58 protein-coding genes, 1 other RNA gene and 1 other annotated feature (2 of these 60 only partly in view) are annotated in these 57,671 nt (G+C 32.5%); of the genes, 4 read left to right on the forward strand and 55 right to left on the reverse strand.

Going from position 1 to position 57,671, the window contains the following annotated elements:
* A protein-coding gene (rpsT, locus tag JV528_RS01785) for a 30S ribosomal protein S20 (RefSeq protein WP_001274017.1) crosses the window boundary here: on the forward strand, nt 1-45 show its 3' end. Its footprint begins 207 nt before the window's first position; 45 of the gene's 252 nt are visible here — the last part of the coding sequence; its start codon lies off the left edge, out of view; its stop codon occupies nt 43-45.
* Nucleotides 46-89: 44 nt separating this feature from the next.
* On the opposite strand, the gene holA is transcribed toward rpsT, so the two are convergent.
* The 13 genes from holA to JV528_RS01850 form a co-directional block, all read right to left on the reverse strand.
* Nucleotides 90-1,064 (reverse strand): DNA polymerase III subunit delta, encoded by a 975-nt coding sequence (gene holA / locus JV528_RS01790; RefSeq protein WP_001282570.1) that lies wholly within the window; start codon nt 1,062-1,064, stop codon nt 90-92.
* Nucleotides 1,065-1,120: 56 nt separating this feature from the next.
* Complete coding sequence (locus JV528_RS01795) at nt 1,121-3,322, reverse strand: DNA internalization-related competence protein ComEC/Rec2 (RefSeq protein WP_204177153.1); 2,202 nt, start codon at nt 3,320-3,322, stop codon at nt 1,121-1,123.
* Between the two features lie 4 nt (nt 3,323-3,326).
* Nucleotides 3,327-3,788 carry a ComE operon protein 2 gene (locus tag JV528_RS01800; protein ID WP_000439693.1) on the reverse strand — a complete coding sequence of 154 codons (462 nt, stop codon included), beginning with the start codon at nt 3,786-3,788 and terminating at the stop codon, nt 3,327-3,329.
* Between the two features lie 91 nt (nt 3,789-3,879).
* Complete coding sequence (locus JV528_RS01805; protein WP_078370367.1) at nt 3,880-4,566, reverse strand: ComEA family DNA-binding protein; 687 nt, start codon at nt 4,564-4,566, stop codon at nt 3,880-3,882.
* A 39-nt stretch (nt 4,567-4,605) separates the two neighbouring features.
* Nucleotides 4,606-5,322 (reverse strand): class I SAM-dependent DNA methyltransferase, encoded by a 717-nt coding sequence (locus JV528_RS01810; protein ID WP_000084829.1) that lies wholly within the window; start codon nt 5,320-5,322, stop codon nt 4,606-4,608.
* A gap of 2 nt (nt 5,323-5,324) precedes the next feature.
* Nucleotides 5,325-5,678, reverse strand: coding sequence for a ribosome silencing factor (gene rsfS / locus JV528_RS01815; RefSeq protein ID WP_001088020.1), 354 nt, complete (start codon nt 5,676-5,678; stop codon nt 5,325-5,327).
* Nucleotides 5,679-6,263 carry a bis(5'-nucleosyl)-tetraphosphatase (symmetrical) YqeK gene (yqeK, locus tag JV528_RS01820; protein WP_001019324.1) on the reverse strand — a complete coding sequence of 195 codons (585 nt, stop codon included), beginning with the start codon at nt 6,261-6,263 and terminating at the stop codon, nt 5,679-5,681.
* Nucleotides 6,253-6,822, reverse strand: coding sequence for a nicotinate-nucleotide adenylyltransferase (locus JV528_RS01825; protein WP_204177154.1), 570 nt, complete (start codon nt 6,820-6,822; stop codon nt 6,253-6,255). Before JV528_RS01825 ends, yqeK begins: the two co-directional genes overlap by 11 nt.
* Nucleotides 6,823-6,824: 2 nt before the next feature.
* Complete coding sequence (yhbY, locus tag JV528_RS01830) at nt 6,825-7,115, reverse strand: ribosome assembly RNA-binding protein YhbY (protein ID WP_000955234.1); 291 nt, start codon at nt 7,113-7,115, stop codon at nt 6,825-6,827.
* A 3-nt stretch (nt 7,116-7,118) separates the two neighbouring features.
* Nucleotides 7,119-7,925, reverse strand: a complete 807-nt coding sequence (gene aroE / locus JV528_RS01835; protein ID WP_000666764.1) for a shikimate dehydrogenase — start codon at nt 7,923-7,925, stop codon at nt 7,119-7,121.
* A 13-nt stretch (nt 7,926-7,938) separates the two neighbouring features.
* On the reverse strand, nt 7,939-9,039 hold the full coding sequence (yqeH, locus tag JV528_RS01840; RefSeq protein ID WP_001280141.1) for a ribosome biogenesis GTPase YqeH: 1,101 nt from the start codon (nt 9,037-9,039) through the stop codon (nt 7,939-7,941).
* The gene (locus JV528_RS01845) at nt 9,040-9,567 is read right to left on the reverse strand and encodes a YqeG family HAD IIIA-type phosphatase (RefSeq protein ID WP_000524902.1); all 528 of its coding nucleotides are present in this window, start codon (nt 9,565-9,567) and stop codon (nt 9,040-9,042) included. It lies immediately after the preceding gene.
* A gap of 19 nt (nt 9,568-9,586) precedes the next feature.
* On the reverse strand, nt 9,587-10,273 hold the full coding sequence (locus JV528_RS01850; protein ID WP_065315712.1) for a 5'-methylthioadenosine/adenosylhomocysteine nucleosidase: 687 nt from the start codon (nt 10,271-10,273) through the stop codon (nt 9,587-9,589).
* Between the two features lie 311 nt (nt 10,274-10,584).
* On the opposite strand from JV528_RS01850, the gene JV528_RS01855 reads away from it, so the two are divergent.
* Entirely contained in the window at nt 10,585-10,854 is a 270-nt protein-coding gene (locus JV528_RS01855) for a hypothetical protein (protein WP_000829750.1), read from the forward strand.
* Nucleotides 10,855-11,055: 201 nt separating this feature from the next.
* On the opposite strand, the gene JV528_RS01860 is transcribed toward JV528_RS01855, so the two are convergent.
* The 21 genes from JV528_RS01860 to JV528_RS01960 form a co-directional block, all read right to left on the reverse strand.
* Entirely contained in the window at nt 11,056-11,808 is a 753-nt protein-coding gene (locus JV528_RS01860; protein WP_014532639.1) for an exotoxin, read from the reverse strand.
* Between the two features lie 650 nt (nt 11,809-12,458).
* A complete protein-coding gene (locus tag JV528_RS01865) occupies nt 12,459-13,679 on the reverse strand; it encodes a Fic family protein (RefSeq protein ID WP_196931709.1) in 1,221 nt (406 codons plus the stop codon).
* A gap of 288 nt (nt 13,680-13,967) precedes the next feature.
* Nucleotides 13,968-15,197, reverse strand: coding sequence for an NRAMP family divalent metal transporter (locus JV528_RS01870; RefSeq protein WP_000533240.1), 1,230 nt, complete (start codon nt 15,195-15,197; stop codon nt 13,968-13,970).
* 11 nt (nt 15,198-15,208) lie between these two features.
* Nucleotides 15,209-15,961 carry a 5-oxoprolinase subunit PxpA gene (gene pxpA, locus JV528_RS01875; RefSeq protein WP_001261801.1) on the reverse strand — a complete coding sequence of 251 codons (753 nt, stop codon included), beginning with the start codon at nt 15,959-15,961 and terminating at the stop codon, nt 15,209-15,211.
* Nucleotides 15,961-17,322, reverse strand: a complete 1,362-nt coding sequence (locus JV528_RS01880) for an acetyl-CoA carboxylase biotin carboxylase subunit (protein ID WP_000942720.1) — start codon at nt 17,320-17,322, stop codon at nt 15,961-15,963. Before JV528_RS01880 ends, pxpA begins: the two co-directional genes overlap by 1 nt.
* Before the next feature lie 13 nt (nt 17,323-17,335).
* On the reverse strand, nt 17,336-17,785 hold the full coding sequence (locus JV528_RS01885; protein ID WP_001022119.1) for an acetyl-CoA carboxylase biotin carboxyl carrier protein: 450 nt from the start codon (nt 17,783-17,785) through the stop codon (nt 17,336-17,338).
* Between the two features lies 1 nt (nt 17,786).
* A complete protein-coding gene (locus JV528_RS01890; protein ID WP_000023335.1) occupies nt 17,787-18,797 on the reverse strand; it encodes a 5-oxoprolinase subunit C family protein in 1,011 nt (336 codons plus the stop codon).
* Nucleotides 18,787-19,521 carry a 5-oxoprolinase subunit PxpB gene (gene pxpB, locus JV528_RS01895; RefSeq protein ID WP_000383185.1) on the reverse strand — a complete coding sequence of 245 codons (735 nt, stop codon included), beginning with the start codon at nt 19,519-19,521 and terminating at the stop codon, nt 18,787-18,789. The genes JV528_RS01890 and pxpB overlap by 11 nt, the downstream gene beginning before the upstream one ends.
* Before the next feature lie 325 nt (nt 19,522-19,846).
* Nucleotides 19,847-20,323, reverse strand: a complete 477-nt coding sequence (greA, locus tag JV528_RS01900) for a transcription elongation factor GreA (protein WP_000431312.1) — start codon at nt 20,321-20,323, stop codon at nt 19,847-19,849.
* A gap of 27 nt (nt 20,324-20,350) precedes the next feature.
* Complete coding sequence (udk, locus tag JV528_RS01905; RefSeq protein ID WP_000648617.1) at nt 20,351-20,974, reverse strand: uridine kinase; 624 nt, start codon at nt 20,972-20,974, stop codon at nt 20,351-20,353.
* Nucleotides 20,974-22,242, reverse strand: a complete 1,269-nt coding sequence (locus JV528_RS01910) for a peptidase U32 family protein (RefSeq protein ID WP_000848304.1) — start codon at nt 22,240-22,242, stop codon at nt 20,974-20,976. Before JV528_RS01910 ends, udk begins: the two co-directional genes overlap by 1 nt.
* 11 nt (nt 22,243-22,253) lie before the next feature.
* Nucleotides 22,254-23,177: a peptidase U32 family protein gene (locus JV528_RS01915; RefSeq protein ID WP_000137775.1), complete on the reverse strand. Its 924-nt coding sequence runs from the start codon at nt 23,175-23,177 to the stop codon at nt 22,254-22,256.
* Between the two features lie 2 nt (nt 23,178-23,179).
* Complete coding sequence (locus JV528_RS01920; protein WP_000342266.1) at nt 23,180-23,818, reverse strand: O-methyltransferase; 639 nt, start codon at nt 23,816-23,818, stop codon at nt 23,180-23,182.
* Nucleotides 23,819-24,102: 284 nt separating this feature from the next.
* Entirely contained in the window at nt 24,103-24,411 is a 309-nt protein-coding gene (locus tag JV528_RS01925; RefSeq protein WP_000134779.1) for a DUF1292 domain-containing protein, read from the reverse strand.
* A 14-nt stretch (nt 24,412-24,425) separates the two neighbouring features.
* The gene (gene ruvX, locus JV528_RS01930) at nt 24,426-24,854 is read right to left on the reverse strand and encodes a Holliday junction resolvase RuvX (RefSeq protein WP_000939059.1); all 429 of its coding nucleotides are present in this window, start codon (nt 24,852-24,854) and stop codon (nt 24,426-24,428) included.
* A gap of 3 nt (nt 24,855-24,857) precedes the next feature.
* Nucleotides 24,858-25,118, reverse strand: a complete 261-nt coding sequence (locus JV528_RS01935; RefSeq protein ID WP_000426912.1) for an IreB family regulatory phosphoprotein — start codon at nt 25,116-25,118, stop codon at nt 24,858-24,860.
* 62 nt (nt 25,119-25,180) lie between these two features.
* Nucleotides 25,181-27,811, reverse strand: a complete 2,631-nt coding sequence (alaS, locus tag JV528_RS01940) for an alanine--tRNA ligase (protein ID WP_204177155.1) — start codon at nt 27,809-27,811, stop codon at nt 25,181-25,183.
* Between the two features lie 131 nt (nt 27,812-27,942).
* Nucleotides 27,943-28,120, reverse strand: a binding site (T-box leader).
* 33 nt (nt 28,121-28,153) lie between these two features.
* Nucleotides 28,154-30,631 carry an SF1B family DNA helicase RecD2 gene (gene recD2 / locus JV528_RS01945; RefSeq protein ID WP_204177156.1) on the reverse strand — a complete coding sequence of 826 codons (2,478 nt, stop codon included), beginning with the start codon at nt 30,629-30,631 and terminating at the stop codon, nt 28,154-28,156.
* A gap of 1 nt (nt 30,632) precedes the next feature.
* Nucleotides 30,633-31,301, reverse strand: a complete 669-nt coding sequence (locus JV528_RS01950; protein ID WP_000567027.1) for a tetratricopeptide repeat protein — start codon at nt 31,299-31,301, stop codon at nt 30,633-30,635.
* A 539-nt stretch (nt 31,302-31,840) separates the two neighbouring features.
* Nucleotides 31,841-32,959, reverse strand: coding sequence for a tRNA 2-thiouridine(34) synthase MnmA (gene mnmA, locus JV528_RS01955; RefSeq protein WP_204177157.1), 1,119 nt, complete (start codon nt 32,957-32,959; stop codon nt 31,841-31,843).
* Nucleotides 32,960-34,102 carry a cysteine desulfurase family protein gene (locus JV528_RS01960; RefSeq protein ID WP_000409167.1) on the reverse strand — a complete coding sequence of 381 codons (1,143 nt, stop codon included), beginning with the start codon at nt 34,100-34,102 and terminating at the stop codon, nt 32,960-32,962.
* A gap of 311 nt (nt 34,103-34,413) precedes the next feature.
* Here JV528_RS01960 and JV528_RS01965 point away from each other — a divergent pair, with 311 nt between their 5' ends.
* Nucleotides 34,414-35,427, forward strand: a complete 1,014-nt coding sequence (locus tag JV528_RS01965; RefSeq protein WP_204177158.1) for an LLM class flavin-dependent oxidoreductase — start codon at nt 34,414-34,416, stop codon at nt 35,425-35,427.
* 236 nt (nt 35,428-35,663) lie between these two features.
* On the opposite strand, the gene JV528_RS01970 is transcribed toward JV528_RS01965, so the two are convergent.
* The 3 genes from JV528_RS01970 to cymR form a co-directional block, all read right to left on the reverse strand.
* Nucleotides 35,664-35,810 (reverse strand): SAS049 family protein, encoded by a 147-nt coding sequence (locus tag JV528_RS01970; protein ID WP_000009240.1) that lies wholly within the window; start codon nt 35,808-35,810, stop codon nt 35,664-35,666.
* 39 nt (nt 35,811-35,849) lie between these two features.
* Nucleotides 35,850-36,032: a CsbD family protein gene (locus tag JV528_RS01975; protein ID WP_000752909.1), complete on the reverse strand. Its 183-nt coding sequence runs from the start codon at nt 36,030-36,032 to the stop codon at nt 35,850-35,852.
* Between the two features lie 99 nt (nt 36,033-36,131).
* Nucleotides 36,132-36,554 (reverse strand): cysteine metabolism transcriptional regulator CymR, encoded by a 423-nt coding sequence (cymR, locus tag JV528_RS01980; protein ID WP_000704122.1) that lies wholly within the window; start codon nt 36,552-36,554, stop codon nt 36,132-36,134.
* 84 nt (nt 36,555-36,638) lie between these two features.
* On the opposite strand from cymR, the gene JV528_RS01985 reads away from it, so the two are divergent.
* Entirely contained in the window at nt 36,639-37,913 is a 1,275-nt protein-coding gene (locus tag JV528_RS01985) for a replication-associated recombination protein A (RefSeq protein ID WP_000102742.1), read from the forward strand.
* 160 nt (nt 37,914-38,073) lie between these two features.
* Here the strand turns inward: JV528_RS01985 and JV528_RS01990 are convergent, their stop codons facing one another.
* From JV528_RS01990 to obgE, 18 genes are all read right to left on the reverse strand, one after another.
* Entirely contained in the window at nt 38,074-38,847 is a 774-nt protein-coding gene (locus tag JV528_RS01990) for a tRNA threonylcarbamoyladenosine dehydratase (RefSeq protein WP_000682646.1), read from the reverse strand.
* Entirely contained in the window at nt 38,847-38,975 is a 129-nt protein-coding gene (locus tag JV528_RS01995) for a hypothetical protein (RefSeq protein ID WP_041204300.1), read from the reverse strand. The genes JV528_RS01990 and JV528_RS01995 overlap by 1 nt, the downstream gene beginning before the upstream one ends.
* Before the next feature lie 64 nt (nt 38,976-39,039).
* Nucleotides 39,040-39,230: non-coding RNA, 6S RNA (ssrS, locus tag JV528_RS02000), on the reverse strand.
* Nucleotides 39,231-39,307: 77 nt separating this feature from the next.
* Nucleotides 39,308-41,074 (reverse strand): aspartate--tRNA ligase, encoded by a 1,767-nt coding sequence (gene aspS / locus JV528_RS02005; RefSeq protein WP_000044802.1) that lies wholly within the window; start codon nt 41,072-41,074, stop codon nt 39,308-39,310.
* Between the two features lie 15 nt (nt 41,075-41,089).
* Nucleotides 41,090-42,352, reverse strand: a complete 1,263-nt coding sequence (hisS, locus tag JV528_RS02010; protein WP_000590826.1) for a histidine--tRNA ligase — start codon at nt 42,350-42,352, stop codon at nt 41,090-41,092.
* A gap of 460 nt (nt 42,353-42,812) precedes the next feature.
* On the reverse strand, nt 42,813-43,688 hold the full coding sequence (locus JV528_RS02015) for an N-acetylmuramoyl-L-alanine amidase family protein (RefSeq protein WP_000717800.1): 876 nt from the start codon (nt 43,686-43,688) through the stop codon (nt 42,813-42,815).
* A complete protein-coding gene (gene dtd, locus JV528_RS02020; protein ID WP_000869980.1) occupies nt 43,685-44,137 on the reverse strand; it encodes a D-aminoacyl-tRNA deacylase in 453 nt (150 codons plus the stop codon). Before dtd ends, JV528_RS02015 begins: the two co-directional genes overlap by 4 nt.
* 11 nt (nt 44,138-44,148) lie before the next feature.
* On the reverse strand, nt 44,149-46,338 hold the full coding sequence (locus JV528_RS02025) for a RelA/SpoT family protein (RefSeq protein ID WP_001058583.1): 2,190 nt from the start codon (nt 46,336-46,338) through the stop codon (nt 44,149-44,151).
* Nucleotides 46,339-46,765: 427 nt separating this feature from the next.
* On the reverse strand, nt 46,766-47,284 hold the full coding sequence (locus JV528_RS02030; RefSeq protein WP_000364542.1) for an adenine phosphoribosyltransferase: 519 nt from the start codon (nt 47,282-47,284) through the stop codon (nt 46,766-46,768).
* Nucleotides 47,285-47,305: 21 nt separating this feature from the next.
* Nucleotides 47,306-49,579: a single-stranded-DNA-specific exonuclease RecJ gene (recJ, locus tag JV528_RS02035; RefSeq protein WP_000594981.1), complete on the reverse strand. Its 2,274-nt coding sequence runs from the start codon at nt 49,577-49,579 to the stop codon at nt 47,306-47,308.
* A gap of 202 nt (nt 49,580-49,781) precedes the next feature.
* Entirely contained in the window at nt 49,782-52,061 is a 2,280-nt protein-coding gene (gene secDF / locus JV528_RS02040) for a protein translocase subunit SecDF (protein WP_204177159.1), read from the reverse strand.
* Nucleotides 52,062-52,335: 274 nt separating this feature from the next.
* Nucleotides 52,336-52,596, reverse strand: coding sequence for a preprotein translocase subunit YajC (gene yajC, locus JV528_RS02045; protein WP_001160682.1), 261 nt, complete (start codon nt 52,594-52,596; stop codon nt 52,336-52,338).
* Nucleotides 52,597-52,614: 18 nt separating this feature from the next.
* The gene (gene tgt, locus JV528_RS02050; RefSeq protein ID WP_001112045.1) at nt 52,615-53,754 is read right to left on the reverse strand and encodes a tRNA guanosine(34) transglycosylase Tgt; all 1,140 of its coding nucleotides are present in this window, start codon (nt 53,752-53,754) and stop codon (nt 52,615-52,617) included.
* Nucleotides 53,755-53,776: 22 nt separating this feature from the next.
* The gene (queA, locus tag JV528_RS02055) at nt 53,777-54,802 is read right to left on the reverse strand and encodes a tRNA preQ1(34) S-adenosylmethionine ribosyltransferase-isomerase QueA (RefSeq protein WP_001019175.1); all 1,026 of its coding nucleotides are present in this window, start codon (nt 54,800-54,802) and stop codon (nt 53,777-53,779) included.
* A 1-nt stretch (nt 54,803) separates the two neighbouring features.
* Complete coding sequence (ruvB, locus tag JV528_RS02060) at nt 54,804-55,808, reverse strand: Holliday junction branch migration DNA helicase RuvB (RefSeq protein WP_001005767.1); 1,005 nt, start codon at nt 55,806-55,808, stop codon at nt 54,804-54,806.
* A gap of 31 nt (nt 55,809-55,839) precedes the next feature.
* Nucleotides 55,840-56,442 carry a Holliday junction branch migration protein RuvA gene (gene ruvA / locus JV528_RS02065; protein WP_000271547.1) on the reverse strand — a complete coding sequence of 201 codons (603 nt, stop codon included), beginning with the start codon at nt 56,440-56,442 and terminating at the stop codon, nt 55,840-55,842.
* Nucleotides 56,443-56,455: 13 nt separating this feature from the next.
* The gene (locus tag JV528_RS02070) at nt 56,456-56,911 is read right to left on the reverse strand and encodes an ACT domain-containing protein (RefSeq protein ID WP_000368902.1); all 456 of its coding nucleotides are present in this window, start codon (nt 56,909-56,911) and stop codon (nt 56,456-56,458) included.
* Between the two features lie 12 nt (nt 56,912-56,923).
* Nucleotides 56,924-57,671, reverse strand: the 3' portion of a protein-coding gene (gene obgE / locus JV528_RS02075; protein ID WP_000496098.1) for a GTPase ObgE. The gene runs 545 nt beyond the window's last position; the window shows 748 of its 1,293 coding nt (coding positions 546-1,293); the start codon falls outside the window, past its right edge; it ends in the stop codon at nt 56,924-56,926.

Here is a 57,671-nt window from a genome sequence, read left to right on the forward strand (position 1 = left end):
AAAGCTGACCGTATTAAATCACAATTAATGACTGCAAATAAATAATCTTTTTAAATAAAAGTTCAAGCGCATGCTTGAACTTTTATTTTTTATAAAGATAGAATGAATAATTCCAGTATTAACTGTTTATCCATATATGATGATTTAAGTTTATAATCAGTTTCCGCACAAGCATCTATAATATTCAATAATTCATCAAGTTGATAATGTCTTACTTGTCCTAACGCTAATTTTACTCTGTATGGATGTACGCCTATTGTTTTAGCAATTTGCTGTCCACTATATCCTTTTTGACTCAGAATCTTACATTGATAAAATAATCGGTAATTACTTGTAATTAGTGCAAGTAATTTAATAGGTTCTTCTTTCATAGTTATTAAATCTTTTACTAAATGAATTGCTTGTTCTTTCTTTCTTTTCTGAATGTATTCAGTCAGTAAAAATACATTTTGCTCTAAACTTCTATTAATAATTTGGTTAACATCCTGCTTATTGATTGTTGGTCTATCGCCTAAAAATAAAATCAACTTTTCTATCTCTTGTGAGACAATATTAAAGTTAATACCTGTCAACTCAATAAATAAATCTAATGCATCTCTTTTGATATCTTTGAAATTCTCATTTAATTTACTTTGAATCCATTTTTTTATTTCTTCTTCAGACATTTGCTCTATTTTTTTAAGCCTTGCATGCTTTTTTAGAGTTTTAGTTAACTTTTTTCTTTCATCAAGTTTATTTTGATATATCTCAAAGACAATCAAATTTTCGCCATCATATTTTTCAATAAATTCTATTAATTGATCTACATTGTGAGCCATATCTTTTGGCGATTTTTCACCTGTAAATATATATGCATTTTTAACCAAAATTGCTTTTTTATCTGAAAAGAAAGGCAATGTTAATGTTTCTTCAACAATTGGTGCAATCTCTGTTTCGTATAAATTATATTTCACAAAGTTAAAGTCATCTCTATCACTTTTCAAAAATTGTGATATGATTTCTGCACTTTGTTTTTCAACCAATTCAGGCACATCTCCATAAATAGCTACAATATTGTCGCTCATTCATTACACCCTTTCATTCGTTTGACACATCAATAGATTATATCATGTTTCTGTATCTATAAACCACTTGCATTTCCATAAGAGTTTGAATCAACTTTTAAATTATCATCTAAGTCAATTGTAACTTGACCGTTTTGTTGACTATTGTAAATGCGACTGCGAATCCTTTGCAATCGTTTAACAACTTCTATGTTAGGAAGATGATACATATTGTTCTTTCCAGAAGAAATCAAACTTATTTTAGGCTTAATCATCTCTATAAATTCTTTAGAACTACTTGTCTTGCTCCCATGATGTCCTACTTTTAAAACATCAATCTCCGGCAAGTTATATTTTTTTAGTAGTAAAGATTCATTATTTTTACTAGCATCGCCCATTAATAAAACTTTTTTATTTTGATATGTAATCATAGTAATAATCGAATATTCATTTTTATCTCGGCTATTTGGAATAAAACTATCAAAAAATAGAAAACTACTATCTCCAAGTTTAAAACTACTAACTTGTCTTACATCCATAAGTTTAATGTTATACTTATGGCTTAATTTCGATAATAACATCAATGTATTACTACTATATCCCTTATTGTATATCACTATATGTTTAATTTTAATATGACTAATAATATATTCCACTTCACCAATATGGTCATTGTGTGGATGTGTTAAAATTAGATACTCTAGTTCATTTATCCCTCTTTCATTTAGCGTTGGTAAAATATGATATTTAGAAATTGAATAACTAGGTTGTTTAGTATCATCAATCACTTTCCCACCTGTATCAATCAAGACATTTTGGTTCTTACCACCTTCATATAAAATACTGTCTCCCTGCCCCACATTTAACATTGTAATTTTGTGATGTGAATTTGTTGGAAACGTTATTAATAATGTCAGAATAATTATAGTCCAAAACGTAACCAATATATATTTACGTTTAGCCAATAACCAAAATATGTAATAAACAGAAATTATAAATATTATAAATATCCAATCATTAAACTTGGGAACAGAAAAATGTGATTGCTTGATTCTTATGAATAGGTCTAGTAACCAGTCATGAAAATTAAAACTTAGGTCAACCAAGTAATTTAGCGGCGTTAATCCCACAATAAAATGACTTGTAATAAAGAATAAAATAGATAGCGAAAACAATATAAACGAATAGTACGGTACAAAAATCAAATTAGATAAAAATCCCACCCATTGAATTTGATGAAAGTTTGGAATGGCAACGATAAATGAAGCTAATTGTGCAATAAACGTAATTATGAATAATGATTGTAACTTTGACAATTGCTGTAAAAAAGGAAAAAGTAGCATAATAAAAAATGAAATGATGAATGAAAATTGAAATCCAATATCATAAACAACTAGTGGATTTAAAATAAACATAATTATAAATGCAAATGCTAATAGATGAATACCCTTTATTTTAATTTGCTTAGTAATAAGCAGTACAAGAGTTGTCATTATTATAGCTCTTACAGCACTAGGTGCATAATTTGTATATTGAGCAAATAAAGCTAATACAATGATTGTAATTCCTTTAATGACAAATAAAGGTAAATTTAATCGTTTTAAAGGTTGGTAAATTAAGAATACAATTGCAGCTATATGCGAGCCACTAACTGCCAGCAAATGATATATACCTATCTCTTTAACACGTTCCTTAAATTGCTCATTAATTTCTTTTACGTCACCAGTAATCAATGCCATAATACGATCCGGAAACTTAATACCCGAATCATAAATTCGATTCATTATAAACTGTTTATGTTTCTCAATTAAATTAGACCGGTTCGATTCTAGGCAGCTTTGTACAACTATACTCTGTAATTTAAGAGTTACAAACTTATTGTCATTAACTTTGAATTGTCCTTTAACAATACAATTACGACTTTCAATTTTCTTTAAATCAAAATTCTTTTTATTTGTTAAAAAGAAAGGATATATTTCATTTTTTAAACTCAACCTACCTTTATATGTGTCACTACCTTGACGTTGAATTTGGATTACTTGAGCACGCTCATTAAACTGAGAATTACGTTCAATATAATTGATATAATTAAATATTGCTTGTTGTGAATAATGTAAATACCATGAGGAGAAAATGATTAAAAAGAGAGAAATAGGGGCATAAACGATTTTATTTTTACGATAAGCAATATACAAAAGTAAAATGAAAAGAAATGTAGAGAGCACTTTGCTAGAATTCCAAAGCACTCCTACAATCATTGATAATGCGACATACAGCAAAACATTAACCTTTAGTCAGATATTTAGCAACATATTCTGGTGAAAATGGAATTTTTTTAAATTCAATACCAGATTGTTTGAGTAATTTAGTTGCATATTCATGGTTATGATAATCTTCTGCATAGTAGATACGCTTTATACCTGCTTGAATAATTGACTTTGTACAATTTAGGCATGGAAAATGAGTAACATAGATTGTTGCACCTTCAGTAGATACACCTTGTTTTGCACATTGTAATAAAGCATTCATTTCTGCATGTATCGTTCTGATACAATGTCCATCTTCAATTAAACATCCTTCATCTATACAATGCACCTCGCCAGCTACAGAGCCATTATAACCACCAGCAATAATACGATTATCCTTAACAATCGTTGCACCTACAGATAATCTTTGACAAGTTGAACGTAATGCTAGCAAATGACTTTGTGCCATAAAATATTCTTCCCATTTGATTCTTTCCAAGATGTTCACCTTCCATACTTAAAATTTAGTAACATTTTCTAATAATATAAGATTAATCACAAAAAATAAAATTTGCAATTAAAATAATCCATTATGTCGTGAAATAAGATTTCAGTTTATCAAAAGTTTTACTTCCAAAACCTTTTACTTTTTTCAAATCGTCAATTTCTTGAAATGCACCTTGTTGGTTGCGATATTCAACAATTGCATTAGCTTTAGCTTGCCCAACTCCAGGAACAGACATCAATTCTGATACAGATGCCGTATTTAAATTTACTTTAGTATTATTTGTGTTCCCATTTTTTACGTGCACACTGTTTACTCCAATTTGTGGTTCAACATTCTTTTGTCCTTTATGAGGAATGAAAATCATTTTTTGATCTGTTAATTTTTCAGACAAATTAATTTGACTTACATCTGCATCATCCAATAATTGTGCTTTATCAAGTAAATCAACTACTCTATCCTTAGATGTCATTTTATAAACATTAGGATGTTTAACAGCACCTTTTACATCGACATATACAGGACCTTTATTTTTGGAATTATCTCCATCTTTGACCTGGACATCTTCTAATTTGGACAAACTACTAATTTCACTAGTGCTTTGTTTCAGAGCAGTATCTTTATTTTCAAAATTTCTTGTAGTATAATCATCTTGTCTCCAGAATATAAAACCAATTAATACCATAATTAAAACAACAGCACTTATAATATATAACTTGCATTGAGTTAAAAAATCTTTATAGCGTAATAAAAATTGATACAATAAAACCACTCCTCAACTTTATACACGTCTGAGCGAGTGGTTTTACTTTTATTTTTTCGCAATGAAAAACAATCTTTCTGCATCTTCATTATGTTCATCTATATTAAAATCAGTAAATGTTTCAACATGTTTAAAACCAACTTGAGCTAACCAAGACAAATATGTCTTTTCATCAAATGTTCTCTGAAAATGAGACTCATCAAATCTTGAATATGTTTCATCTTCATGTCGAATGAAAAATGTCATATCATGATAAACACTTAAAGGTAAATCTCCTTGCACAGCATCCCATGCTAAAAAAATGTCCCCTTTATCATCAATATAACTTTGATTATTAAACAAAGTCATCATTTTATAAACAGTATGTACATCAAAAATAAATACACCTGAATCAGTCAGATGATGATAAACATTGATGAATGTTTCAATAACTGCAGTTTCATCTTGCAAATAATTTAGAGAGTCACAAAAAATAGTGATGATATCAAATTGTTGTTGCAAATCAAAAGATGTCATATCTCCTTCAAGCCAATTTACATTTGCTGATTTTTGAGCTGCAACAGTCAACATATCAACACTTAAATCCATACCAGTAACATTACCTAAAGCTTCTAGTTGAACTGTTAAACTACCAGTACCGCAACCAATATCTAAAATATTTGATTCATCTTTGCAGTGATTTTTTACAATTTCAAACCATTTTTCATATGGTTGATCTTGAGTCAATTGATCGTACACTAGGCTCATTTCTGCATATTGCGACATAATTAATACGCAACCTGACCATATGATTCTAATGGTGCATCTTGATATAACTTTTCAATATTATAATAATTTCTTTCGTCTTTATGGAAAACATGTACCACAACATCAGCTAAGTCAATTAATATCCAACGCGCTTCATTGTATCCTTCCATACGTTTTACTTCTATATTTTGTTCATTGGCTACTTCTTTCACCGCTCTAGCAATCGCTTGAACTTGTCTTTCATTATTTCCGTGCGTTACAACAAAATAATCTGTCATATCGCTGATACCTTTCATTTCTAAAGAAATCGTATCTTCGCCTTTTTTATTGTCAATTGCATCCACAGCAATTGCTAATAATTCTTGTGAATTCATTTAATCATCCTTTATTCTTTCGTCACTATAGTTATAATAATTTAAACAGTCAATCGTCTTATTATATACCGTAATATCTTTCTGTATTAAAAATAGTACTGTGCGTTTAGAAATTTCATAAATTGTCTTATCTAAACTACCTTGATTGTATGCCATATCTCGAATATCATCAACTCCTGGGATTGTTCTTCCAGGTTCGATGTAATCTGCAATAAAAATCAGTTTTTCAGTTTTTGTCATTTGTTGACGTCCAGTAGTATGATATTTGATAGCCATTAATACTTCCTCATCATTGATACCATATTCATGTTCCATGATTGCTGCACACACAGGACCATGCAATATTTCACTACCATAACTCAGTAGATCATTACCTAATTCGTATTGTCGAACAATTTGATACATTTTACCTAAATCATCATATTTACAGAAATCATGTAATACACCTGCTAATTCTACTTTACTAGTGTCTCCATCATAAATTTCTGCTAATTTAATCGCTGTTTCTGCAACTCTTAAAGAATGATTATAACGTTTCTCTGGCAGTTTCTCTTTTGCAAGCCGTTTTGCTTTTTCAATGTTCATATAATCCTTCCCCCTTAATATAGTTTTCAACGGATTTAGGAACAAGAACTTGGATAGATTTCCCTTCACTAACTCTTTGTCGAATCATTGTCGAACTTATATCTACCCTAGGTATCTGAATTGCAATCATAGCATTATTAACATTTTGACTATTTTTGTCTCGATTTACAACTACAAAAGTAACCATTTCTTTTAAGCATTCAATTTGATACCATTTCTCTAGTTGGTTATACTGATCTGTCCCAATAACAAAGTACAACTCACTGTCTTTGTGTTGCTCCTTGAATGCCTTGATTGTGTCATAGGTATAACTTTGACCACCACGTTTAATTTCATCGTCGCAAATATCTCCAAAACCAAGCTCGTCGATAATCATCTGTATCATTGTTAATCTGTGCTGAACGTCTATAAAATCATGGTGCTTTTTCAATGGAGACATAAAACTAGGTAAAAAATAAAATTCATCCGGCTGTAATTCATGAAATACTTCGCTAGCTACTATCATATGTGCAGTATGGATAGGGTTAAACTGACCGCCGTAAAGTACTATCTTTTTCATTATTATGGCAATTCAATTTCTTTATTATCTTTAGATTCTCTATAAATCACTATCATAGATCCAATCACTTGCACTAATTCACTACGCGTAGCTTCGCTTAATGTTTCAGCTAATTCTTTTTTATCATCAAAGTTATTTTGTAGTACATGTACTTTAATCAATTCTCTGTTTTCTAACGTATCATCTATTTGTTTAATCATGTTTTCGTTGATACCGCCTTTTCCAATTTGAAAAATCGGATCAATATTGTGTGCTAAACTTCTTAAGTATCTTTTTTGTTTGCCAGTAAGCATATGTTATTCTCCTTTTAATTGTTGTAAAACTGCTGTTTTCATAGAATTAATATCAGCATCTTTATTAGTCCAAATTTTAAAGCTTTCCGCACCTTGGTAAACAAACATATCTAAGCCATTATAAATATGGTTTCCCTTGCGCTCTGCTTCCTCTAAAATAGGTGTTTTATACGGTATATAAATAATGTCACTCATTAAAGTATTGGGAGAAAGATGCTTTAAATTAATAATACTTTCGTTATTTCCAGCCATACCCGCTGGTGTTGTATTAATAACAATATCGAATTCAGCTAAATACTTTTCAGCATCTGCCAATGAAATTTGGTTTATATTTAAATTCCAAGATTCAAAACGAGCCATCGTTCTATTCGCAACAGTTAATTTGGGCTTTACAAATTTTGCTAATTCATAAGCAATACCTTTACTTGCACCACCTGCGCCCAAAATTAAAATATATGCATTTTCTAAATCTGGATAAACACTGTGCAATCCTTTAACATAACCAATACCATCTGTATTATACCCTATCCACTTGCCATCTTTTATCAAAACAGTGTTAACTGCACCTGCATTAATCGCTTGTTCATCAATATGCTCTAAATACGGTATGATACGTTCTTTATAAGGAATTGTGATATTAAAACCGTCTAATTCTTTTTTCGAAATAACTTCTTTAATTAAATGAAAATCTTCAATTGGAATATTTAAAGCTTCATAAGTATCATCTAATCCTAAAGAATTAAAATTTGCTCTATGCATAACGGGCGACAAGGAATGTGAAATAGGATTTCCGATAACTGCAAATTTCATTTTTTAAATCACCTTATAAAATAGAATTTCTTAATACAACATCAACATTTTTAGGAACACGAACGATTACTTTAGCTCCTGGTCCTATAGTTATAAAGCCTAGACCAGAGATCATAACATCGCGTTTCTCTTTGCCTGTTTCAAGTCTAACAGCCTTTACCTCATTAAGATCAAAATTTTGTGGATTTCCAGGTGGCGTTAATAAATCGCCAAGTTGATTACGCCATAAATCATTGGCCTTCTCCGTTTTAGTACGATGTATATTCAAGTCATTAGAAAAGAAACAAACTAACGGACGTTTACCACCTGATACATAATCTATGCGCGCTAGACCGCCGAAGAATAATGTTTGCGCCTCATTTAATTGATATACGCGTTGTTTTATTTCTTTCTTAGGCATAATAATTTTCAATTCTTTTTCACTAACTAAATGCGTCATTTGATGATCTTGAATAATACCTGGTGTATCATACATAAATGATGTTTCATCTAAAGGAATATCTATCATATCTAAAGTTGTTCCAGGGAATCTTGAAGTTGTTACTACATCTTTTTCACCAACACTAGCTTCAATCAGTTTATTAATCAATGTAGATTTCCCAACATTCGTTGTCCCTACAATATACACATCTTCATTTTCTCGAATATTCGCAATTGATGATAATAAGTCGTCTATGCCCCAGCCTTTTTCAGCTGAAATTAATACGACATCGTCAGCTTCCAAACCATATTTTCTTGCTGTTCGTTTTAACCATTCTTTAACTCGACGTTTATTAATTTGTTTCGGTAATAAATCCAATTTATTTGCTGCTAAAATGATTTTTTTGTTTCCGACAATACGTTTAACTGCATTAATAAATGATCCTTCAAAGTCAAATACATCCACAACATTGACGACAATGCCCTTTTTATCCGCAAGTCCTGATAATAATTTTAAAAAGTCTTCACTTTCTAATCCTACATCTTGAACTTCGTTATAATTTTTCAAGCGGAAACAACGTCTGCAAATCACGTCATCACGAAACATATTATGCTCTGGTACAAAACCAGGTTTATTTTTATCTTCAGATTGAAGTGGCGCACCACAACCGATACATTTTAAAATGTCAGACAATCAATTTTCCTCCCATGTGATATAACCTTTTTTACTGAAATGACGTAATAATCGTCTTTCAATTAATCTATTAAACTTAGTAATAAAGCCATCAGTTCGTTTAACTGGAACGACCATAATTGTATATAAACCTCGACGATTACCACCAAATACATCAGTAAGCATTTGGTCACCTATAACAACAGTTTGATCTGGTCTGATATTCATCTTAGTTATTGCTTTATCAAACGCTTTCCCCATTGGCTTTCTCGCTTTAAAAATAAAATCGATGTCTAAATGCTGACTAAAACTAGCAACACGAGACTCATTATTATTAGACACGATTGTAATAGTGATTCCTTTTTCATTAGCTTCCTTAAACCATGCTTTAACACGTTCTGTAGGTTCTTTAACATCCCAACCTACTAGCGTATTATCTAAATCTGTAATAATACCTTTAACGCCTTTGTCCACTAACTTGTCTAAATCAATTTGAAATATTGATTGAACATATGAATTCGGCATAAAAAACTTGCGAACTAAACCCATTTAACTCACCTTTACCTTTTTATAATTGAGACACTAATGCTTCAACAGTTTGACTTGAAGATACAGCTGCTTTTTCTAAAAATGCTTCGAAGCTCATTTCCGCTTCTCCATTTGCTAAGTCTGAAACTGCACGAACTACAACAAATGGTACATTAAATTGATAACATGTTTGTGCAATTGCAGTTGCTTCCATTTCAACCGCCATCGCATTTGGAAATGCTTTTTTAATTTTTTGGCGTTGTTCAACACTACCGATAAAGCTATCACCACTTACAATTAAGCCTACTTTAGCTGTTAATTGTTGTTGTTGTACAACTTGAGATACTTTTTCTATTAAAGGTTTACTTGATTGAAATGCTACCGGCATCTGTGGTATTTGTCCATATTCATAACCAAATGCTGTTGCATCCGCATCATGATATTTTACATCATCACTTATAAGAACGTCACCTACATTTAAACTTTCATCTAAAGCTCCAGCAGAACCTGTATTAATAATGATGTCCGGTTTAAACTTATTAATTAATAATGTCGTAGAAATTGCAGCATTAACTTTTCCAATGCCGCTTTGGGTAATCACTACTTCTCTATCTTTTAAAATGCCAGTATAAAATTTAACATGTGCAACTGAAATTTCGCTTAATTGTGTTAATTTATTTTTTAATATTTTTACTTCTTCTTCCATGGCACCAATTATACCAATCATCCTTTGATTCACCTCTTTTAAAAAATCCTAGCATTTGTTATTTTATCACATTTTAATCACTACAACGACAAGTATCATGATTTTCATTACTGTATAAAACTTTTGCTTTATTTTTATAAAAACATTCACAATAACTTGGTATCATAAATAATTATTTTTGAACTCATAACAGTGAAATCGATGCTTCTAATTTGTCTATTTTTCAAAACTAATCATATCAATTACATCAGCCAATCGTGTCAAGAAACTTTATTAAATAACAGGAAAATGATATGTTTAAAATAATAATGATGAAATAAGAGGATTTTACAATGGCTGAAAATAATCAAAATAGTCTCGTAACAAAGATAGCTACATACGGCAGTTTTATTGCAATTGCGTCGTTTGTCATTTTATTTATAAGTATATTTTTAAAGTTTTCATTTAATATCGAGTTTACAGCAACAATTATGAACATATGTCGCTACACTCTAATTCTAGGATTTATACTTATGTCCTTACCTGATGTTGTTGATAAAAACATCAAGAAAATTATATTCGATGCATTTATTATCATCGTCTTTATCTTCTTTTTACTATAGTAGTTTTATTTTGTAATTATACAGTTAATCATATTTGTTTCGTATCGAATTCCTGTGTGCATTAAAGATTATTCTAATAGAAAACAGCAGTAAGACTTTTCTGAGTGGTAGCATCCTTACTGCTGTTTTTATTTGTAACAATATAATGACAGGTACTTTATATTTCACTGTCAAAGATCATTAATGATTAACTCACTTAAATTATGATTTGAATAAATAGATATCTAAATGCAATTTGTCACTATTGATAGTTTTATTATCAGCATACATTTTTAATACCTCATGACCATACTCACCATTTAAATTATAAAAATCATATTCTACATTTTTTTCATCATCATTATGATATTTAACATACCCTTTAACAATGTCGCCACCTTTTTCGTACAACTTATACTTCTCACTCAAATAATTTCTTAATTGAACATCTAATTCTTGAATGGTAACAATTTTCTTTTTCGTTTTTACTGCAGTTAGTTCTATTTCTGTTTGATGTCCGTCAATCCATAAATTACAAGGTATATTCTTATAATCATCGTACTTATTATTGTCACTTAAAGTAACCCCTCCATAACTACATTGCGTTTTATTGGTTTCTCCCCCATGACATTCATAGCTATAGCTTCCAGCATATATATCGATATTCTTATTTATAAATTCATTGGAAAGTGCCTCATTTTCGAATTCAACTTTAAAATCCTTTTTCGAAGCATCATTTAAGAACATGTCATGAAATAACAAATCATGAGTCAACAGTCTATCGTTTGTTTTTTTATTTTCAAGCTGAGTTGGATTGATGAATGACATCTTAGCATTACTTAGACGCTTTGAATTAAGTTTACTTTTATGATGTAAGTCTGAATATTCGATTGCACTTGCTGAATTTGTCAAAATTCCTTCTAACAATAATATTAAAATAAATCCTGTTAAATATTTAACTTCAAACTCCCCCAAAATCAATTATTAATTTACATTTGAGAGCGAGACATAAATGATAAACAGGCTAGGAAAGAAATCAATGTTCTATGCTCTACGAAGTTATATTGGCAGTAGTTGACTGAACGAAAATGCACTTGTAACAAGCTTTTTTCAATTCTAGTCAGGGGCCCCAACACAGAGAATTTCGAAAAGAAATTCTACAGGCAATGCAAGTTGGGGCGGGGCCCCAACATAGAAGCTGGCGGAAAGTCAGCTTACAATAATGTGCAAGTTGGGTGGGACGACGAAATAAATTTTGCGAAAATATCATTTCTGTCCCACTCCCTAGAGCCTACAATTTTGATTTATGTATCACACTCATAATACTTTTCAATTTGAAATACCCTGTTCGCAATTATTAGTTGAGTTATATCAACCAATACAGTGTAAACTTAAAAATTCCAAACCGTTTAACAGTATATCAGAAAAAATGATAATTATTTCAATTATTTTTATTAAATTTCATAATAATTCATATAATATTCGCATTAAAACATCACAATACTGATACACAACAAAAAGAGCAGTACATTTGTCATGCACCACTCTCTTAAAATATATTTTTTCAATGAAGCAATTACGCAATCTTACAAATACTATAAGTATAGCTGAATCACATATTACATTTATTTTATAATCGAATTTAGAAATTCATCACTTATCTCATAAATTGTTGGTCTACTTTTAATTTTAACTAAGTAGTTACCAAATTTTTTAATTGTATTATTAATTTTTACTCTTCCTACTCCCAATATGTTTTCTAAATCAATTAATGTTAATCTATTTCTTTTATTTCCAAACAATTTATCCATTGAAAGGAGATACAAAAATTCATAATCTATCTGTTTATAATGACTAGTTAAATAAAGCGTTAATTTTTCAGTCGCATCCATTTTTGGTATTAACTCATCAAGTATTCTTTCTTGTCCTGCTATCAATAACTCAAGCATTGTGTCAATAAATTCCGTCAAATCACCACAATTCAAATGATTTGAAGCAGTCATAAACGCCTTGTAATATTTCGATTTATTTCTATTTATGACATATGAAAATGTCAAAGCAGTATAATTATCATAATAATCACTCAAGAGCTTGGCAATTATAAATCTTCCAACTCTACCATTGCCATCATAAAAAGGATGTATATATTCAAACAGATAATGACTAGCCATGATTTTGAACGGCTGAGGCGCATCAAAATATTTTAAAAATGTTAGCATTTCACCTATATATTCAACAATTTTGGTTTCAGGTTGTAACCCAACATGTATATATTTATTCGTTGACCCATCATGCACACCGACAAAATTTTTACGAAATAGCTCTCCATCTAACTTATCTTGTTCGTTAATTTCATTTAAAACTAATTTATCGTAAATCGCTCTAATGTCTCTTACATTATCAACTTTAATTTTTTTATTAAGTTCTATCTTTTTATATTGATCCACGAGGCCTCTGAACTTAAGAAATTCTGATGCTTGGTTATTTAACGCATGTGCAATCTCTTGTTTAGTACTAAATACATTTTCAATTTCATTAGTACTTTGTAATTCATCGATTAATAAATCATTAAAATATTGTTCTCTAGCTGCATAAGGTAAAGAATTAAGTGCTCTATCAATTTTTCTACTATTAATTGATATTAATTCTTGTTTTTTTGATAGATTTTTAGTCACCATAAAGAATAGAGGATATTCCACATCATTAACTTTTTTTCCATTTTCCATAGGTATGATATTAATATTAGTATTGAAAGAAGCTAAAGAATTAAATCTTTTAATATACTCTTCCTTCATTTTACTTTCATTGTGTTCATGAAAAATACTTTTTAAAGTTCTGTAACCCATTTGCAGCCTCCTCTACTCATTTAAAATGTATTTTTAGCTCAATAAATCCATTTTTATTAGATTAGCTAAATATTATCACTTTTTTTCTTTAAAAACTATATAAATATCTATTTTCTCAATCAATAGAAAAAGATTTTTCATCATAACAAAAAGAGCAGTATACTTGTCATGCACCACTCTCTCTTAAAATATATCTAATTATGCTTTATAAATGAATCACAGGAAATCAAAATACATCTTGCCTAATACTAACAACATTTAAAGTGATGCTATTAGTCGAAATGTCTTTTAAAATAACTGAAGTACTTCTTTGAATGAGAATATACCTGTCAATATTGTAACAAGTACTGCAACGATACCAAAGATGAACATCCAATTTGGGTGTTTATAATCACCGACAATTGATTTCTTTTTACTTGCAATCAAAATTGCACCTAACGTAATAGGTAAAATCCATCCATTTATCGCGCCTGCTATAATTAAAAGGCTGATTGGTTTTCCAATAAATAAAAAAATCATTGTTGAAATAACGATAAACACAATGACAATTAAATTACTTCTTTTGTTAAGTGATTTATGAAGTGTTTTTAAAAATGTTGCGCTTGTGTATGCTGAGCCAATTACTGATGACATAGCTGCAGCAAATAACACAATACCAAAAATATTCTTTCCAATTGGTCCAATTGCGTGTTCAAAAACTGAAGCTGGTGGATTTTCAGAACTTAGTGTCACACCTGTTACAACAACTCCTAATACCGCTAGGAATAGTAACGTTCTCATAATACCTGTAGTTAAAATACCTGCAATTGCTGATTGATTTACAAATGGTAAATATTGCTTACCTTTAATGCCAGAGTCTAATATACGATGTGCACCTGCAAAGGTAATATAACCACCTACAGTTCCACCAACTAACGTAATGATTGGCAAGACTAATTTCATTGGATGTTCTGGCGCAAATGTATGCACAAAAGCATCACCATAAGGTGGATTAGAAACAAACATCACATATGCCACAACTAAAATCATCACAATACCAAGAATCATTGAAACAACGTCCATAATTTTTTGGCCACTTTTACTTACAAAGATTAATATTGCAAAGATTGCAGTAATAGCTGCGCCCCATTTTACATCTAATCCAAAAATTGCATTTAAACCTAAACCGGCACCAGCAATATTACCAATATTAAAAGCTAGACCACCAAATGCAATCAATATTGAGATAACAGTACCAAGCCCAGGAACAACTTTATTTGATATTTCTTGACCTCTTAAACCAGTTACAACTAATATGCGCCATATATTAATTTGTGCACCAATGTCAATGATGATAGACAGTAATATGGCAAATGCGAAACTTGCAAAAAATTGTGATGTAAATACTGCTGTTTGCGTTAAAAATGCTGGCCCAATTGCAGAAGTTGCCATCAAAAATACAGAACCTAATAATAACCTTTTATGATTTTTTGTGAATTCAAAGTCACTTTCTTTTTTAAGCTTTAAATTTCTCCCCATTTTTTAGCCCCCTATAAGGATTGAATATCAATGCCTTCTTTCATTAAAATTTCTCTAATTTTCGAAACAAATAATAATGCATGTTCTCCATCACCATGCACACAAATTGTATCTGCTTGTAACGTTACTTCCTTATTGTTTTTTGAAATAACTTTATTTTCCTTCACCATCTTCAAAACCTGCTTAAGTGCTTCGTCAGTTTCAGTAATCACAGCATCACTTTCTTTTCTACTAACGAGCTGCCCATCATCTTCGTATCGTCTATCAGCAAACACTTCAGAAGCTGTAATTAATCCGACATTCTTTGCTTCTGAAATTAGATATGAATTTGCTAATCCTACTAGCACTAATGATGGATCAAAGTCATAAACAGCTTGTGCTATAACACTTGCTATTTCTCTATCTTTTGCACCCATCTGATACAATGCACCATGCGGTTTAACATGATTAATTTTAACTTGATGAATGCGACAAAACCCTTGTAATGCACCTAATTGATAAATCATCAAATTATAAATCTCCTCATTAGAGATATCTATATTCCGTCTGCCAAAGCCTTTCAAATCAGGTAAACCAGGATGTGCACCTACTGCAACATTATGTGCTTTGGCAAGTTTTACCGTTTCATTCATTACATTTTCATCACCAGCGTGAAAACCACAAGCAACATTCGCACTTGTAATTAACGGAATAATTTGATGATCACCACCAAAGGAATAATTTCCAAATGCTTCTCCTAAATCACAATTCAAATCAACTCGCATTATAATTCCACCCCTTTAACAATTTGATGTTTTTCTAAAAATTTAATATCAACATCTTTTGCATCTCCATCACGATATAGTGGATAATTTAAAACTGCATATAAAAAATCGGCAGTTGTAGAAAATCCATCTATCACCATTTCATCTAAGGTGGCTTTCAATTTATCAATTGCTGAAGCTCTATCATGAGATTTTACAATTACTTTAGCTACTAAAGAATCATAATATGGTGAAACTTGATAACCGTGATATAGTAAAGAATCGACTCGCACATTAAAGCCTTGTGGTAAATGTAACGCTGTCACTTTACCAGGTGTTGGTTGAAATTTCTTTTCAGGATTTTCGGCATTTATTCTCGCTTCTATCACATGACCATTAAATTGAATATCGCTTTGTGAAAAAGGTAAATGATTATGTTCCAATAAATACAATTGTGCTGCAACCAAATCACGTTCTGCTCGCATCTCTGTAACAGTATGTTCAACTTGAATTCGAGCATTCATTTCAATAAAGTAATGTGCGGTATCAGTTACTAAAAATTCAATCGTACCTGCACTTCTATAATTTGCTGCACGTGCAACTTTAACAGCATCGTTACATATTTGTTGTCGTCTTTCTTCAGTTAATGCTGCACAAGGAGATTCTTCGATTAATTTTTGATTTTTACGTTGTACAGAACAATCACGTTCCCCTAAATGTACATAATTATCCTGCCCATCCCCCATAACTTGAACTTCAACATGTTTTGCAACAGGTATAAAAGCCTCAACATAAACACGATCATCATCAAAGTATTTTTTTCCTTCACTTTTAGCTTCTTTAAATGCCTTTTCTAAATCTTCAGCTTTCTTTACAATACGTATACCTTTACCACCACCGCCACTGGCAGCTTTGATAACAACTGGATAACCGATGTCTTTGGCAAGCTTCTCAATTTCAGACACATGATTCACAGCACCATTTGATCCTGGAATCACAGGAACACCTGCATGATGAACTGTTTGTCTTGCTGTTATTTTATCCCCCATCATTTCCATCGTTTTTTTAGTAGGCCCTATAAACGCTATGCCTTGTTCCTCAACGGTTTGAGCAAATTTTGTTGATTCTGATAAAAAGCCATAACCTGGGTGAATTGCATTAGCACCAGTGATTTGTGCAGCAGATATGATGCGGTCAATATTTAAATAACTATCTAAAGCATTAGCTTCCCCAATACATATAGCTTGATCTGCTAAATGTACATGCAAGCTTTGCTCGTCCCCTTTTGCAAAAACTGCTACAGTTTCAATCCCATATTCTCTGCAAGCTCTTATAATCCTTACAGCAATTTCACCTCTGTTCGCAATTAAACAACGAAGCATTTACTTACCCCCTTTACTTAATACGTACCAAAACTTGGTCGTATTCAACATTTGTGCCATGATCAGCTACTATTTCAGTAATTTCTCCAGCAACATCTGTTGTTACCTCGTTTAATACTTTCATCGCTTCAACATATCCTATAATATCTCCCTTGTTAACTTTGTCACCGACTTTCACAATTGGTTCAGTTAATTCTTTACTGTCTTGTAAAAAGAATGTACCTACCATTGGTGATTTAATGTCATGATAATCATTTGTCGAAACATCGGAGTTATCATTCGCTTTTGAAGCTGTCAAATCATTATTGTTCATACTTTGATTTGATTGATTACTGTGTGCAGCCAAATGATTCGAGTCAGTGAAGTCAATTTCTATTTCATCTTCAAAATTTTTATATTTAAATTTCTTAACATCATTTTCCTTCACTAATTTGATTATTTGTTCGATTTTTTTAATATTCATTTTACAAATCCCCTTTTAAAATTGTTGCTAATTTTTTCGAAGTATGTCGCAAGCTAGATGTATCAAAAATTGGAGTCTTTTGATGACTCTTAAGAATTTCATTAAACAGAGACATTTGTTCCCGATTCTTATCTACAGCTTCTTGGAATGATATCCATTTAAATTGAATTGTATCTTGTGGTTTCATCTGTGCTAACTTTGGCAGATCAAATTTACATACAGTTGCAATTTTGGTATAACCACCTATCGTTTGTTTATCATTAAGCAGAATAATAGGTTGACCATCATTTGGTACTTGAACACTGCCAAGAGCAACCGGTTCAGAAATGATATCTGCTTGATTAATTGGTGCAACGCTGTCACCTTCCAAACGATACCCCATACGGTCTGATTGTTCAGTAATTAAATATGGATGATTTACAATTTTCGCTCTAGCCTCTTCAGAAAATGCCTCGAATTGAGGTCCTTGAAGAATGTGTATAATATTATTTTCTGGCAATAAGTCGTCCTGTAAATGAATAGTCTTTCCAATGTTTTCTTTAAAGTCATTATTTATTTTCACTGTTATTACATCATTAGCTAATAACTTTCTACCCTTGAATCCTCCTATACTGCTTCGGGTATGTGTTGCATAACTTTCAGCAATTGGAGGTACGTTGATAGTATGACCAAAAGTAAGATAACCGCGTGCACCTTTGGTTATTGCACCTATTTTTAAAATGTCACCTTTCTCAGCTAATATGACAGAATTCATTGATATAGTTTTATTATTTAGCGAGGCATTTACACTACCACCGGTTATAACAAATGTATTTTGCGTATTAAATTGAATGGTAGGACCAACCAAAGTATATTCAATCGCTGGACCATCATTGTTAATTAATGACTGCGCAACCTTAAAACTAAATTGATCCATGGCACCTGCGCCTGAAAATCCAATATGTTCATAACCTTTTCTTCCTAGATCTTGTACCGTTGAAAAGAGACCTGGTTGTAAAATCTTAATTGACATTTTCAATCACCACCCAGTCATCAACATTAAATTTGCCATCTGATATATCTCTTTCGATTTGTATAAATTCCTGTTCATCTATTGCATAAAATTGTATCCATTCTCCTGCTTCATACATTGACATTGGTTCACGCTCGCTGCTAAATACTTTTAACGGTGTGCGTCCAATAATTTGCCATCCGCCAGGAGAATCTGATGGATATAGTCCTGTTTGATTATTCGCAATACCTACAGAACCTGCATGAATTTTTAACCTTGGCTGATTACGTCTAGGTGTATGTAGTTGTTCATCAAGTCCGCCTAAGTATGGAAATCCAGGCATAAATCCTAGCATATATATTAAATAAGGTTTATTTGTATGTTTTTCAATAACTTGCTCAACAGTTATTCGATTATGCTTTGCTACTTCTTCAATATCAGGTCCATATGTACCACCATATTGAACAGGTATTTTAATAATACGATTGGTTTGATTCACAGTATGAACATTTTTTTCATTAAATTTGTTAAGTTCTAAATTTTCAATTAATTTAGAAGGTGTTATAACTTGTTCATCAAAATATATTAGAACTGCTCGATACGAAGGGACAATATCTTGAATTTCTAATATTTCTTTTTCTCGTATCCACCGTACCATTGCTGTGACATTTCGATATGTCTCTTCGGATATTTTATTTTCAAAATAAATCATAATTGTCTGCTCGTTAATAAATCTTACATCCACTCTAAATCCCCCTTTGTATTGCAATAAACCAGTATTGAATACCTTTTCATTGTATCATTGAGAAGCACAAGTTGTTTAATAAGTAATTCAAATCGCATACAATAACAAATGATAATCAATTTGTTTTATCGGAAATATTTTGCTTTTTTAAAATGGAGTAGTTAATATTGAAGCTCTTACACTAATTTAGGTTCTGCTATCAATCGGTCTGATGGAAAATTTTTACTTTTCATCTGTCCGATTTTTTGATTTTGAATATAAAAAAGCACGACCGAAGTATCATTAACACACTTCAATCGCGCAATTAAACAATCAATTTGACCATTTATTGGATATTAACAATTTTTACGTTCATTTCGCCACCATTAGGTAGTGGAACACGAACTTCATCATCTAAACCTTTACCAATTAACGCTTTAGCCATTGGTGATTCATTTGAAATCTTACCATTAAATGCATCTGATTCAGCTGAACCAACGATTTGATAACTTTCCTCTTCATCACCTGGTAATTCTACAAACGTTACTGTTTTACCAATTTTAACAACGTTGTTATCTCCAGTATCTTCAATGATTAATGCATTTCTTAACATATGCTCGATTCTTTGAATATCTTGTTCGATGAATCCTTGTTCATCTTTTGCTGCATCATACTCAGAGTTCTCTGATAAGTCACCAAATGAACGTGCAACTTTAATTTTCTCTACTACTTCAGGACGCTTAACTGTTTTTAATTCTTCAAGTTCACGCTCTAATTTTTCAAAACCTTCTTGAGTCATTGGATATTGCTTTTGATTTTCCATATTGTCATCTTCCTTTACTGAATTATACTATTGCTTGCTAACTAAAGACTGAATTTTTGTTGTCATAATATCTATTGCAACTTTATTGCTCCCACCTTCAGGAATAATTATATCAGCATATTTCTTAGTCGGTTCAATAAATTGGTCATGCATAGGTCTAACAACACTTAAATATTGATTGATAACAGAGTCCATTGAACGCCCACGCTCTTTAGTATCTCGTGTTAAACGGCGTAATATTCTCAAGTCTGCATCTGTATCAACATATATTTTAACATCCATCATATCACGTAATACCTTATTTTCTAAAGCGAAAATACCTTCTACGATAATAACATCTTTAGGTTTAAAATCAATGGTAATGTCACTTCTTGTATGACTAGCATAATCATATGTCGGTACTTCTACTGCTTTACCATTTTTCAAGTCTTTAAGATTTTCAATTAATAAATCATTATCGAATGCAAATGGATGGTCATAATTGGTTTCTAGGCGCTCGTCGAAAGTCAAGTGCTTTTGATCTTTATAATAGTAATCTTGAGCAAGTAAAGCGACACTATGACCTTCTAAGTTTTTCATAATTTCGTTAGTTACAGTTGTTTTTCCTGAGCCAGATCCACCAGCTATGCCAATGATTGTAGTAGCTTTCATTAGCCAATTTCCTTTCTCATCATGTTGTTTGGATATATCGGGCGATCCACTTTAATTTGAACGATTTGTAATGGATGGCGCGCCGCGTCTAAGCTGTTACCTTCTTCATCATAAATTGCTTCTACTACTTGTGTAAATGTTTCAATTTCTGGACCAAAGAATTCTATTTCTTGACCTGGTTTAAAGTTATTTCGTTGTTGAATAGTCGCAATTTTTGTATCTTCATTATAATCTAATACCAAACCGCAAAAATCAAATGGTGATTTTTTAGATTGTTGTTGACCAAACATCTGTTCTTCATAACCAGGTGTACCCTCAAAGAATGCTGGTGCAGTGTCTCTATTTGCACATTTATCTAACTCAATTAACCATTCCGGATTAATCTTAAAGTTGTCAGGATCTGCCGCATACGCATCAATGACTTTACGATATACTGAGACAACTGTTGCAATATAATGAATTGACTTCATACGTCCTTCAATTTTTAATGAGTCCACACCAATATCCATCATTTGAGGAATAGATTCGATTAATTTTAAATCTTTAGGACTCATCGCAAACGGTGTAACTTCACCTTGATTATAAAATACATCAAGCTCACCATTATCATCAACTTCTAATAATTCATAATCCCAACGACAACTTTGACAGCAACCACCTCTGTTGGAATCCCTTGCAGTCATATGATTACTTAATGTACATCTACCTGAATAGGCGATACACATAGCACCATGAATAAATGCTTCGATTTCAATATCTACTTTTTCCTTCATTTCACGCATTTCCATCGCGCCGGTCTCACGTGCTAATACAACACGATCCAATCCTTCTTCTTTCCAATATTCTACAGCTTTGTAATTAGAAAGTGATTGTTGAGTAGATAAATGAATTTCAAGTTTTGGCGCAACTTCTTTACATGTTTCGATAATTAAAGGATCTGCAACAATGATACCTGTCGCACCTGTCTTTTCCAAATTACGCAAATATGATTCTAGACCTTCAATATTCTCATCATGTGCAATAATATTTGTCGTAACATAAATTTTGGCACCGTAACGGTTCGCAAATTCAACACCTTCAGCTATTTCTTCCATCGTGAAATTATCAGCATTTGAACGTAATCCATATTCTTGACCACCTAAAAATACGGCATCAGCGCCATAATGTACTGCTATTTTTAACTTTTCTAAGTTTCCAGCAGGTGCTAATAATTCTGGTTTCTTCATAACTGTTTTAGGAGTTGATTTAATCTCTTCTATTGTCTTCATGATTAACCTCCTTAATATACTGTTTGTTTATATAAGAAACCTTCGTCAAATGGTCGATGATCAGGTTGAATTTCTTCAATTGGGTCCATCAACATAAATTTCTCATCTTCATAGATTTCAGGATCTTCATTGTACAAATCTATCGCTTGACGATACTGTTCCGTTACCACATTAATATATTCTTCCGTTTGTAGAATACCATCGATTTTAAATGAATCTATTCCCGCCTCAAAAAATGGTGCTAATTCTTCAATTAAACAAATGTCGTTTGGTGACATAATGTGCGTACCATTGTAATCTTCGTAAACTGGGTAATTATTTTGTCTTTCTTCATCATAAAGTAATAAAGATTGTTCATCATTGCGACGTTCAATTTTCATTTGGCGATCTTGGAACGTATAATAATTGCCTAGTAGCATACGCTTTGATTGGAACATACAAGTCATTCCTTGAACTTGCACCTCAATTTCCACATTTGAATTTTCTTTTATATTAATAATTTCATCCAAATTCAGCTCACGTGCTAAGACAGCTCTTGATGCGCCTCTTTTACCCCAGTAATTACATTGAAAATGATTAGTTACTAACGTCTCTGCATTCCAATGAAGTGGTATTGGATTCTCTTGCGCCTTCACATACATTACTACTGCTGGATCCCCGAAAATAATTCTGTCAACTCGTATTTCATGTAAAAAATTAATATAATCTTCTACAGCATCTAAATGATAATTATGAAATAATCCATTCACCGCCGCATATACTTTTTTATCGTTTTTGTGAGCTAATGCGACAGCCTCTGTCATTTGTTGTCTATTGAATTCCCCTGGAAGTCTTAAACCAAACTTTTGCTCGCCAATTACAAAAGCATCTGCACCTAAATCAATAAGTGTTTCCATATGGCTTAATGACTTGGGTGTGACAAGTAATTCTGTCATAGTCATTCTCCTTTAATTGAAATCGCTAATCCATCGTCTATATTTAAAAAATTCGTTGTATATCCTGGTTGCTTTATTAACCACTCATTATAATCTTGAACCTTTTTAACCATTTGTCTTACATTTCTCGATCTAACAATCCCAATATCCGATACAAAACCGTGATATAAAACATTATCTGTAATTACGAGACCTTGGTGCTTTAAAAGTGGTGTATATATTTCAAAAAATTTCTTTGATTGCGCTTTTGCTGCATCAATAAATATCATATCATAAACTTTGTCATTTACATTTTCAAATTGCTCTAAAGCATTACCTTCAATAATTCGAACCTGGTTTTCAAAATGATAAGTAGCTAAATTTTGTTTAGCATATTGAATCATCGTTTCATTACGCTCTATCGTTGTGACATGAATGTCATCAGATATAGAAGCGAATTGCATAGAACTATAGCCGATTGCTGTGCCAATTTCTAAAATATTTTTAACATTATTCATACGAATTAATTGCTTAATTAAATCTAATGTTAAACGATCTACGATTGGCACTTCATTTACTTCGGCAAATTCACGCAAAACTTCGATTGAACTATTTTGATGTTGATGTAAATCTATTAAATATTTTTTATTTAGGTCATCCATGTTTTAAACTTCCTTTATGTAAAATAAGTCAATATGATTATGACAATAAAATAAATCAGCCTTCACAATTGATTATAATTTTGCCAACCAATTAAATGACTGATTTCGTGTTAGACGCAAAGCTATTTTATTTATAGAAGCGAATCATTCATATAAAATTTAACTTTAGATATTTTACCATATTTTCAATAAAATTATAAGCGTTAATTATTTATACATTGCTTGACTTAAAAAAATACTCTTGCCTCCCCATCTTAAGGTTAGCAAGAGTAAAATCTTTTTAATTATTCTTCCATTTCAGTATTTACAACTTCTTCAATCATGTCCCATTCTTCATCAGTTTCGATTGGTACTAACTTACCACCGTCACCTGACTCATCTGGTTCATTGATCATTGGTACAAGCTCAATCATATCGTCTTCATCTGATTGAGCACCTTCTTCAGCTAAGATAACATACTCTTTTTTGAATTCAGGATGATAAAATTCTAAAACTTTTCGGTATAAAACTTCATTTCCTTCTTCATCGAATAAAGTTAATAATTCTTCTTCGTTATTAATTTCTAGTTGTGAATCATGATTATGTTCAGTCATAGTAAAATCTCCTTTTAATGTAGTGAATCTAAATAGCCTTGTAAAATAAATACCGCTGCCATTTTATCAATCACTTGTTTTCTTTTTTGTCTTGAAACATCTGCTTCTAATAATGATCGTTCAGCAGCCATTGTGCTTAATCTTTCATCCCACATCACAATCTCAATAGAAGGATAAGCTTCTAATAATTTTTCTTTATATGTTAACGAAGCTTCGCCTCGAAATCCTATTGAATTATTCATGTTTTTAGGTAGTCCTATTACGACTGTACCCACATTATGTTTTTTAATAATGTCTACTAATTGGTCAATACCTAATTCATTATTTTCTTCATTGATTCGGAGTGTGTCTAATCCTTGTGCCGTCCAACCCATTATATCACTAATTGCAATTCCTACCGTTCTACTACCGACATCGAGTCCTAAAATTTTATGTTGTAACATAAATTATTTATTTTGCTCTTTTAAATAGTAAGAAACAAGCTCTTCCATAATAACATCTCTATCAATATGACGAATTTGATTTCTTGCTTCATTTTGGCGTGGAATATACGCAGGGTCACCTGATAATAAATAACCTACAATTTGGTTTACGGCATTATATCCTCGTTCATCTAATGTTCGATAAACATTATTTAAAACATCTCTTACATCTTGTGTTGGAAGTTCTTCATAGTCGAATTTCATTGTTTTATCAAAGTTTTCCATTTGCGACACTCCTTTAATTACAAATATAACTCACTATCATCATACAATATTATGGCTTTAAATTATAGATTTTTAATGTAATCTTTAATAAAGCTTAATGATTTTGAGATATTTTCAGGTTGTGTACCGCCACCTTGAGCCATATCTGGACGACCGCCACCTTTACCACCAACGATTGGTGCCATTTGTTTGATAAGATCACCGGCTTTAACATTATTTGTTAAAGATTTAGGGACAGTTGCAACCATCGATACTTTATCATCAACATTACTTGCAAGAATGATAATTGTATCTTGTAGTTTAGATTTAAAATCGTCCATTGTCGAGCGAATTGCTTTCGCATTTGGTACATCCACTTCAGTAACCAATACTTTATAGCCATTGATTTCTTCAACTTGATCTTCAATATTACCCATTTTAAGTGATGTGATTTCTTTGTCACGTTGCTCTAATTGTTTTAATAATGCTTTTTCTTCATCTTGCAATTGTGTTAACTTATCGACTACTTGATCATCAGATTTCACTTTCAGCTGTGATTTCATCGTATTAAATTTCTCTTGAATATCTTCTAAATATAAGAAAGCTGCTTTACCTGTTAATGCTTCAATACGACGCACACCAGCTCCTGTACCTGACTCACTTACTATTTTGAATAAACCAATTTCAGAAGTATTGCGGACATGAATACCACCACATAATTCAATTGAAAATGGTGCCATATTTACTACACGCACAACATCACCATATTTTTCACCGAATAATGCCATTGCGCCCATTTCTTTAGCTGAAGCAATATCCATTTCTTGAATGTTAACGTCAATACCTTTCCAAATTTCTTCATTTACTAAGCGTTCAACTTGATCAATTTCATCATTAGTCATTGGACCAAAATGAGAGAAATCAAAACGTAAACGATCTGCTTCTACTAGTGAACCAGCTTGGTTAACATGATCACCCAGTACTGATTTCAACGCTGCATGTAATAAATGTGTTGCACTATGGTTCTTTTGAATGTCACGTCGATCATTTTGGTTCACTTCAGCAGACACTGTAGCGCCAACATTTACTTGGCCAAATTGTACTACTCCTTTATGCAAGTTTTGACCATTTGGTGCTTTGGTTACTTCACTAACAGCAATTTCAAAATTGTCATTATAAACAATACCTGTATCCGCAACTTGTCCACCACTGACTGCATAAAATGGTGTTTCCGTTAACATGAAGTATACTGTTTCACCCGCTTCAACTTGTGAAACTTCTTCACCATTATATATCAAGTGTGTTAGTGTTGTTTGAGCTGTCGCAGTATCATAACCAACAAAAGTACTTGCAGATGTAATATTTTTCAATACTTCACTTTGAACTTGCATTGATTGAGAATTTTGACGTGCTTGACGTGCACGATCACGTTGTTGTTGCATTTCTGACTCGAATGTTGTCATATCAACTTTCAATCCTGCTTGCACTGCTATTTCTTCAGTTAATTCAATTGGGAACCCGTACGTATCATACAATTTAAATGCATCTTTCCCATTAATTTCATTTGTTGTTTCTTTAGCTTTTTTAATTAATTCATTTAAAATCGCTAAACCATCTTCTAATGTTTCATGGAATCGTTCTTCTTCAGACTTTATAACACGCTTAATGAAATCTGCTTTTTCCTTAACATTTGGATAATATGGTTCCATAATGTCTGCAACAATATCAACAAGTTTGTACATAAATGGCTCATTGATTCCTAACGTTTGACTAAAACGAACGGCACGACGTAACAATCGACGTAATACATATCCTCTACCTTCATTGGCAGGTAATGCACCATCAGAAATTGCAAATGCAATCGTACGAATGTGGTCAGCAATTACTTTAAATGCCACATCTTGTTCGTTGTTTACTAAATATTGTTTACTTGATACTTTTTCGATTTCATTCATTATAGGCATAAATAAATCTGTTTCATAGTTAGTACGTACATTTTGAGAAACTGAGGCCATACGCTCAAGCCCCATGCCGGTATCAATATTTTTATTAGGTAATGGTGTGTAACTATGATCTTTATTATGATTGAATTCACTAAATACTAAGTTCCATACTTCAAGATAGCGTTCATTTTCTCCACCTGGATACATTTCTTCTGCCGGATCGTCTTGTCCATATGCTTCTCCGCGATCATAGAAAATCTCAGTGTTCGGTCCTGAAGGCCCTTCACCAATATCCCAGAAGTTACCTTCAATGCGAATAATACGACTTTCTTCAAGCCCAATATCTTTATGCCAAATGTTGTATGCTTCCATATCTTCCGGATGAATCGTAACGTACAATTTATCTGGCTCCATACCCATCCATTTATCACTCGTTAAAAATTCCCAAGCAAATTCAATCGCTTCTTGTTTAAAGTAATCACCAATTGAGAAGTTACCTAACATTTCAAAGAATGTATGGTGACGCGCTGTGAAACCAACATTTTCAATATCATTTGTACGAATAGCTTTTTGAGAGTTTACAATTCTTGGCTTTTTAGGTGTTTCACGTCCATCAAAATATTTCTTTAATGTTGCTACACCTGAATTAATCCATAATAATGTATCATCATCAATTGGCACTAATGGTGCAGAAGGTTCAACCATATGTCCTTTTTCAACAAAGAAATCTAGATATTTTTGTCTAATTTCACTCGCTTTTAACTTTTTCATCATTTACACATCCTATTTACTGTTTTTAAATTAGCATTCCATAAAAATTGATGACACAGATAATCGATTTGAAAAACTAGTATAAATCAATATCACTTTTTATTATTAAAAAATAAAAAACGCCCATCCTCAAAAGGGACGAACGTTATCGCGGTACCACCCTAGTTATAAATGTAATTCAACACATTTATCACTTTAAATCGACTATACAGTTGTGCATAAAGTAGCGTTCACTAATGTTTGTTGTACTTTTCACCAACCAGTACATCTCTGATAAACAAATCATTAACTACTCATCTTTATACGAATTTAATTCTATTTTAGTTACATTTACGCTTGTTGTCAACGTTCTATAAAGTCATACGGCGTGATTTCTCCCATATTAATCATTGGATCAATTTTAAACATTGTAGCTTCCGTTAATACATTTGTATCTGTTTTTGTTGAATCAGACGTAACTTCTTCGCTATCATTCGATGACAATGAAGCTTCTACTTGATCATCTATTGTCGTTTGTGAAGCTCCTGTATCATTAGTTGCTGTGTTTTCCAGCATTTCTTCATCTTCTGAATTAAAATAATTTTTCAACAATGTACATAATTGTGTTAAACGCACTTGACCATTTGTTTTCAATCCAATATCAAATGCTTCCGGATCACCAAGTAAAACTAAACTCGTTTTCGCTCTAGTTAAACCAGTATATAATATCGGTCTTTGTAACATTCTAAAATACTGTTTAACAATAGGCATGATAACAATAGGAAATTCTGAGCCTTGTGATTTATGGATTGATGTACAATATGCATGTGTTAATTCCATCATATCTTGTTTCGTAAATGTAATTTCATTACCTTCAAAATCCACAACAAGTACATCTTTATTAAGGGCATTTTCTTTCGCCCAAAAAATACCAACAATAACTCCTATGTCACCATTAAATATGTTATCATTTGGCCTATTAACAAGTTGTAATACTTTGTCACCTTTTCTAAAGACTACATCACCAAACTCAATTTCTCGTGTGTCTTTCTTTTTAGGGTTTAAAATATCTTGTAAAACTTGATTTAAACGTTTAATACCAGCATTTCCTTTATACATTGGTGCAAGCACTTGAATATCAGCCATAGTATACCCTTTATTAACAGCACTAGTAACTACCTTCTCAACAACTGTTGGTATTTGGTTTGCCTGACAGTTAATAAAACTTCTATCATGAAAACGCTGTGTAATATTAATTTTCTGACCCAACTTCATTCGATGTGCTAATTCTATAATGCTTGAACCATCTTGTTGACGATATACTTCAGTCAGATTAACTCGTGGTATAGCTTTCGATTCAATTAAATCTTTAAATACTTGACCAGGGCCTACAGAAGGCAATTGGTCCTCATCACCTACAAATATCAATTGTGCATCTAAAGGAACTGCACTTAAAAATTGGTGGAACAACCAAGTATCTACCATAGACATCTCATCAATGATTATGAGTCGTGCGTTTATTTCATTTTCTAATATATCCTCTGGCTTTGTGTCTTGATTCCAACCTATTAAACGATGAATCGTCATTGCTTCTAATCCAGTTGACTCTTGTAGTCTCTTGGACGCTCTTCCTGTTGGCGCTGCTAATACAACTGGATAATCATCATTGACATAATCATCATAATCTAATGATAAACCATGAATCTCAGCATATAATTCTACAATGCCTTTAATTACTGTCGTCTTTCCTGTTCCCGGTCCACCGGTTAATAGCATCACCTTAGAATTGATAGCCGTTTGCAAAGCTTCTTTTTGTGAAGCTGCATAGTTCACTTGATTCGCATCTTCTATTTCACCAATATGCATTTGTAAATCTGACTGTTCAATTTCCGTAAGTTTATTTGTATGCGTCTTTATTCTGAATAAGTTTTGAACACTTTTGATTTCAGAATAATACAAACTTGGAATTGCAACTTGTTCATTGTCAATAATTAGTCGTTTTTCCTCATTTAAGTATTGCAACATTTCGTCTAATTTTTCAGGTTCGATGACTTCTTCATCTTGATAATTTAATACATCAACGGTTAAGTCTATAACAACATTGATAGGCAAATATGTATGTCCCTGTTTAATACATTCTTCTTCTAACGTATAGAGCAACGCAGCTTTTAATCGTTCATTATCGTTATAAGCGATACCAATATTTCTAGCAAGTTGATCTGCTTTATTAAAACCAATACCTTTAATATCATAAATCAATTGATATGGATTTCGATCTAAAATAGTCAGTGTATCACCGAGATAAAACTGATAAATTGCCATTGAAAGTTTAGGACCAAACCCTAAATCATGTAAACGAATCATTATTTTTTCAGATTCTTGATTTGCTGAAATTTGTTCTGCAATTTGTTTCTGTTTCTTTTTAGATAATCCCGAAACTTTTTCTAGAACTGAATGGTCATCTAATATATCATTTATCGCATTATCACCTAATGTATTAACAATATTTTGAGCTGTCTTTTTACCTACTCCTTTAAACAAATCGCTTGATAAATAACTTATAATTGCTTCTTTCGTTTGTGGCATTTCTTTTTCAAAAGTCTCTGCTTTTAATTGTTTACCATAACGGGGATGATCAACAACTTGACCTTTAAATGTGTAGACATCGCCTTCAACAATATTCGGAAGAAACCCTACAACAGTTGGCATTGTGTCAAAGTCTTCATTTGTTTCAATAGTATCTACTTTAAGCACTGTATAAAAATTATCACTGTTTTGAAACAATATCGCTTCAACAGTACCTTTGATCATTGAATAATCAAATAGTGTAGGGTCTGACATGTTACTCCTCCTCTTTCATTTTAGTGAATGTTTTCAGCGCATGCTGACTTAATAAGTGTTTAGGGTCGATAGTCACAGCTTCTTTAAAATGAGTTATGGCTTCATCAATATCTTCATTTTTCATAAATAACGCTAAACCTAAATTGTATCTTGCATCAACATGATTTTTATCAATCGTTAATACATGTTTAAGTTGAGTTATGGCTTCATTAAACATTTCTAATTGACATAATACAAGACCATATTGAAATTGAACTTCTGCATCTTTGTCTTTATCTAGTTCCGCAGCAGTCATTAAATACGGCAATGCCAGCTTAAATGATTCTAACTGATTAAACGCCATACCGATCATATAATTACAATCTACTTGTTCAATCTCTGTTTGTAATGCTTGTTGATATAATTTAATAGCTTCTTGATAACGTTGCTGATTATAATATACATTTGCTAGATTATAAAATACGACGCCATTCTTCGAATCTATTGTTAAAGCTTTTTGGAAAAAACGCTCTGCCTTTTCAATCTCATTCGCATCAGCAAGTACGATACCGGCATTAATATAATTTTCAATAATTGTAGGATCTTCTTCGATATTTCCGAACAATGCTTGTAACGCTTCTTCTATTTTTCCATTTTGTATGTATTGATAAATTGTTTGTTGATCTATCATTTACGAACCTCATTTCTCATCAATTATAACATCTTGATAAATTGTATGTCTCGAATCACTTAACAACGAATAAAATATAATCTAATATCATCTTCATTCATGAAAAAGCGGGAATGGAATAGAAATGCTAAAGAACCATTAACGGTTTATTATGTAATGGTTCTTCCACATTAGCCACCACTATTATGTACTTAAAAATAGGAATACATAATTAGACTCATGCATAGGGAGTGGGACAGAAATGATATTTTTACAAAATTAATTTGTTTACCCCAACTTGCATTGCCTGTAGAATTTCTTTACGAAATTCTCTGTGTTGGGGCCCCGCCAACTCGCACGTTATTGAAATCTGACTTTCCGTCAGCTTCTATGTTGGGACCCCGTCAGCTTCTGTGTTGGGGCCCCGCCAATATAACATTGTAGAGCCTAGGACATTGTGATGTCCCAGACTCTATCATCATGAATTATTCTCATCAAAAACTGTCTTTCGTCATTTCCAACGCTGAAACTTCAAATAAGTAATTTATTGTTGCCATTGTTTATACAACATAATTTAATTGACCTTCATTTTTGAACACATCGTCAATTGTTGCTCCACCAAGACACACATCACCTTGATAAAAAACAACTGCTTGTCCAGGTGTGATTGCTCTTACTGGCTCAGCAAAAGTAACACGCAGTGCATGGTCGTTTTCACGTTTCACAAAAACTTTCGTATCTTTTTGGCGATATCTAAATTTAGCTGTACATTCAAAACCTTGATCTAAGTCATTATCTTCTGGATTTACAAATGAATAGTCTGAAGCAATTAAGTAATCACTGTATAATGCATCGTGATGGAATCCTTGTTCTACATATAAAACATTATCTTTTAGATTTTTACCGACAACAAACCAAGGATCGCCATCTCCACCTATACCTAAACCATGTCTTTGTCCTATTGTGTAATACATCAAACCACTATGTTTACCCATTTTCTTACCATCAAGTGTTATCATATCACCCGGTTGTGCAGGTAAATATTGTGATAAAAATGTTTTAAAGTTTTTTTCGCCGATAAAACAAATGCCTGTAGAATCTTTTTTCTTAGCAGTAACAAGTCCTTGTTCTTCAGCAATTCGACGCACTTCACTCTTTTCGATGTCACCAATTGGGAACATCGCTTTTGAAAGTTGTTGTTGAGATAATTGATTCAAGAAGTATGTTTGATCTTTATTATTATCTACACCACGTAACATTTCAACATGACCATCTTCATGACGATGTATGCGTGCGTAATGTCCTGTTGCTACATAATCTGCACCTAAATTCATCGCATGATCTAAAAAGGCTTTAAACTTAATTTCTTTATTACACATAACGTCTGGATTTGGAGTACGACCTTTTTTGTATTCATCTAAGAAATACGTAAAGACTTTATCCCAATATTCTTTTTCAAAATTAACAGCGTAATATGGAATGCCAATTTGATTACACACTTCAATAACATCGTTGTAATCTTCAGTTGCAGTACATACGCCATTTTCGTCAGTGTCATCCCAGTTTTTCATAAATATGCCAATGACATCATAACCTTGTTCTTTTAAGACGTGGGCTGTTACAGAACTATCTACACCGCCTGACATACCAACGACAACACGTATATCTTTATTTGACAATTATGACTCCTCCTTAAATTTAAAATATATTTTATGAATTTCAGCTACAATTGCATTAATTTCATTTTCAGTAGTCAATTCGTTAAAACTAAATCGAATCGAATGATTTGATCGCTCCTCATCTTCGAACATTGCATCTAAAACATGCGACGGTTGTGTAGAGCCTGCTGTACATGCAGATCCAGACGACACATAGATTTGTGCCATATCCAACAATGTTAACATCGTTTCAACTTCAACAAACGGAAAATATAGATTTACAATATGGCCTGTAGCATCCGTCATTGAACCATTTAATTCAAATGGAATCGCTCTTTCTTGTAATTTAACTAAAAATTGTTCTTTTAAATTCATTAAATGAATATTGTTATCGTCTCGATTCTTTTCTGCTAATTGTAATGCTTTAGCCATCCCGACAATTTGTGCAAGATTTTCAGTACCTGCACGGCGTTTCAATTCTTGTTCACCGCCAAGTTGAGGATAATCTAATGTGACATGGTCTTTAACTAATAATGCACCGACACCTTTTGGTCCTCCAAACTTATGAGCAGTAATACTCATTGCGTCGATCTCAAATTCGTCAAACTTAACATCAAGATGTCCAATTGCTTGAACCGCATCAACATGGAAATATGCATTTGTCTCAGCAATAATATCTTGAATATCATAAATTTGTTGCACTGTGCCAACTTCATTATTTACAAACATAATAGATACTAAAATCGTCTTATCTGTAATTGTTTCTTCAAGTTGGTCTAAATCAATAGCACCTGTATCATCAACATCTAGATATGTTACATCAAAACCTTCTCGCTCTAATTGTTCAAAAACATGTAACACAGAATGATGTTCAATCTTCGATGTGATAATGTGATTACCCAATTGTTCATTTGCTTTTACTATGCCTTTAATTGCCGTATTATTCGATTCTGTTGCACCACTCGTAAATATAATTTCATGTGTATCTGCACCAAGTAATTGTGCAATTTGACGTCTTGACTCATCTAAATATTTACGCGCATCTCTTCCCTTAGCATGTATTGATGATGGATTACCATAATGCGAATTGTAAATCGTCATCATCGCATCTACTACTTCAGGTTTTACTGGTGTGGTCGCAGCATAATCTGCATAAATTTCCATGTTTGGACACTCCTCACAATTTTATCAATGTTCCAATAATAGCACCTTACATACTATTTTTCTACTTTTCTGTTTAACTTTATTTATAATGTTTTTAATTATATTTTACCATTTTCTACACATGCTTTTCGATAGGCTTTTTTAAGTTTATCGCTTTATTCTTGTCTTTTTTATAAATTTTAGTATTTGCAGATATTTTTTCATTTGTAAAATGTAACGTACTATTATTTTGGTTATGAGCAATTTAATATTTATCTGGTTATTCGATTGGTATACTTCTTATATCATAAAAAAGGAAGGACGATACAAAAATGGCGATTAAATATTCAGCATTAAACCTAGTCCCTATTCGAGAAGGTGAAGATGAACGAACAGCAATTAATGATATGGTTAAGCTCGCACAACATTTAGACGAATTATCATATGAAAGATATTGGATTGCTGAACACCATAACGCTCCCAACCTAGTAAGTTCAGCAACTGCTTTATTAATTCAACATACGTTAGAACATACGAAACACATACGTGTAGGTTCTGGAGGAATCATGTTACCTAACCATGCTCCATTAATCGTTGCGGAACAATTTGGCACGATGGCAACATTATTTCCAAATCGTGTCGATTTAGGATTAGGACGTGCACCTGGAACAGATATGATGACCGCAAGTGCATTAAGACGAGATCAACATGATGGTGTTTATAAATTTCCAGAAGAGGTTTCATTATTACAACAATATTTCGGCCCTGCTCACCAACAAGCATATGTTCGTGCTTATCCAGCAGTAGGTAAAAATGTGCCTTTATACATTCTTGGTTCTTCAACAGATTCTGCACATTTAGCTGCTCGCAAAGGGCTTCCATATGTGTTCGCTGGACATTTTACACCTCAACAAATGAAAGAAGCTATCGAAATTTACAAAACGTTATTTGAACCTTCTGATGTCTTAGACGAACCTTATGTTATTGTATGTTTAAATACAATCGTTGCTGAAAATGATGACGAAGCACAATATTTAGCTTCATCTATGGCACAAGTAATGGTTAGTATCACTCGTGGCAGAATGCAGCCCGTTCAACCGCCAACACATGAACTACAAAATATATTAACGCCGAGAGAATATGAGATGGCTATGGAAAGACAGAAAATATCATTAATAGGTTCAGAAAATACTGTTCAACAAAAAATTCAAGATTTTATGGAAACTTATGGTGAAGTCAACGAAATTATGGCAATAAGTTATATTTATGATAAAGATATGCAATTAGACTCTTATCGTCGGTTCAAGAATGTTATAAATCAGATAAATGAAAAAAACACTTTTTAATGTGATAAATAAACTAAGTGAAAGTATGTATCCATAATATTAATAAAAATAAACAGTAACAGCATTTTGAATGAAAGATGTCTTTATTGTTCAATCATTTATTTTAGTAATGATTCAAATTCACTTAAAATTCTAATGCAAATATGAAAGCGCCCCTTCAACTTTACACTTTGTAAGTGTTTATTTGATGGGGCGCTTTCAAAATATTGAAAAGCATATCCAAAATTTAAAGAAATTTATTTCTCTTTATCTTCATTTTCTTTTTTCTCTACGTTATTCGATCCTGTATATTCATTTATCTTATCTTTTACATTTTTAACTTGTTCATTATCGCTATTTTTAAATTTTTCTACTGCGTCTTTAGCTTTATCCATAAAACTCATATTAATCGCTCCTCTTATATTTGATTAGTTTAATTGAACTTATTTTTTAAGTTTATCAATTGCATCAGTTATTTTGTTTTTAGCATTTTCAACAACTTCTTTTGCTTTACCAGTCGCTTTATCTTGCTGACCTTCTTTTTCTAATTCTTTGTTATCAGTAACGTTACCTACTGTTTCTTTAACATTGCCTTTAAATTGATCGAACTTACTTTCGTCTGCCATAGTGAAACCTCCTTAGATGTATATATTTATATACCACAAAGGAGGTTCGCTAAACATTATAATATGAAGTTTTTATGTTATAGTATAGTATTTATACGATTAAATATAAAACATGTATCCGTCTAAATCTTCACTTGTATCTACATATTCCGCTAAATATTTCAATGTTGTATTATCTAAAACATCTCTCACTGCATCTCTCATGCGAATCCATAGTTGTTTTTGCGCAGGTGGTTCTGATTCAATACTTTCAACAAATGTAATTGGACCTTCTAACAGTCTTATAATATCCCCTGCTGAGATTTCTTCCGCTGGTACTCTTAATTGGTATCCACCTTTAGCACCGCGTACACTTCGAATTAACCCCGCATTTCTTAAAGGACCTACAAGCTGTTCTAAATATAAATCACTCAAATTATTTTCTTCAGCAATTGACTTTAATGATATACATCCTTGCCCCTCTTTTTTAGCAAGAGAAATCATCAATGTAAGTCCATATCTCCCTTTAGTAGAAATTTTCATTGTATAACCTCACTTAATTCGAATATTGATATTCCCATTTTAGCATTTTTTGAGTTAAGATAGTATAAGAAAGGTGTGACAAATGTGAGTACAGAACCATTAGCATCGAGAATGCGCCCAAAAAATATAGATGAAATCATTTCCCAACAACATTTAGTTGGACCAAGAGGCATTATCAGAAGAATGGTTGATACAAAAAAATTAACTTCAATGATTTTTTATGGTCCACCTGGTATAGGCAAAACAAGTATTGCCAAAGCAATTTCGGGCAGTACGCAATATAAATTCAGACAATTGAATGCTGTAACTAACACTAAAAAAGATATGCAACTTGTTGTTGAAGAAGCTAAAATGTCTGGTCAAGTTATCTTGTTATTAGATGAAATACATCGACTAGATAAAGCTAAACAAGACTTTTTATTACCTCATTTAGAAAATGGCAAAATCGTCTTGATCGGTGCTACAACTTCAAATCCTTATCATGCTATCAATCCAGCGATTCGTTCAAGAGCGCAAATTTTTGAGTTATATCCTTTAAATGATGAAGATGTGCGCCAAGCGTTAACTCGTGCAATAGAAGATGAAGAGAATGGTTTAAAAACATATCAACCCAAAATTGATGAAGATGCCATGACCTACTTTTCTACACAAAGTCAAGGTGATGTTCGTAGTGCGTTAAATGCATTGGAATTAGCTGTATTAAGCGCAGATAATGACAAAGACGGTTATCGACATGTTACATTGCAAGATGCTAAAGACTGTTTACAAAAAGGTGCATTTGTAAGTGATAAGGATGGTGACATGCATTACGATGTTATGAGCGCTTTCCAAAAATCTATCCGTGGTAGCGACGTCAATGCCGCTTTACATTATTTAGCACGATTAATTGAAGCTGGAGATTTACCTACAATAGTTCGACGATTACTTGTAATTAGCTATGAGGATATAGGCTTAGCCTCACCTAATGCTGGTCAGAGAACACTTGCTGCTATTGAATCAGCAGAACGTCTAGGTTTACCAGAAGCTAGAATACCACTAAGCCAAGCAGTAATCGAACTATGCTTATCACCTAAGTCAAATTCAGCAATGAGTGCCATTGATAGTGCATTGTCCGATATTAGAAACGGTCATGTGGGCCAAATTCCAAACCATTTAAAAGATGGACATTATCAAGGTGCTAAAGATCTAGGCCGATCTATTGGTTACAAATATCCACACCAATATGTTAATGGCTATGTTTCACAGCAATATTTACCTGATAAACTAAAAAGCAAAATTTATTATGAACCAAAAACGACATCTAAAAGTGAACAACAACTCAAAGAAATATATAACAACTTACTTAAACAAAGGCCGTAAAAATAAGATTAAATCGATTACCTTTGATATTTTAGCTATAATCAAATCAAAACTGACTAGTACACAAGGCATATTCTACTATGCTTGCGAACTAGTCAGTTTTAGTTTTATGGTGTGGTTACACTTGCCTTACGTTGAAAGTTATCCCTTTCAAAATTAATTATTGCCCTTTGTCTTTAATGCGACGAACTGGAATATCTTTTAATACGTCATTCACTACATAACTTGCACAAATTAATCCAACAACACTTGGCACAAAGGCATTTGAAGAAGGTGGCATTTGTCCTTTTCGATTGATAGCATTTTTATCTCCAACTATATCTTTTACATCTTCTCTTATGACAATTGGACTTTCATCTGAAAATACAACTGGAATCCCTTTACGAATCCCTAGTTTTTTTAATTTTTGACGAATAATTTTGGCCATTGGATCGGTATGTGTTTTAGAGATATCTGAAATTGTAAAACGTGTTGGATCTGTTTTATTTGCAGCACCCATACTGGAAATCACTTTAATCCCTCGGTCAAGACACTCTTTCATTAAGTGTACTTTGTACATTATTGTATCACTTGCATCTACAAAATAATCTATATCGTAATTATCGAAAATTTCTTCATATGTCTCTTCTGTATAAAACATATGTAAAGGCGTGACTTTACAATCTGGATTAATTAATTTAATACGTTCTTCCATCAAAGAAACTTTACTTTGTCCTACCGTTGTAGTTAAAGCGTGTAATTGTCTGTTTACATTTGTAATATCAACATCATCTTTATCTATTAATATAATATGACCAATATTCGTTCTTGCTAATGCTTCAGCAGCAAATGAACCAACACCTCCAACGCCAAGTATGACAACTGTTTGTTGCTTCAATAAATCTAAACCTTGTTGTCCAATCGCTAGTTCATTTCTTGAAAATTGATGTTTCATTATTTTACCTCTTTCACTGATTTATACATAAGTACATAGTAACTTAAAATTTTATATTTAGCATTATTGCTTTGATTATTTTTCCAAAATTCAACGAAGAAACAATTATTAAACGCTATTAAACCCAACTAATTCTTTATTAAAAACTTAAAGAAAAGCATAAAAATACGCAAGACAAAGTCTTGCGTATCGATAGAGTCCGTATTGCCGTAGTTATAATAGCTTGATCATTCGGCCTGTTATATACAGGTGGGTGCCCTGTTTCTTGTTTTGTACGTCCTTCATATAAGGCGTGTACGCTGCAAGAAAACCCATTGGGCTCCCTTGATCAAAGAGTGTTAGGCCCAAATTAAAAAGCAAACTTACGAACAACTCAGATGACTATCTTATGATGTTATATTACCACATAATTAAAATTAATGAAATTATAACAAACCAAAGTTTATTGATTTTTTTAAATTTAGTGACGAATTCGCAAAGAAAGTTCTTCTAATTGTTTATCAGAAACTTCACCAGGCGCATTCGTTAATAAACATGTAGCAGATGCTGTTTTAGGGAATGCAATTGTATCTCTCAAGTTTGTTCTATTAGTCAATAACATGACTAATCGGTCTAATCCTAATGCAATACCGCCATGAGGTGGCGCACCATATTTAAATGCATCTAGTAAGAAGCCGAATTGTTCCTGCGCTTGTTCTTTAGTAAATCCAAGAACTTCGAACATTTTTTCTTGTAACTCACCATCATGAATTCTGATTGAACCGCCACCTAATTCATAACCATTTAATACTATGTCATAAGCATTTGCCTCAGCTTCTTCTGGCGCAGTGCCAAGCTTAGCAATATCAGCTTCTTTTGGAGATGTAAATGGATGATGTGCTGCAACGTAACGTTTCGCATCTTCATCATATTCTAATAATGGCCAATCTGTCACCCATAAGAAGTTTAATTTTGTTTCATCGATTAAACCTAATTCTTTAGCTAATTTGACACGTAATGCACCTAAACTTTGTGCAACGACATTTGGTTTGTCTGCAACAAACATTACTAAGTCACCAGCTTCAGCACCAGTTAATGTAAGCAATGTTTCAACATTTTCTGTTTCAAGGAAACGTCCAATTGGACCTGTCAAACCATCTTCCACAACTTTAACCCACGCTAATCCTTTAGCACCATAGATGTTTACAAATTCTGTTAAAGCATCCATATCTTTACGTGTATATTGTTCAGCTGCACCTTTAGCGACAATTGCTTTAATTTCACCATCATTTTCAACAGTATCTTTAAATACTTTAAAGTCCATATCACGTCCTAATTGAGAAACGTCAATTAATTCCATTTCAAAACGCGTATCTGGTTTATCAGAACCATAGCGACGCATCGCTTCTTTATATGTCATGCGTGGGAACGCGCCATTAATTTCAACGCCTTTAACTTCTTTAACAACTTTTTTAAGCATTTCTTCACCCATTTGCATCACATCTTCTTGATCTACAAAACTCATTTCAATATCGACTTGTGTGAATTCAGGTTGACGATCTGCACGTAAATCTTCGTCACGGAAGCATTTTACGATTTGGTAGTATTTGTCAAATCCGCTAATCATCAATAGTTGCTTAAATAATTGTGGCGATTGTGGTAATGCATAAAATTCACCATCATGGACACGAGATGGTACTAAATAGTCACGTGCACCCTCAGGTGTTGACTTCGTTAGTACTGGTGTTTCGATGTCAAAGAACCCTTCATCATCCAAATATTGACGAATAGAACGTGTAATTTGATGTCTCATTTTAAATGTTTGCGCTAACTCTTGACGACGTAAATCTAAATAACGGTATTTTAATCGAATATTTTCATCAACGTTAACATTTTCTTCATTTATAGAAAATGGTGGTGTCTCAGATTTATTAATCACTTTAATATTTGTAACTTGTACTTCAACTTGGCCAGTTTTAATTTTAGGATTAACTGTTTCAGGGTCACGCTTCGTAACTGTCCCTTGAACTTCTACAACATATTCAGAACGTACTGTTTCAGCAATTTTCAATGCCTCTTCTGAAAATGCAGGATTAAACACGACTTGTACAATTCCTTCTCTATCTCTTAAATCAACGAAAATCAATCCACCTAAGTCACGACGATTGTTAACCCATCCTTTTAATGTAATTTCTTGTCCTAAAAATGCTTCAGTAACTAATCCACAATAAGTTGTTCTCTTACTCATATTTTAACGCCCTCTCTACTTCTTAAAATATTCGACTAATGCGTCTAATTCAATTGTTTCAGATTCACCAGTTGTCATATTTTTAACATCGATTTTATTATTTTCTAATTCTTGATCACCAATAACGATTGTAAACTTGGCACCTAAACGGTCTGCTTGTTTCATTTGTCCTTTAATTTTACGCTGTAAGTAGTCTTTATCTGCTTTAATACCATTATGTCTCAAATGATTTAATAACTTCACAGCATATCGATCTGCTTGATCACCCATTGTAACAATGAATAAATCTAAGTTTTCTTCAATATCTAATTCGATACCTTCTTCTTCAAGTGCAAGCAATAATCGTTCTATACTTAGCGCAAAACCAATACCTGTTTCGCTTGGACCATCTAGCAATTCTAATAAACCATTATAACGGCCACCACCACAAAGAGTTGTAATGGCACCATCATAGTTAGGGTTATCCATCATTAATTCAAATGCTGTATGTGTATAATAATCCAATCCACGAACTAAGTTAGGATCTTCAATATATGGAATACCTAAATCATCTAAATAAGCTTTTACTTGTTCATAATATGCCTTAGATTCCTCATTTAAGAAATCAGTGATTCTAGGTGCAGTCTTAATCGCTTCTTTATCACGGTCTACTTTACAATCCAAAATTCGCATCGGATTTGTATGCAAACGTGATTGACAATCTGAACAAAATTCATGAATTACTGGTTCAAAGTGTTTCACTAACGCTTCGTTATATTCTTTTCGAGACGCCATATCCCCTACACTATTAATAACAAGCTTTAAATGTTTTAATCCAAATGATTGATAAATATGCATAACCATAGCTAATACTTCTGCATCTACGCTAGGATTTTCAGCACCAATAGCTTCTACACCAAATTGATTAAATTGACGATAGCGCCCTTTTTGCTTACGTTCATATCTAAACATCGGTCCATTGTAATAAAGTTTAATTGGTTGGTTTGGATTACCTTGCATTTTATGTTCAATATATGAACGCACAACTGCAGCTGTTCCCTCAGGTCTTAATGTAATACTTCTATCGCCTTTATCTTTAAATGTATACATTTCTTTTTGTACGACATCGGTTGAATCACCAACACCTCTTGCAAAAAGATCTGTACTTTCAAAAATTGGTGTTCTTATTTCTTTATAATTATAAAATGTCATTAATTCATCTAATTGATTTTCAATGTAACGCCATTTCTTTGAATCTTCAGGTAAAATATCCTGCGTCCCTCTAGGTATTTTAATCATTTTGACATCTCCCTCGGCAAACTATTTTATTTAATTACCTTTTTAAAACTAAAACTATATACGACCACTTAACTTTGCACGATAAATCATAATTTTAAAAGCAAAAGAAAAAGCCCTTGCACAGCCTGAAACTGCACAAGGGACGAATATCCGTGTTGCCACCCTCATTGGTTTAAAAAACATGCCTAATTGTAATCATCATTACTTTTTATAAGCGTGCATTTAATAAACCCACTCAAAACGTTTAACGTACGTTTAACGGCTTTACTTTTCATAAAGCACCTCTTCTTGTGTTCAATGTATATAAACTACTCAGCATAATCTTTCAGTCTATGGATTATATTCCTACACAATCTTAGTTAGATTGCTACCTATTTCATTTACCATTTCAAGAATACAAACGGTTTTAGTTATAAAATTCAATATCAATGATAACTACTTTCACATATTTTTGCAAGCCCTACGCAGAAAAATAAATTTTAAGGCCATCAACAATTGCTTGTTCTAAAATTTGTCTATGTAATTGATCTTTAATCATCGTTTCATCAGTTGGGTTACTAATATAACCTAATTCTAATAAAACAGCAGGAACTTTTGTTTGTCTTAACACTTGATAATTTTCTTGTCTTGAACCGCGATTAGAAAGTAGACCTTTCTTCTGAATCGTAGCGTCTAACGTATCTGCTAAAGCTCTTTGATTATCATGATACCAATAAACTGTCATTCCATTTGCATTAGATGATTCTAATGCATCATTATGTATACTCAAATAGGCATCGCCTTTGATATCACGATTTTCTAGTGAAACATATGTATCGTCTGTTCTTGTCATCTTAACAGTTGCGCCTTCTTTTTCTAAAGTGCGCTGCAATTCTTTTGCTGTTTTCAACGTATAATCTTTTTCTAAGCTTTTATATTTAGTATTGCTTGAAGCACCCTGGTCACTACCTCCATGACCAGGATCAAGCACTATTGTTTTACCTTGCAAAGGATTTTTCTCCTTTGTATTATCCGCGACAATATCTAAATTTGTGTGCCATCCAGCTATCCAACCTTTTTCATTACTGGATGTATCTTCAACTTCAATCCATTTACCTACTTTACCAATCTTTTTAAAATGGTCACCTTTCTCAACTTTGTAAATGACTGGATACGCAGCGTTTGGACCTGTACGTAATTCAGCATTTTCAGTTATCGTAATGTTCCCACTATCTTCACTATTGCTATTCAGCAATAAAAATAAAAAGATGATAAATAAGACAAAGGCAATCACTACTATTAGAGTACGTTTATTTTTAAGACCCTTTTTAGATAACCATGCCTCTATTTTTTTCATTGAATTTTGCCGTCCTGACTTTCATAAATAATAGTGACTGGACCATCATTATTTATGTTAACATTCATGTGTGTTCCAAATTCACCTGTTTTCACAGTAAGACCATACGCTCGTAGCGCATCATTAAAATACTCATATATTTTTACTGCTTGATCAGGATTTTTAGAACTTGAGAAACCTGGACGGTTACCTTTTTTTACATCTGCATAGAGAGTAAATTGTGAAACTGATAGTATTTCACCATTCATTTGTTGGATATTAAAGTTTAATTTATTATTGTCATCTTCAAATAATCTTGCATTAGCAATTTTCTTTGCAATTACATCTGCATCTTGCTCTGTAGAGTCCTGACCGATACCGACTAATAAACAATATCCTTTTTTGATTTGATTATTTAATGTATCATTCGTCACCGATGCTTCTTTAACTCTTTGTACAACTACTTTCATATTTTGCACCTCTAGTTCCAAACTCTTGTTACTGTATAAACATCACCAAGTTGTTTGATCTTTTCTACCACACGATAAACATCATTCACGTTTTTCACCATGACACTAATATTTATTATTGCATTTTTATCAATATCTGAACGTCCTGAAACTTTAATTAAATTGCCGGCTGTCGAGCTAACAGCTTGTAGGACTTCATTCAACAAACCATTTCGGTCATACGCAGTTACCTCTAAATCAACCTGATATTTTTGAGTTGCGTCTTTTGATTTTACCCATTCAACATTAATTAGTCGTTCAGTTTCGTTCTTAATATTTGGGCAATCAGTGCGATGTACTTTAATACCGTGACCTTTGGTGATATAACCTACAATATCATCACCTGGTATAGGATTACAACATTTTGACAACTTGATAAGCACATTTTCTAAACCTTCTACATAGACACCACTATCAGTAATGATGTTGTCTTTAATAGGCAATGATTTCGTAACTTCTTGTGCTTCATTTAAAGCACGTTGCTTATCTAAAATACGTTGTCTTTCAGTTAATTTATTAACAATCTGTAAGGATGTCACGCCGCCAAATCCTACAGCTGCGAATAAATCATCTTCATTTGCAAAGTTATATTTTTCATTAACAACCTGAATATTTTTCTCTGTCAAAATATCTTCGACTCTAAATCCTTGCTCTTTTATTTCAGCTTCAACCATCATTCGGCCTTTTTCAATATTAGATGAACGATCTTGTTTTTTGAAGAAACTTTTAATTTTACCTTTGGCACTAGATGATTTAACAATTTTTAACCAATCACGACTTGGTCCATATGAATGTTTACTAGTACGTATTTCAACAATATCGCCTGTTTGTAAAATATAGTCAATTGGTACAATTTTGCCATTCACCTTGGCACCAATCATCTTATTACCGACTTCACTGTGAATCGCATAAGCAAAATCAATCGGCACAGCACCATATGGCAACTCAATAACATCACTCGCTGGGGTAAATGCGTATACTTTGTCACTCTGTAAGTCATATTTTAAGGTTTCCATAAATTCTTGAGCGTCAGACGATGTATGATCCGCTTCAGCTAATTCTTTTAACCAATTTAACTTATTTTGATAAGTTTGATCTTTTTCACTTACTTTTTTACCTTCTTTGTAAGCCCAGTGTGCTGCAACACCATGTTCAGCAATTTCGTGCATATCAAACGTTCGTATTTGGATTTCGAGCGGGTCTCCATTTGGACCTACTACTGTGGTATGCAATGACTGATACAAATTTTGTTTAGGCATTGCAATATAATCTTTAAAACGTCCTGGCATCGGTTTCCATAACGTATGCACCAATCCAAGTATCGCATAACAATCATTAATAGAATTGACAATAACACGTATCGCCAACAAATCAAAAATTTGATCAAATTGCTTTTTCTGCTTCATCATTTTCCGATAAATACTGTAAATATGTTTAGGTCTACCATTTATATCGCCTTCGATATTCATTCGGTCCATTTCAGTACGTATTCTATCAATAGCCGTTTCGATATACGCTTCACGTTCACTACGTTTCTTCTTCATTAAATTGACTATTCTAAAATATTGTACATTATCAATATAACGAAGAGCCGTATCTTCTAGTTCCCATTTGATTGTATTAATACCAAGACGATGTGCTAAAGGTGCATAAATTTCTAATGTTTCTCGAGAAATTCTAATTTGTTTTTCACGCGGCATGGCTTTCAAGGTACGCATATTATGTAATCTGTCTGCTAATTTCACCAAAATTACGCGTACATCTTTGGCAATCGCAATAAATAACTTGCGATGATTTTCAGCTTGCTGTTCTTCTTTTGAGCGGTATTTTACTTTTTTAAGTTTCGTCACACCATCAACAATTCGAGCAACTTCTTCATTGAACATTTCTTTTACATCTTCAAATGTATACGGTGTATCTTCAATTACATCATGCAAAAAACCTGCGACAATCGTCGGTCCGTCTAATCGCATTTCTGTTAAAATACCTGCAACTTGTATAGGATGCATAATGTATGGTAATCCGTTTTTTCGGAACTGACCTTTATGTGCTTCATAAGCAATATGATAGCTTTTTAAAACATACTCATATTCATCTGCTGACAAATATGATTTTGCTTTGTGAAGAACTTCGTCTGCACTATATGGATATTCGTTGTTCATTATATGATACACCCCATTCATATTTATTACTTCGCCTTAAACAATGATTTAGGTACTCTTGTTGAATAGTATTTGTCCCACACCAATCATACGTCCGTCGACGATAAATATTTATCCTGTCGTCATTAATCGTAATATTAATTTTACTTGAGCGAGTTTAATTTGTATACTATTCCTACTTTTAAAACTTTTACAAAAATTCGACCTAAATCTACTGTTTCATTTTTTAAATATTAGTTCTATGATACTACAATTTATGAAATAAATAAACGATGTTATTAAGGTATAATGCTCAATCATCTAACATTTTCAGTAAATAAAAAATCCTAACATCTCATGTTAAGAAAACTTAAACAACTTTTTTAATTAAGTCATTCGTTCTTATACATTTGATGAAGGATTTCATTTGATAAAATTATATTATTTTTTATTCGTCGTATGAGATTAAACTCATAACATCGTAATCTTTAATTTTTTCAATACCATTTAAATATTTCAATTCAATTATAAATGCAATACCTACTACGATACCGCCTAATTTTTCGACTAATTTTATTGCTGCTTCAATCGTACCACCAGTAGCTAATAAATCATCTGTAATTAACACACGTTGACCTGGTTTAATTGCATCTTTGTGCATTGTTAAAACATTTGTACCATATTCTAGGTCATACTCATAACGAATGACTTCACGAGGTAATTTCCCTTCTTTTCTAACAGGTGCAAAGCCAATCCCCATTGAATAAGCTACTGGACAGCCAATGATAAAGCCACGCGCTTCAGGTCCTACAACGATATCAACATCTCTGTCTTTTGCGTATTCTACAATTTTATCTGTTGCATAGCCATATGCTTCACCATTATCCATAATTGTAGTAATATCCTTGAAACTAACACCTGGTTTCGGCCAATCTTGAACTTCTGATACGTATTGCTTTAAATCCATTAATATTTCCTCCTAAATTGCTCACGACAATTGTGACTTTATCCAATTTTTTATTTCTGAAAAATCTTGATATAATAATTGCTTTTCAACATCCATACGTTGTTGTCTTAATTGATACACTTTGCTGGAATCAATCGATCTTTTATCAGGTTGTTGATTGATTCGAATTAAACCATCTTCTTGTGTTACAAAATTTAAGTCTAAGAAAACTTTCAATATGAATTTAAGTGTATCTGGTTTCACACTTAAATGTTGACACAATAACATACCCTCTTTCTGGATATTTGTTTCTTGTTTAGTTATTAATGCTTTATAGCACTTTTTAAAAACATCCATATTAGGTATACCATCGAAGTAAATCGAATGATTATGTTGTAAAACTATATAAAGTTGAGAAAATTGCAGTTGTTGCAGGGAATTAGACAAATCTTCCATTGACGTTGGTAAATCTCTTAATACTACTTTATCAGTTTGTTGTTTAATTTCTTCACCATAATAATATTCATTCGCATTTACTTTATCACTTTTAGGATGAATAAGCACGACAATATTTTTATCATTTTCTGTAAAAGGTAAACTTTTTCGCTTACTTCTATAATCTAATATTTGCTGTTCGTTCATCGCAATATCTTGAATAATTAATTGCGGTGATTGATTACCATTCCATTCGTTGATTTGAACAGAACCTAATATATTAATTGGTTGTTCATCTTGTAACTCAGGTTCTAAGTGTCCATTTTGCCAAAATAGTGCGGCGATATTACTTTCACCAAGTGTCAATTTTAGATGATTTTTTTGTTGACCTATCGCCTTAACTGAAGAAACTGATAAATCATCCATTTCAAAAATAGGTCTAGAAAAATCTGTTCCGAAGGGTCTTAAACGATTCATATCACGAATATTTTTAATCGTTATATCATTTTCTGTTAATAATACATCTACTGGCTTTACGGGATCTAACGAAGTTGTTTCAGATAATTCTTTCATCCATTTATTTAAACCTTCAGCTAACGATTCTATATTTTCAATATCCATCGTCATACCTGCAGCCATATGATGGCCGCCAAATTTAGCGATTAACTCTTGGTGTGCTGATAGTATTTCAAACATCGACACTTGATCAATTGATCTGGCGGAACCTTTTGCATGATTTTGCTCCCTATCAATATTTAAAATTAATGTTGGCAAAGCAAACGTTTCGACAATTTTCGAAGCAACAATACCTAAGACACCTTCATGCCAATTTTCTTTTGCTAAAAGTAAAAATAAATCTCCATTTTTAACTTTCATTTCTGCCATTGCCATTGCTTCTTCTGTGATAGTTGCTACAATATCTTTTCTTTCACGGTTAAAATGTTCAACTTGTTCTGCTAAAAATGCAGCTTCTTCTTCGTCGTCAGTCATCAACAATTCGCAAGCTAATGATGCGTCATCTAAACGACCTACAGCATTAAGTCTAGGTCCAATAATAAAACCAATTGTTTCTTCATCAATATTGTCATTGTATCCCGCTTCTTTTAGCAATGCTTTAACAGAGGTCGGACATTGATCATTTAAGACTTTTAATCCTTGTTTCACTAATGATCGATTTTCATCAGTTAAGGATACTAAATCCGCAATGGTACCTATCGCAACTAATGCTTTAAAATAGTCAGGTACATTTTCAATCAATGCTTGTGCTAATTTGTACGCAACTCCTGCACCACACAATTGTTGGAACGGATAATTAAACGATGGATGCATTGGATGTACGATTGCATATGCTTCTGGTAATGTACTACCAATTTCATGATGATCAGTTACAATGACATCAACTCCTAAATCTTGAACCATTTTAATTTCATTATGACCTTGTATGCCATTATCAACAGTTATGATTAATGTTATGCCTTCATCATGAGCATTTCTAAATGCTAGTTCGTTTGGTCCATATCCTTCGGTAAAGCGGTTAGGAATATGCCATCCTACTTGTGCACCTAAAAGTTGTAATGTTGTCACTAAAATTGTAGTTGAGGTAACACCGTCGGCATCGTAATCACCATAAACTAGGATTTTCTCATCATTCGCTATCGCTCTTTTAATTCTTTCAATAGTCTTTGTCATATCGCTCAATTGCAATGAATCATGATTGATATCTGTATCTGAAATGATGGATTCAATTGCTTGTTCATCAATAATCGATTTACTTTCTAATATTTTTTTTACGATTGGCGTTAACTTTAATTTTGATGTTAATTCATCACTTATGTATTCAGTTGGTTTAATTAATTTCCACTTATACTTCGGTTTAATCATATATATTTACGCCTCATTTCCAAAAGACATTATATCTAAAATTACTTTAAATAAAAAGCACTTATCTAAATAATCAAGACTTTAATTATACCATTTTTTAAAAATGAATGCGGGAACTTATTTATATATATTTTGTTAAATTTAAACAAAGTAAAAAGCGGTATGTGAACTCTTTATTGTTTCACATACCGCTTAATTCATTTTAAACTAAAATCTTTTCATCGTTCGATTTCTTTTCTTTATATACAACTAATTTGTGTTTCGGCGATTTTTTCAACTGACGTTTTTTCATCAGTCCCCATAGCGGAACGGCAATGAAGATTGAAGAGAATACACCAGAAATCAATCCGATAAATAATGCTAAAGTAAAGTTGAATATCGTAGGAGCACCGAAGAATAGTATAGCAACTACTACTACAATAACTGTTAATACTGTATTAATTGAACGTGTCATTGTCTGTCTAATTGATCTATTAACAATATCATCAATTTGTTCTGTTGTCGTAATCACTTTAACCTTTTGTAAGTTTTCACGTACACGGTCAAACGTTACGATTGTATCATTAATTGAATAACCGACAATTGTTAATACAGCGGCGATAAATGTTAAATCTACTTCAATTCTAAATAAACTGAAAATCGCTACTATAATGAATACATCATGTAATAATGCCAATACAGATGAAAGACCCATGCGCCATTCAAATCGTAATGATACATAGATGATGATACCTATCGATGCATAGATTAATGCAAGCATTGCATTTTTTGCTAATTCCTGTCCAATAATTGGTGATACAGTGTTAATTTGAGGTGTGTCACCGAATTTCGATTTAATATTATCACTCAATTTATTATCTTGAGCACGCGTTAAATCGTCTTTAAATTGAACAGTTGCTACTTTATTATCTTTACCATTGATTTGAATTTGATCTGCTTTAAGTCCACTATCTTTTACAACTTGCTCAACCTTTTGTTGAGTAATTGCTTGTTTAGATTGGAAATCTACACGTGTACCACTTGAGAAATCAATTCCTAGGTTTAACTTGAAGATATAAAGAATAACTAAACCGACAACTACAATTAAAATACTTACTCCAATTAATGGCTTAGCTAATTTAACAAAATTCCATTTCTCGAATGAAGTTTTAAGATCATGAACATCTACACCTTCATTAATATCATGTCGTTTATTCTTTTTAACACCAAATAACCAAAATTGATTTTTGAATATATTTGATGAAACAAGTAATGATAATAAGAATCTTGATAAGAACACGGCTGTAACAAAGATCATTAGAATACCTAATAATAACATTGTCGCGAAACCTTTAACTGAACTTTCACCGAAGAAGAATAATACTGCTGCGGCGATAACTGTTGTTAAGTTAGAATCAAAAATTGTTAAGAACGAACTTTTGTTTGCTTTAGTAAAGGCTTGCTTTATCGTTCTACCTATTCGAAGTTCATCCTTAATACGCTCATACATGATAATATTGGCATCTACAGCCATACCTACACCTAATACCAACGCCGCTAATCCTGGTAAAGTTAGAACCCCAGAAATGAAATTAAACGCTACTAACGTTAGATAGATATAAGTTGTCAATGCAATAATCGCTACTAAACCAGGTAAGCGGTAGAATCCAAGCATGAATAAATAAATTAATGCTACACCAATAAACGATGCAAACACAGTTTTATCTAATGCATCTTGACCAAATTGGGCACCTACTGAGTTTGAATAAATTTCTTTCAAGTCAACTGGTAAAGAACCTGCATTTAACAATTCGGCGATTTGTTTTGCTTTTTTAACGCCTTCTTGTCCTTTAAATCCACCAGAGATTTCTACGCTATCAGAATTGATTGGTTGATCAACACTTGCTGCAGAAATAAATTTAGGGTTTTTCTTTTGTGCTTCTTTTTTATAGCTGTCACCTTTTTTGAAATCTAACCAAACAACCATGACATTATCACGTTTCTTAGAGATTTCTTCCGTTACTTTTTTAAATTTGTTTTTGTCTTTTACTTTAAAAGTAACTGTAGGCTGGTTTGTTTCCTGTTTAAATTCTTGTTTGGCAGATCCCTGTTTAATATCAGAACCGCTTAATTTTACTTTATCTTCTGCATCGCGAATTGTTAAATTAGCTTGAGAAGATAAAATTTTACGTGCTTCATTCTGGTCTGTTACACCAGCAAGTTGAACTCTAATTCTATTAGGTTCTTCAACTTGAATTTTAGGTTCGGAAACACCTAAAACGTTAACACGATTTTCTAATGTTTGCGCTGTTGATTGTAAGGCTTTTTTATCTATTTTGTCGCCTTTATTTAAAGGATCGACTTGATAAAGCACCTCAAATCCACCTTGCAAATCAAGTCCTAAATTGACATTCTTTATAACACTTTTATAAGTTGCAGCCATTCCGGCAAACAACAATACGACTAAAAGCAAGAACGCAATTATTCTACTACTTTTCTTCACATGAACACCTCATTATTTACGTATGTATTTAGAATACTTGAATACTATTTTATAACGCAAGTTAAATCTTTCTTACAAAATTTATTAGCCTTATACATATTAACATACTAGAGCAGGGAGTAAAAATAGTCATAGATATATTTAATTTAAATTTAACAATTATTATGTATCACAATTTCTTTTTTTGGAATAAAAATAAGCTATTCTACATACTACTTATAACTTAAAAAGGATGAAACGCTATTCGTTTCATCCTTTTTAATACCACTTCTTGTTATGAAGGGTCAACTTGTTTAATAGCAGGTTTTTCGAAAGTTAATTCAGTACCATGACCATTAACTGTAATAACAACAGTTGTTTCATCTACTGCTTTAACAGTACCTTTAATACCACCAATAGTTGTAATTCTTTGACCAGATTGAATGTTATTAATCAACTCACGATGCTGTTTCGCACGTTTTTGTTGTGGTCTGATCATCAAGAAATACATAACCGCAAAAATTACGACTATATATATTAGTAATGAAAATTGCATTTTATACGCTCCTCTTGCTTAAAAGTTTTTTGGGTTCTCAACATTTAATCCATATTGCTCGAAGAATTCTTCTTTGAAATCTAAAAGACGATCTTCTCGAATGGCTTGTCTTATATCTTCCATTAATTTTAGCAGAAAATGTAAATTATGAATAGTAGTAAGACGAATACCAAAAGTTTCCTCTGCCTTGATTAAATGACGTATATACGCTCTTGAGTAGTTTTGACATGTATAACAGTCACAATTCTCATCTAACGGTCTTAAATCATCTGCAAATTTTGCATTTTTAATAACTAAACGACCTTGCGATGTCATACAAGTACCATTTCTGGCAATACGTGTCGGTAAGACACAATCAAACATATCCATGCCGCGAATACTACATTCGATTAACGCATCTGGAGATCCTACACCCATTAAATATCTTGGTTTATCTTTAGGCATAAACTGCTCTGTATGTTCAACCATTTTATACATAACCGGTTTAGGTTCACCAACTGACAAACCGCCGATTGCATAACCAGGAAAATCTAATTCTACTAAATCCTTTGCACTTTGTTCTCTTAAATCTTCATATTCGCCACCTTGTATAATGCCGAACAATGCTTGATCTTCAGGTCTTTGGTGTGCATCTAGACATCTTTTCGCCCAACGTGTTGTACGTTCAATAGATTTTTTTACATAATCATATTCAGCAGGCATCGGTGGACATTCATCAAATGCCATCATAATATCAGAACCTAAATCATTTTGAATTTGCATTGATTTCTCAGGACTCAAAAATAATTTAGACCCATTAGTATGATGTCTAAATTCCACGCCTTCTTCTGTAATTTTACGTAAATTACTTAAACTAAACACTTGGAAACCGCCTGAATCTGTTAGAATCGGACCATCCCAATTCATGAATTTATGTAATCCCCCAGCGTGTTTGATAATATCATTTCCGGGTTGTAACCACAAATGATATGTGTTGCCCAAAATGATTTTTGCTTCAATTTGTCTTAACTCTTCTGGACTCATTGTTTTAACGGTTGCTTTAGTACCAACTGGCATAAACATAGGTGTTTCAAATGAACCGTGTGGTGTGTGCACGATACCTAAACGCGCACCTGATTGTTTACAAGTTTTAATGTGTTCGTATGTTACTGCAGGCATATTCAAAATCCTCACATTCTTTTTATATAATTAACATTGCATCGCCAAAACTAAAGAATCTATATTCTAAATTTACTGCCGTTTTATAAGCATTCAGAACATTTTCACGAGTACTAAACGCTGATACTAGCATAACTAATGTTGATTTTGGTAAATGAAAATTAGTAATCTGGCCATCAATTGCTTTAAAATCAAATCCTGGATAAATAAATATATTAGTCCAGCCACTCGTTTCAACAAATTTATCATGATCGCGTCGAATTGTTTCAAGTGTACGTGTTGAAGTTGTACCAACTGATATAATACGATGTCCTTTGGACTTAGTATCATTTAATAAATCAGCTGTTTCTTGTGCCATTTGATAATATTCACTATGCATTTCGTGGTCATTCACATCGTCGACGCTCACCGGTCTAAACGTACCTAATCCAACATGTAATGTAACAAATGCGATATTAACACCTTTATTTTTAATTTCAGTTAATAACTCATCAGTAAAATGTAATCCTGCTGTTGGTGCTGCCGCTGAACCACTTTCTTTAGCGTAAACTGTTTGATAACGATCTGGATCATCTAAACGTTCTTTGATGTATGGTGGCAGTGGCATTTCCCCTAATTCATCTAATCTTTCTTGTAAAATACCTTCATAATGTAAACGCATGATGCGTCCACCTTGATCCATTTCTTTTATGCATTCAGCTATAATTTTGCCATTACCAAAATTCAATTTATTACCAACTTTAATACGCTTAGCTGGTTTCAGTAAGACTTCCCAATCATTACCTTCAATTTGAGTTAGCATTAACATTTCAACTTTTGCACCAGTTTCTTCTTTCAAACCAAAAAGTCTAGCTGGCATTACTCGCGTATCGTTAAGCACTAATGTATCACCAGGTCTAAAATACTCAATGATATCTTTGAAATGTAAATGTTTCATTTCACCAGTTTCTCTATCCATGACTAATAAACGACTATGATCACGATCTTTTAAAGGCGTTTGAGCAATTAATGATTCTGGTAAGTCATAGTCAAATTCTTCAATATTCACGTTATTCTCTCTCCTCATTCGACTTTGCAAAATGTTCATAAGCTAATGGTGTTGCTTTTCTGCCACGTGGCGTACGTTCTAAAAAGCCTTTCTGAATAAGAAATGGCTCATAAACGTCCTCAATTGTAATACGTTCTTCGCCAATTGTTACGGCAATCGTATCTAAACCAACAGGTCCACCATTATACTGCTTAATAATACAGTTCATCATTTTATGATCAATGTAATCTAGTCCGTGTTGATCAACTTGAAGTAAACCTAATGCGTGCTTTGTTGTTTCAATGTATATTTGTTCATCTTCATTCACTTGCTGGAAGTCTCTTACCCGTTTCAATAGTCGATTTGCTACTCTTGGAGTCCCTCTAGAACGTTTAGCAAGTTCAATGGCACTTTCTTCATCAATTCCTGTGCCTAAAACCTCAGCTGTTCTAATAATGATTTCTTTTAAATCTGATTCATTATAATATTCTAATCTTAAGTGCACACCAAATCGATCCCTTAGTGGACCTGTTAAGCTACCAGCTCGCGTTGTTGCACCTACCAAAGTGAATGGAGGTAAGTCGATTCGGATACTTCTAGCCTCATCGCCTTTACCAATGATAATATCTAAAAAGAAATCTTCCATTGCAGGGTATAACACTTCTTCAACAACACTACTCAGTCTGTGTATTTCATCAATAAACAAAACATCTCCAGGTTGAAGCCCTGATAAAATTGCAGCCAAATCACCAGGTCTTTCTAATGAAGGCCCTGATACTGTACGTATATTAACTTCCATTTCATTGGCAATGATATTAGATAATGTTGTCTTACCTAATCCGGGGGGGCCAAAAAGCAATACATGATCTAATGGTTCATGACGAAGTTTAGCCGCTTTAATAAATACTTCTAAATTACTTTTTATTGAATTTTGACCAATATATTGTCGTAATCTCGTAGGTCTAAGCGACAATTCGAAATCAGTTTCTTCACTATGCATTGATTGATCAACCATACGCTCATTCATGACAACACTTCCCCTATTAATCTATTTAAAATTAAGATACAACTAATTGAAGACCTGCCTTAACAGCTTCATCAACTGAGTCATATTTATTTTTATTTAACGTTTTCTCAACTTTTGCAAGCTCTCGTTTAGAATAACCTAATGCTTCTAACGCTAACATTGCTTCTTGCACGAATTGATCTTGCACCGTCGATGTAGCGTCTACTTGTAATAATGAATCGCTATCTTCTTCAGTGATTTTCACTTTACCTTTTAAATCTAAGACAATCTGTCTTGCCGTTTTCTTACCAATTCCTGGGAATTTAGTTAAATACGTATCATTTTCATTTTCAATGGCACGTTTTACTTCATTAGGCGTACTTGTCGCTAAAATAGCTAAAGCTGATTTCGGACCAATACCAGTAACTTTAATTAAACTCAAGAACATATCTTTCTCTTCTTCACTACTAAATCCATACAATAATTGTGCATCTTCACGAACAATTAAAGATGTATGTATTAAAACTTCATGATCTAGATGCTTTTGAAAACGATAAGAATTTGGTGTTTGAATTTCATAACCAACACCAGCAGTTTCAACAACTACGTGTGTAGGATATAAATGTGTTAACTTACCTTTGACATACGCGTACATTATAGGCACATCCTTACATACTCATACTAATTAATTCTACTTTTGATACATAATCTAAATTTCTCAAAGCGCCAATAACATCTTCTACTGAAGTTTCTTTAGATTTAGCATTCAGTGATAATGTTATTGTTGCTTTTTCTTCCATTGGAATACTTTGATGAATCGTTAATACAGATAGTTCTAACTTTGATATAACATCTAGTACACGTGCCAACATACCCACAATATCAGTTACATATAAAATTAATGTAAATTCTCGATGGTCAAGCATTTTATCGTCTACTGGAAATATCGTTTCTCTATATTTATAAAAAGCACTTCTAGATAGATCAAACTGTTTAACGGCATCATAAATGGACAATGTCGGATCACTTTTTAAGGCATCTTTAATCTTCAATGTTTTAACCACGGATTCAGGCAAGACATCTTCTCTAATTAAATAAAACTTTTTATAATCTTTATTGTCCATCATGTTACGCTCCTATTCAACGAATTCAAATTCTCCGCCAAGAATTCTAACGATATCACCATTTTTACAACCACGTTCTCTAAGCGCATCATCAATACCCATCGAACGCATTTGACGAGCAAATCGACGTACTGCTGGATCACTGTTAAAGTCAGTCATTTTAAACATTCTTTCAATAGCATTACCACTTACCACATAAGCACCATCATCATCTCTTGAAATTGTAAATTTATCTTGTGACGGTGTATGTTTATATAATACTCGGTTAATGCCAACCGACTCCTCTTCTTCAACTGTGAAGTCAACATCTTTATATTCTTCTAATTTATCTGCTATTGCATATAATAATTGATCAATATTATCACGCGTTATTGTTGAAACTGGAATAACTGGCACATCTTCGCCAATTTCTTCTTTAAATAAGATTAAATTATCTTGTGATTCAGGTAAATCCATCTTGTTAGCTACTACGATTTGAGGTCTATCTTCTAAACGTTGCTCGTACGCGGCTAATTCTTGATTAATGACTTTATAATCTTCAATAGGTTCTCTACCTTCAGAACCACTCATATCAATCATGTGAACAATAACTTTTGTTCTCTCTACATGTCTTAAAAATTGATGTCCTAATCCAACGCCATCAGATGCACCTTCAATTAAACCTGGTAAATCTGCCATAACAAAACTTCGTTGATCAGGTGTTGAAACAACACCTAGATTTGGTTTAATCGTTGTAAAATGATATGCCCCAATTTTAGGC

The organism is Staphylococcus sp. GDB20D11A, assembly GCF_016893255.1.
GTDB lineage: Bacteria > Bacillota > Bacilli > Staphylococcales > Staphylococcaceae > Staphylococcus > Staphylococcus aureus.

Coding starts and splice junctions, on each gene's coding strand:
- holA (WP_001282570.1), bottom strand. CDS start 1,064: ATGAGCGACAATATTGTAGCTATTTATGGAGATGTGCCTGAATTGGTT.
- JV528_RS01810 (WP_000084829.1), bottom strand. CDS start 5,322: ATGTCGCAATATGCAGAAATGAGCCTAGTGTACGATCAATTGACTCAA.
- rsfS (WP_001088020.1), bottom strand. CDS start 5,678: ATGAATTCACAAGAATTATTAGCAATTGCTGTGGATGCAATTGACAAT.
- yqeK (WP_001019324.1), bottom strand. CDS start 6,263: ATGAACATTGAAAAAGCAAAACGGCTTGCAAAAGAGAAACTGCCAGAG.
- JV528_RS01825 (WP_204177154.1), bottom strand. CDS start 6,822: ATGAAAAAGATAGTACTTTACGGCGGTCAGTTTAACCCTATCCATACT.
- yhbY (WP_000955234.1), bottom strand. CDS start 7,115: ATGCTTACTGGCAAACAAAAAAGATACTTAAGAAGTTTAGCACACAAT.
- aroE (WP_000666764.1), bottom strand. CDS start 7,925: ATGAAATTTGCAGTTATCGGAAATCCTATTTCACATTCCTTGTCGCCC.
- JV528_RS01845 (WP_000524902.1), bottom strand. CDS start 9,567: ATGGGTTTAGTTCGCAAGTTTTTTATGCCGAATTCATATGTTCAATCA.
- JV528_RS01850 (WP_065315712.1), bottom strand. CDS start 10,273: ATGATTGGTATAATTGGTGCCATGGAAGAAGAAGTAAAAATATTAAAA.
- JV528_RS01855 (WP_000829750.1), top strand. CDS start 10,585: ATGGCTGAAAATAATCAAAATAGTCTCGTAACAAAGATAGCTACATAC.
- JV528_RS01865 (WP_196931709.1), bottom strand. CDS start 13,679: ATGGGTTACAGAACTTTAAAAAGTATTTTTCATGAACACAATGAAAGT.
- JV528_RS01870 (WP_000533240.1), bottom strand. CDS start 15,197: ATGGGGAGAAATTTAAAGCTTAAAAAAGAAAGTGACTTTGAATTCACA.
- pxpA (WP_001261801.1), bottom strand. CDS start 15,961: ATGCGAGTTGATTTGAATTGTGATTTAGGAGAAGCATTTGGAAATTAT.
- JV528_RS01880 (WP_000942720.1), bottom strand. CDS start 17,322: ATGCTTCGTTGTTTAATTGCGAACAGAGGTGAAATTGCTGTAAGGATT.
- JV528_RS01885 (WP_001022119.1), bottom strand. CDS start 17,785: ATGAATATTAAAAAAATCGAACAAATAATCAAATTAGTGAAGGAAAAT.
- JV528_RS01890 (WP_000023335.1), bottom strand. CDS start 18,797: ATGTCAATTAAGATTTTACAACCAGGTCTCTTTTCAACGGTACAAGAT.
- greA (WP_000431312.1), bottom strand. CDS start 20,323: ATGGAAAATCAAAAGCAATATCCAATGACTCAAGAAGGTTTTGAAAAA.
- udk (WP_000648617.1), bottom strand. CDS start 20,974: ATGAAAGCTACTACAATCATTGGCATAGCTGGTGGATCTGGCTCAGGA.
- JV528_RS01910 (WP_000848304.1), bottom strand. CDS start 22,242: ATGAAGACAATAGAAGAGATTAAATCAACTCCTAAAACAGTTATGAAG.
- JV528_RS01915 (WP_000137775.1), bottom strand. CDS start 23,177: ATGACAGAATTACTTGTCACACCCAAGTCATTAAGCCATATGGAAACA.
- JV528_RS01920 (WP_000342266.1), bottom strand. CDS start 23,818: ATGGATGACCTAAATAAAAAATATTTAATAGATTTACATCAACATCAA.
- JV528_RS01925 (WP_000134779.1), bottom strand. CDS start 24,411: ATGACTGAACATAATCATGATTCACAACTAGAAATTAATAACGAAGAA.
- ruvX (WP_000939059.1), bottom strand. CDS start 24,854: ATGTTACAACATAAAATTTTAGGACTCGATGTCGGTAGTAGAACGGTA.
- JV528_RS01935 (WP_000426912.1), bottom strand. CDS start 25,118: ATGGAAAACTTTGATAAAACAATGAAATTCGACTATGAAGAACTTCCA.
- alaS (WP_204177155.1), bottom strand. CDS start 27,811: ATGAAAAAGTTAAAAGCGAGTGAAATTAGACAAAAATATCTAGATTTC.
- recD2 (WP_204177156.1), bottom strand. CDS start 30,631: ATGTCAGACCCTACACTATTTGATTATTCAATGATCAAAGGTACTGTT.
- JV528_RS01950 (WP_000567027.1), bottom strand. CDS start 31,301: ATGATAGATCAACAAACAATTTATCAATACATACAAAATGGAAAAATA.
- JV528_RS01960 (WP_000409167.1), bottom strand. CDS start 34,102: ATGGAAATTTATGCAGATTATGCTGCGACCACACCAGTAAAACCTGAA.
- JV528_RS01965 (WP_204177158.1), top strand. CDS start 34,414: ATGGCGATTAAATATTCAGCATTAAACCTAGTCCCTATTCGAGAAGGT.
- JV528_RS01970 (WP_000009240.1), bottom strand. CDS start 35,810: ATGAGTTTTATGGATAAAGCTAAAGACGCAGTAGAAAAATTTAAAAAT.
- JV528_RS01975 (WP_000752909.1), bottom strand. CDS start 36,032: ATGGCAGACGAAAGTAAGTTCGATCAATTTAAAGGCAATGTTAAAGAA.
- cymR (WP_000704122.1), bottom strand. CDS start 36,554: ATGAAAATTTCTACTAAAGGGAGATATGGACTTACATTGATGATTTCT.
- JV528_RS01990 (WP_000682646.1), bottom strand. CDS start 38,847: ATGAAACATCAATTTTCAAGAAATGAACTAGCGATTGGACAACAAGGT.
- aspS (WP_000044802.1), bottom strand. CDS start 41,074: ATGAGTAAGAGAACAACTTATTGTGGATTAGTTACTGAAGCATTTTTA.
- hisS (WP_000590826.1), bottom strand. CDS start 42,352: ATGATTAAAATACCTAGAGGGACGCAGGATATTTTACCTGAAGATTCA.
- JV528_RS02015 (WP_000717800.1), bottom strand. CDS start 43,688: ATGAAAAAAATAGAGGCATGGTTATCTAAAAAGGGTCTTAAAAATAAA.
- dtd (WP_000869980.1), bottom strand. CDS start 44,137: ATGAAAGTAGTTGTACAAAGAGTTAAAGAAGCATCGGTGACGAATGAT.
- JV528_RS02025 (WP_001058583.1), bottom strand. CDS start 46,338: ATGAACAACGAATATCCATATAGTGCAGACGAAGTTCTTCACAAAGCA.
- JV528_RS02030 (WP_000364542.1), bottom strand. CDS start 47,284: ATGGATTTAAAGCAATACGTATCAGAAGTTCAAGATTGGCCGAAACCA.
- recJ (WP_000594981.1), bottom strand. CDS start 49,579: ATGATTAAACCGAAGTATAAGTGGAAATTAATTAAACCAACTGAATAC.
- yajC (WP_001160682.1), bottom strand. CDS start 52,596: ATGCAATTTTCATTACTAATATATATAGTCGTAATTTTTGCGGTTATG.
- tgt (WP_001112045.1), bottom strand. CDS start 53,754: ATGCCTGCAGTAACATACGAACACATTAAAACTTGTAAACAATCAGGT.
- ruvB (WP_001005767.1), bottom strand. CDS start 55,808: ATGAATGAGCGTATGGTTGATCAATCAATGCATAGTGAAGAAACTGAT.
- ruvA (WP_000271547.1), bottom strand. CDS start 56,442: ATGTACGCGTATGTCAAAGGTAAGTTAACACATTTATATCCTACACAC.
- JV528_RS02070 (WP_000368902.1), bottom strand. CDS start 56,911: ATGGACAATAAAGATTATAAAAAGTTTTATTTAATTAGAGAAGATGTC.